Source organism: Bradyrhizobium sp., assembly GCF_035652035.1.
Taxonomy (GTDB): Bacteria; Pseudomonadota; Alphaproteobacteria; order Rhizobiales; family Xanthobacteraceae; genus Bradyrhizobium.
This window is the reverse complement of the sequence record NZ_DASREO010000008.1, coordinates 1-57,350: the sequence shown is the minus strand read 5'-3', so window position 1 is coordinate 57,350 and position 57,350 is coordinate 1. Positions and strand designations below refer to the sequence as shown.

At 62.0% G+C, this 57,350-nt stretch carries 49 protein-coding genes, 1 tRNA gene and 1 pseudogene; 21 read left to right on the top strand and 30 right to left on the bottom strand.

What is annotated here, in order from left to right; all coding sequences use genetic code 11:
* The first annotated feature begins 181 nt into the window (after window positions 1-181).
* The 3 genes from VFB05_RS02875 to VFB05_RS02865 all read left to right on the top strand — a co-directional run bounded on the left by VFB05_RS02875 (window position 182) and on the right by VFB05_RS02865 (window position 3,456).
* A tRNA-Glu gene (locus VFB05_RS02875) sits at window positions 182-256 on the top strand.
* Window positions 257-374: 118 nt separating this feature from the next.
* Window positions 375-1,490, top strand: a complete 1,116-nt coding sequence (locus tag VFB05_RS02870; protein ID WP_325008570.1) for a molybdopterin-binding protein — start codon at window positions 375-377, stop codon at window positions 1,488-1,490.
* 16 nt (window positions 1,491-1,506) lie between these two features.
* Window positions 1,507-3,456: a molybdopterin biosynthesis protein gene (locus VFB05_RS02865; protein ID WP_325008568.1), complete on the top strand. Its 1,950-nt coding sequence runs from the start codon at window positions 1,507-1,509 to the stop codon at window positions 3,454-3,456.
* Between the two features lie 15 nt (window positions 3,457-3,471).
* Here VFB05_RS02865 and VFB05_RS02860 read toward each other — a convergent pair whose 3' ends face one another.
* On the bottom strand, window positions 3,472-5,754 hold the full coding sequence (locus VFB05_RS02860) for a TonB-dependent receptor (RefSeq protein ID WP_325008566.1): 2,283 nt from the start codon (window positions 5,752-5,754) through the stop codon (window positions 3,472-3,474).
* Between the two features lie 170 nt (window positions 5,755-5,924).
* Here VFB05_RS02860 and VFB05_RS02855 point away from each other — a divergent pair, with 170 nt between their 5' ends.
* A complete protein-coding gene (locus tag VFB05_RS02855; RefSeq protein WP_325008564.1) occupies window positions 5,925-6,773 on the top strand; it encodes a substrate-binding domain-containing protein in 849 nt (282 codons plus the stop codon).
* Window positions 6,774-6,786: 13 nt separating this feature from the next.
* Here the strand turns inward: VFB05_RS02855 and fdhF are convergent, their stop codons facing one another.
* The 4 genes from fdhF to glp all read right to left on the bottom strand — a co-directional run bounded on the left by fdhF (window position 6,787) and on the right by glp (window position 13,095).
* Complete coding sequence (gene fdhF, locus VFB05_RS02850) at window positions 6,787-9,693, bottom strand: formate dehydrogenase subunit alpha (RefSeq protein ID WP_325008562.1); 2,907 nt, start codon at window positions 9,691-9,693, stop codon at window positions 6,787-6,789.
* A 30-nt stretch (window positions 9,694-9,723) separates the two neighbouring features.
* On the bottom strand, window positions 9,724-11,448 hold the full coding sequence (locus VFB05_RS02845; RefSeq protein WP_325008559.1) for an NADH-ubiquinone oxidoreductase-F iron-sulfur binding region domain-containing protein: 1,725 nt from the start codon (window positions 11,446-11,448) through the stop codon (window positions 9,724-9,726).
* 136 nt (window positions 11,449-11,584) lie between these two features.
* Window positions 11,585-11,830: a sulfurtransferase TusA family protein gene (locus VFB05_RS02840; RefSeq protein WP_325008556.1), complete on the bottom strand. Its 246-nt coding sequence runs from the start codon at window positions 11,828-11,830 to the stop codon at window positions 11,585-11,587.
* 11 nt (window positions 11,831-11,841) lie between these two features.
* Window positions 11,842-13,095: a gephyrin-like molybdotransferase Glp gene (gene glp / locus VFB05_RS02835; protein WP_325008554.1), complete on the bottom strand. Its 1,254-nt coding sequence runs from the start codon at window positions 13,093-13,095 to the stop codon at window positions 11,842-11,844.
* A gap of 87 nt (window positions 13,096-13,182) precedes the next feature.
* On the opposite strand from glp, the gene VFB05_RS02830 reads away from it, so the two are divergent.
* The 3 genes from VFB05_RS02830 to VFB05_RS02820 all read left to right on the top strand — a co-directional run bounded on the left by VFB05_RS02830 (window position 13,183) and on the right by VFB05_RS02820 (window position 15,615).
* Window positions 13,183-14,070: a formate dehydrogenase accessory sulfurtransferase FdhD gene (locus tag VFB05_RS02830; protein ID WP_325008551.1), complete on the top strand. Its 888-nt coding sequence runs from the start codon at window positions 13,183-13,185 to the stop codon at window positions 14,068-14,070.
* Window positions 14,051-14,224, top strand: a complete 174-nt coding sequence (locus tag VFB05_RS02825; RefSeq protein WP_325008549.1) for a hypothetical protein — start codon at window positions 14,051-14,053, stop codon at window positions 14,222-14,224. Before VFB05_RS02830 ends, VFB05_RS02825 begins: the two co-directional genes overlap by 20 nt.
* 83 nt (window positions 14,225-14,307) lie before the next feature.
* Window positions 14,308-15,615 carry a cyclopropane-fatty-acyl-phospholipid synthase family protein gene (locus VFB05_RS02820; protein WP_325008547.1) on the top strand — a complete coding sequence of 436 codons (1,308 nt, stop codon included), beginning with the start codon at window positions 14,308-14,310 and terminating at the stop codon, window positions 15,613-15,615.
* A gap of 27 nt (window positions 15,616-15,642) precedes the next feature.
* Here the strand turns inward: VFB05_RS02820 and VFB05_RS02815 are convergent, their stop codons facing one another.
* Window positions 15,643-16,509, bottom strand: a complete 867-nt coding sequence (locus VFB05_RS02815) for a hypothetical protein (protein ID WP_325008545.1) — start codon at window positions 16,507-16,509, stop codon at window positions 15,643-15,645.
* A 65-nt stretch (window positions 16,510-16,574) separates the two neighbouring features.
* A complete protein-coding gene (locus VFB05_RS02810) occupies window positions 16,575-18,137 on the bottom strand; it encodes a lysozyme inhibitor LprI family protein (protein WP_325008543.1) in 1,563 nt (520 codons plus the stop codon).
* A 363-nt stretch (window positions 18,138-18,500) separates the two neighbouring features.
* On the opposite strand from VFB05_RS02810, the gene VFB05_RS02805 reads away from it, so the two are divergent.
* Together VFB05_RS02805 and VFB05_RS02800 are read left to right on the top strand one after the other, a co-directional pair.
* Window positions 18,501-18,770, top strand: coding sequence for a hypothetical protein (locus tag VFB05_RS02805; RefSeq protein WP_325008541.1), 270 nt, complete (start codon window positions 18,501-18,503; stop codon window positions 18,768-18,770).
* 19 nt (window positions 18,771-18,789) lie between these two features.
* Window positions 18,790-20,025, top strand: coding sequence for a Zn-dependent hydrolase (locus VFB05_RS02800; protein ID WP_325008538.1), 1,236 nt, complete (start codon window positions 18,790-18,792; stop codon window positions 20,023-20,025).
* Window positions 20,026-20,036: 11 nt separating this feature from the next.
* Here VFB05_RS02800 and VFB05_RS02795 read toward each other — a convergent pair whose 3' ends face one another.
* From VFB05_RS02795 to VFB05_RS02785, 3 genes are all read right to left on the bottom strand, one after another.
* Entirely contained in the window at window positions 20,037-20,882 is an 846-nt protein-coding gene (locus VFB05_RS02795; protein ID WP_325008536.1) for an enoyl-CoA hydratase-related protein, read from the bottom strand.
* A 286-nt stretch (window positions 20,883-21,168) separates the two neighbouring features.
* Window positions 21,169-21,417 (bottom strand): hypothetical protein, encoded by a 249-nt coding sequence (locus VFB05_RS02790; RefSeq protein ID WP_325008534.1) that lies wholly within the window; start codon window positions 21,415-21,417, stop codon window positions 21,169-21,171.
* 35 nt (window positions 21,418-21,452) lie between these two features.
* A complete protein-coding gene (locus VFB05_RS02785; protein ID WP_325008696.1) occupies window positions 21,453-21,680 on the bottom strand; it encodes a DUF2061 domain-containing protein in 228 nt (75 codons plus the stop codon).
* A gap of 418 nt (window positions 21,681-22,098) precedes the next feature.
* On the opposite strand from VFB05_RS02785, the gene VFB05_RS02780 reads away from it, so the two are divergent.
* Window positions 22,099-23,109, top strand: a complete 1,011-nt coding sequence (locus VFB05_RS02780) for a PrsW family glutamic-type intramembrane protease (RefSeq protein ID WP_325008532.1) — start codon at window positions 22,099-22,101, stop codon at window positions 23,107-23,109.
* 378 nt (window positions 23,110-23,487) lie between these two features.
* On the opposite strand, the gene VFB05_RS02775 is transcribed toward VFB05_RS02780, so the two are convergent.
* Both VFB05_RS02775 and epmA read right to left on the bottom strand, forming a co-directional pair.
* Complete coding sequence (locus VFB05_RS02775; RefSeq protein ID WP_325008530.1) at window positions 23,488-24,588, bottom strand: lysine-2,3-aminomutase-like protein; 1,101 nt, start codon at window positions 24,586-24,588, stop codon at window positions 23,488-23,490.
* Entirely contained in the window at window positions 24,585-25,637 is a 1,053-nt protein-coding gene (gene epmA / locus VFB05_RS02770) for an EF-P lysine aminoacylase EpmA (RefSeq protein WP_325008528.1), read from the bottom strand. Before epmA ends, VFB05_RS02775 begins: the two co-directional genes overlap by 4 nt.
* A 127-nt stretch (window positions 25,638-25,764) precedes the next feature.
* Between epmA and efp the strand changes: the two genes are divergently transcribed.
* A complete protein-coding gene (efp, locus tag VFB05_RS02765; protein WP_325008526.1) occupies window positions 25,765-26,331 on the top strand; it encodes an elongation factor P in 567 nt (188 codons plus the stop codon).
* A gap of 158 nt (window positions 26,332-26,489) precedes the next feature.
* Entirely contained in the window at window positions 26,490-27,992 is a 1,503-nt protein-coding gene (locus VFB05_RS02760; RefSeq protein WP_325008524.1) for a M23 family peptidase, read from the top strand.
* Between the two features lie 24 nt (window positions 27,993-28,016).
* Here the strand turns inward: VFB05_RS02760 and VFB05_RS02755 are convergent, their stop codons facing one another.
* Window positions 28,017-28,529: a cupin domain-containing protein gene (locus tag VFB05_RS02755; RefSeq protein WP_325008522.1), complete on the bottom strand. Its 513-nt coding sequence runs from the start codon at window positions 28,527-28,529 to the stop codon at window positions 28,017-28,019.
* A gap of 31 nt (window positions 28,530-28,560) precedes the next feature.
* Window positions 28,561-29,040 carry a carboxymuconolactone decarboxylase family protein gene (locus VFB05_RS02750; protein ID WP_325008520.1) on the bottom strand — a complete coding sequence of 160 codons (480 nt, stop codon included), beginning with the start codon at window positions 29,038-29,040 and terminating at the stop codon, window positions 28,561-28,563.
* Between the two features lie 95 nt (window positions 29,041-29,135).
* Here VFB05_RS02750 and VFB05_RS02745 point away from each other — a divergent pair, with 95 nt between their 5' ends.
* Together VFB05_RS02745 and VFB05_RS02740 are read left to right on the top strand one after the other, a co-directional pair.
* Window positions 29,136-29,627, top strand: a complete 492-nt coding sequence (locus VFB05_RS02745) for a MarR family winged helix-turn-helix transcriptional regulator (protein ID WP_325008518.1) — start codon at window positions 29,136-29,138, stop codon at window positions 29,625-29,627.
* A gap of 54 nt (window positions 29,628-29,681) precedes the next feature.
* Window positions 29,682-30,926: a lytic murein transglycosylase gene (locus tag VFB05_RS02740; protein ID WP_325008516.1), complete on the top strand. Its 1,245-nt coding sequence runs from the start codon at window positions 29,682-29,684 to the stop codon at window positions 30,924-30,926.
* A gap of 6 nt (window positions 30,927-30,932) precedes the next feature.
* Here the strand turns inward: VFB05_RS02740 and VFB05_RS02735 are convergent, their stop codons facing one another.
* Genes VFB05_RS02735 through recJ form a run of 3 tightly spaced genes read right to left on the bottom strand, consistent with a single transcriptional unit; the run spans window position 30,933 to window position 34,059 of the window.
* Window positions 30,933-31,757: a glucose 1-dehydrogenase gene (locus VFB05_RS02735; protein WP_325008514.1), complete on the bottom strand. Its 825-nt coding sequence runs from the start codon at window positions 31,755-31,757 to the stop codon at window positions 30,933-30,935.
* 31 nt (window positions 31,758-31,788) lie between these two features.
* On the bottom strand, window positions 31,789-32,211 hold the full coding sequence (locus VFB05_RS02730) for a hypothetical protein (protein ID WP_325008512.1): 423 nt from the start codon (window positions 32,209-32,211) through the stop codon (window positions 31,789-31,791).
* Between the two features lie 6 nt (window positions 32,212-32,217).
* A complete protein-coding gene (gene recJ / locus VFB05_RS02725; protein ID WP_325008510.1) occupies window positions 32,218-34,059 on the bottom strand; it encodes a single-stranded-DNA-specific exonuclease RecJ in 1,842 nt (613 codons plus the stop codon).
* A gap of 665 nt (window positions 34,060-34,724) precedes the next feature.
* Between recJ and VFB05_RS02720 the strand changes: the two genes are divergently transcribed.
* Both VFB05_RS02720 and VFB05_RS02715 read left to right on the top strand, forming a co-directional pair.
* On the top strand, window positions 34,725-36,041 hold the full coding sequence (locus VFB05_RS02720; RefSeq protein ID WP_325008508.1) for a hypothetical protein: 1,317 nt from the start codon (window positions 34,725-34,727) through the stop codon (window positions 36,039-36,041).
* A gap of 131 nt (window positions 36,042-36,172) precedes the next feature.
* Window positions 36,173-36,622: a hypothetical protein gene (locus VFB05_RS02715; RefSeq protein ID WP_325008506.1), complete on the top strand. Its 450-nt coding sequence runs from the start codon at window positions 36,173-36,175 to the stop codon at window positions 36,620-36,622.
* A 148-nt stretch (window positions 36,623-36,770) separates the two neighbouring features.
* On the opposite strand, the gene VFB05_RS02710 is transcribed toward VFB05_RS02715, so the two are convergent.
* The 8 genes from VFB05_RS02710 to VFB05_RS02675 form a co-directional block, all read right to left on the bottom strand.
* Complete coding sequence (locus VFB05_RS02710) at window positions 36,771-37,445, bottom strand: cupin domain-containing protein (protein ID WP_325008504.1); 675 nt, start codon at window positions 37,443-37,445, stop codon at window positions 36,771-36,773.
* A gap of 322 nt (window positions 37,446-37,767) precedes the next feature.
* Complete coding sequence (locus VFB05_RS02705; RefSeq protein ID WP_325008502.1) at window positions 37,768-40,920, bottom strand: multidrug efflux RND transporter permease subunit; 3,153 nt, start codon at window positions 40,918-40,920, stop codon at window positions 37,768-37,770.
* Window positions 40,917-42,029, bottom strand: coding sequence for an efflux RND transporter periplasmic adaptor subunit (locus VFB05_RS02700; protein WP_414643139.1), 1,113 nt, complete (start codon window positions 42,027-42,029; stop codon window positions 40,917-40,919). The genes VFB05_RS02705 and VFB05_RS02700 overlap by 4 nt, the downstream gene beginning before the upstream one ends.
* Window positions 42,030-42,373: 344 nt before the next feature.
* On the bottom strand, window positions 42,374-43,093 hold the full coding sequence (locus VFB05_RS02695; protein WP_325008500.1) for a haloacid dehalogenase type II: 720 nt from the start codon (window positions 43,091-43,093) through the stop codon (window positions 42,374-42,376).
* 129 nt (window positions 43,094-43,222) lie between these two features.
* Window positions 43,223-44,221 (bottom strand): class II fructose-bisphosphatase, encoded by a 999-nt coding sequence (gene glpX / locus VFB05_RS02690; RefSeq protein WP_325008498.1) that lies wholly within the window; start codon window positions 44,219-44,221, stop codon window positions 43,223-43,225.
* Between the two features lie 62 nt (window positions 44,222-44,283).
* Window positions 44,284-45,603, bottom strand: coding sequence for a homoserine dehydrogenase (locus tag VFB05_RS02685; RefSeq protein ID WP_325008496.1), 1,320 nt, complete (start codon window positions 45,601-45,603; stop codon window positions 44,284-44,286).
* Between the two features lie 55 nt (window positions 45,604-45,658).
* Entirely contained in the window at window positions 45,659-46,879 is a 1,221-nt protein-coding gene (locus VFB05_RS02680; RefSeq protein WP_325008494.1) for an LL-diaminopimelate aminotransferase, read from the bottom strand.
* Between the two features lie 199 nt (window positions 46,880-47,078).
* Window positions 47,079-47,372, bottom strand: coding sequence for a hypothetical protein (locus VFB05_RS02675; protein WP_325008492.1), 294 nt, complete (start codon window positions 47,370-47,372; stop codon window positions 47,079-47,081).
* Window positions 47,373-47,651: 279 nt separating this feature from the next.
* On the opposite strand from VFB05_RS02675, the gene VFB05_RS02670 reads away from it, so the two are divergent.
* On the top strand, window positions 47,652-49,457 hold the full coding sequence (locus VFB05_RS02670; RefSeq protein WP_325008489.1) for a class I poly(R)-hydroxyalkanoic acid synthase: 1,806 nt from the start codon (window positions 47,652-47,654) through the stop codon (window positions 49,455-49,457).
* 155 nt (window positions 49,458-49,612) lie between these two features.
* Window positions 49,613-50,011 (top strand): MAPEG family protein, encoded by a 399-nt coding sequence (locus VFB05_RS02665; protein ID WP_325008694.1) that lies wholly within the window; start codon window positions 49,613-49,615, stop codon window positions 50,009-50,011.
* 24 nt (window positions 50,012-50,035) lie between these two features.
* Here the strand turns inward: VFB05_RS02665 and VFB05_RS02660 are convergent, their stop codons facing one another.
* The 5 genes from VFB05_RS02660 to VFB05_RS02640 all read right to left on the bottom strand — a co-directional run bounded on the left by VFB05_RS02660 (window position 50,036) and on the right by VFB05_RS02640 (window position 54,253).
* Entirely contained in the window at window positions 50,036-50,635 is a 600-nt protein-coding gene (locus VFB05_RS02660) for a class I SAM-dependent DNA methyltransferase (RefSeq protein WP_414643138.1), read from the bottom strand.
* A complete protein-coding gene (gene argC, locus VFB05_RS02655) occupies window positions 50,635-51,678 on the bottom strand; it encodes an N-acetyl-gamma-glutamyl-phosphate reductase (RefSeq protein ID WP_325008485.1) in 1,044 nt (347 codons plus the stop codon). The genes VFB05_RS02660 and argC (VFB05_RS02655) overlap by 1 nt, the downstream gene beginning before the upstream one ends.
* A gap of 155 nt (window positions 51,679-51,833) precedes the next feature.
* Window positions 51,834-52,814, bottom strand: coding sequence for an N-acetyl-gamma-glutamyl-phosphate reductase (gene argC / locus VFB05_RS02650; protein WP_325008483.1), 981 nt, complete (start codon window positions 52,812-52,814; stop codon window positions 51,834-51,836).
* Window positions 52,811-53,476, bottom strand: coding sequence for an FMN-binding negative transcriptional regulator (locus VFB05_RS02645; RefSeq protein WP_325008481.1), 666 nt, complete (start codon window positions 53,474-53,476; stop codon window positions 52,811-52,813). Before VFB05_RS02645 ends, argC (VFB05_RS02650) begins: the two co-directional genes overlap by 4 nt.
* 246 nt (window positions 53,477-53,722) lie before the next feature.
* Window positions 53,723-54,253 (bottom strand): DedA family protein, encoded by a 531-nt coding sequence (locus VFB05_RS02640; RefSeq protein ID WP_325008479.1) that lies wholly within the window; start codon window positions 54,251-54,253, stop codon window positions 53,723-53,725.
* A gap of 187 nt (window positions 54,254-54,440) precedes the next feature.
* Between VFB05_RS02640 and VFB05_RS02635 the strand changes: the two genes are divergently transcribed.
* The 3 genes and pseudogenes from VFB05_RS02635 to VFB05_RS02625 form a co-directional block, all read left to right on the top strand.
* On the top strand, window positions 54,441-54,776 hold the full coding sequence (locus VFB05_RS02635; RefSeq protein ID WP_325008692.1) for a hypothetical protein: 336 nt from the start codon (window positions 54,441-54,443) through the stop codon (window positions 54,774-54,776).
* A gap of 107 nt (window positions 54,777-54,883) precedes the next feature.
* Window positions 54,884-56,938: a DNA topoisomerase IV subunit B gene (gene parE / locus VFB05_RS02630; protein WP_325008477.1), complete on the top strand. Its 2,055-nt coding sequence runs from the start codon at window positions 54,884-54,886 to the stop codon at window positions 56,936-56,938.
* 217 nt (window positions 56,939-57,155) lie between these two features.
* Window positions 57,156-57,350, top strand: a pseudogene (locus VFB05_RS02625) (porin family protein); the annotation flags it as partial.

The window sequence follows — 57,350 nt, the reverse complement described above, 5'->3', positions numbered from 1 at the left end:
TCCGCGCTTGCCGGGGGGCGCAAACGCCACTATACGTTCGCGCGCCTGTTTCGGACGGAATCCCGTCCGGTCCGGTCCGGTGAACAGTTCCACGCCTAAGGCATTGATTCACCAGTTATATTTTGTTAGTTCAGGCGACGCAAGCGGTGCGACCGTCAGGTTTGGCCGCCGCCAAGCGCTTGCTCCCTTCGTCTATCGGTTAGGACGCCACCCTTTCACGGTGGAGAGAGCGGTTCGATTCCGCTAGGGAGCGCCAATTTGCCCGCCGTACTCGCCGCGGGCTAACGCGAATTTCCCTCCTGCGATTGGATCAGCCGTCGCGATATCCGGGACCCCAGTTGCCTGCACCGGCGAACCGTGATCCAGAATCGGCCATGGACAAAATCCAGCGCCTGCCGCCTTCCCTCACAGCGCTTGATGCGGCGCTCGTCGCTCTCCTCGACGGTCTCGAACCAGTCGCGGTCACTGAACTGCCGCCGCGCGAAGCGCTCGGCTGTGTCGCGGCCGAGATGGCAGTGGCTGGCGTGTATCCGGAACGTGATATCGCTTTGGTCGACGGATGGGCATTGCGCGCCAGCGATCTGGTCGGCGCCTCCGCCTACGCGCCGCTGCCGCTGACGACCGCGCCCTGCTGGGTCGAGGCCGGCGATCCCGTTCCCGACGGCTGCGACTGCGTCATTGATGCCGACGGTATCGACCGGTCGGGCCCCATCGCCCAGGTGTTGAGCGAAGCACACCCGGGACAAGGGGTTCGTCGGCGCGGCGACGATTTTGCGGACGGCTTCGTCCTTGCCTCCGGCAAGCATCTTCGACCGCTCGACATCCTGTTTGCGCGCGCCGCCGGACTCAAAACGATGAAGGTGCGACGGCCGAGGCTGCGCCTGGTCAACGTGCCCGCAACCAACGGCGATATTGAAACGGCAGAGCTCATTCAGCAAAGCGCGCGATGTGCCGGCGCCGATGTGACATTTGCCGAGGCGCGCTCGCGCGATCCCGCCGCGATCGCTGCCGAGCTCGAAACGGCCGCCTGCGATCTTTTGATCACGATCGGCGGCTCCGGCGTCGGCCGCACCGACGCGGCCGTGCTTGGGATCGGGGAGCGCGGCCACGTCACCGCACACGGTCTTGCTTTACGGCCCGGCGTGACCACGGCGATTGGCAGGGTCGAAGGGACACCGGTCATCGCGCTGTCGGGTTCGCCTGCCAGCGCCATGGCCGCGTGGTGGACGCTGGGTCTTCCTGTCCTGGATCGATTGTCCGGACAGCAGCCTTGCCCAGCTGTCTTCCTTCCGTTGGCCCGCAAGCTTGCTTCCAGCGTTGGGATCGCTGAAATCGCTCTTCTCGAACGGAACAACGAGCGTTGGGTGCCGCTCGCACTGGGGGATCTCTCCCTTCAGGCCATTATGAAGGCCAGCGCGTGGCTGACGATTGCGGGAAACAGCGAGGGATTCGCGGCGGGAACGCCGGTCGGTGCCTATATGTTACGATAACGCAGCAGGCACCGACATGACCGAGACATCCTTACCAAAGGGCCGAAGCAGTATCGATCAGGATCAATTCCTCACGATTTTGTCGCGTGAGGAGGCACTTGAGCGCTTCGAAGCCGCATTGTTTCCCCGCGAGCTTTCCGTCGAGCAGAGAAAGCTTGCGGAAGCTGTCGGTTGCGTGTTGGCGAGCGATGTCGTCTCGCCAATCGACGTGCCACCATTCGATCGCTCAAACGTCGATGGGTTCGCAGTGCGCTCGACCGATCTCGCTTCGGCCGCGGAATTTGCGCCTGTGCATCTCATGTTGAACGACGAAGTCATTGCGTGCGGCACGGCGCCTACTCGTCCGGTCTTGTCCGAAACGGCGACGCCGATTGCGACCGGTGGACCGATTCCGCGTGGCGCCGATGCCGTCGTGATGGTCGAGCACACGCAGCCTTCGGGGGTTCGCGCGATCGAGGTTCGCCGCGCGGCTTCGCCGGGGCAATTCGTGTCCTTTGCCGGCTCTGACATCGCGCGGGGCGAAGCGCTGTTGCGGGCCGGCACGGTGATCGGCTCGCGGGAAATCGGCATGCTCGCCGCATGCGGAATTGCCGAAGTCAGCGTTGCCCGCAGCGTCCGCGTCGCGGTGATCTCGACCGGTGACGAACTGGTGCAACCGGGCGAGCTTCTGCGGCCGGCTGCGATCTACGACAGCAATGGCGCCATCGTCGCCGCTGCAATCAACGAGAATGGCGGCAGGGCCGCGTTCTGGGGCGCCATCCCCGACGACGAGACACAGCTTGAAGCAACGATGCGCCGGGCGCTTGCCGAAAGCGACATGGTGGTGCTGTCGGGCGGGACGTCTAAGGGAGCCGGCGACGTCTCCCATCGCATTATCGCGCGGCTCGGTCAGCCCGGGATCATCTGCCATGGCGTGGCGCTGAAACCCGGCAAGCCGCTTTGCCTCGCCGTATGTAATGGCAAGCCGGTGGTGATCCTGCCGGGCTTTCCGACCTCCGCGATGTTCACCTTTCACGACATGATCGTGCCGGTGCTTCGGCGCATGGCCGGCCTCCCACCACGTTCGGATGCTGCGGTGGCGGCGAAGGTGCCGGTCCGGATTGCGTCCGAACTCGGACGCACCGAGTTCGTCATGGTTTCGCTGGTCGAAGGCACGGACGGGTTGATCGCCTATCCGTCCGGCAAGGGATCGGGCGCAATCACGTCCTTCTCGCAGGCCGACGGCTTCCTGAAGATCGACGCGCTGGCCGACCAGATGCCCGCCGGCAGCGAAGCCAAAGTGACATTGTTCACGCCGCACGTACGCGTGCCTGATCTCGTCATCGTCGGCAGCCATTGCACAGGCCTCGACCTGGTGACAGCGCCGCTGGCGCATAGCGGTCTCACCGTGCGTTCGATTGCGGTTGGCAGCCTCGGCGGACTGGCGGCGGCCAAGCGTGGCGAATGCGACCTCGCGCCGATCCACCTGTTCGACGACAAGACCGAAACCTACAACACGCCTTTCCTGAGCGAAGGCCTCGAACTGGTGCCAGGCTGGCGCCGGATGCAGGGGATCGTCTTCAAAAAGGACGACAAGCGCTTTGAAGGGTTGAGCGCCGAACACGCGGTGCGCGCGGCGGTTGCCGATCCTGCCATCATCATGGTCAATCGCAATCAGGGCGCAGGCACGCGCATCCTGATCGACCGCCTGCTCGGCGGGGCGCGGCCTGACGGATACTGGAACCAGCCTCGCTCGCATAACGCAGTCGCCGCCGCCGTGACGCAGGGACGCGCCGATTGGGGCATGACCATCGCGCCGGTCGCGCGCGCATCGAACCTCGGCTTTATTCCTTTTGCCGAAGAACATTACGATTTTGCGCTGGTCGCGGCGCGCAAAAACCGCCCGGCGGTGCGGGCATTCCTCGACGCACTTGCCTCGGACGACGCTCGCGCGGCTCTGGACAAGGCCGGTTTCAGGCCGGCATGAGCGCCCGGCTCACACTCACAGCGTCATCTGAAGGCTGAGCAGATAGGTCCGCGGCGTCCCGAGATAGGCCGTGTTGGCGCCAGGGCTTCCGACGATATTGCCGTCGGCGATCGACGAATAATAGAACGTGTTGCCGATATTCAGCACTTGAAGGCGTGCCGTTACGATGTGCTTGTCAACCGTCTTCGTAAATCGGATTCCCGCATCGAACGTCGCATAAGACGGTGCGAAGGAATTGTTCAGGTTCGTCGCCGCCCGTTCGCCTTCCGCATGAACGCCGCCCGTCAGCGCAAAGCCCATCCAGGCCGCCGGGTGATAGTCGAAGATCATGTCGGTCTTGAAGAGCGGTACGCCGACCACCAGTCGTCCGTCGGTCGCAGCGACGCCAGTATTGATCAGTCTGGCGTCGATATAGGTGGTGCCGCCGAACACCGTGAGATCCGAGTATATGTCGCCCTGCAGAAACAGTTCGGCGCCGTCGTTCCGCTGCGTGCCGACAACCTGAAAGACGTTCGTGGCGGCGATGGTTTCCGCCAGCGGTCGGGTCATGTGGAACAACGCAAAGGTGGCAAGCAGCCGTGGCGTGACCTGGTACTTCACACCGACTTCATATTCCTGATCTTTGTAAGGCGTGAGGAACTGATTTTGATTAACGGTCCCGGTCGGTGCCTGATCGCTCTGTTCGACACTGTTAGCCCAGGTCGCATAGGCCATGATCTTCTCGACCGGCTTGTACATCAAACTGACCGTGGGGCTAACGACGGCATCGGCCGAATTTTCACTCGTCGTGACGCCGGCAACATTCCAGCTCTGTGAATGCAGGAAGGACGTGCTCAGCACGCTCTGCAAGGCCCACTGGTCATTGAAATGGAATGTGTCCGCCGTGACGATCGTCTGGTTGGACAGAATTGCGGATTTGAACTGGCCACCGTTGAATGGAATAGGCGGCAATGCGAAGACGGCTGGATCGGCAAGGTTCGAACTGCCAAGATTCTGCGCGATCGAGTTCCTGTAGGAATATTGACCATTGAAGAAGCCGTTGGTTCCGATCGACACTTCATTCAGAAACCCGAACAGACCGAAGCGTCCATTCAGCGAAGCCGTGTTGCTCGCGATGGTGAAGTGCGGAACGGCATTGAAATTCTTGGTGACCGTGAAATTTCCGTTGTTGTCGACAAAGGTATTGGTGATGCCGAACAGGTTGCGAACGGCATCCTGATAGAGCCCGCCGATCTCGAAATTCCAGTCGTTGTTGAATTCATGCTTGAGCTTGACGAGACCGGTATTGGTGGTGAGGTCCGTGCCCGCGCCCGGCTGTCCCAGGCCCAACCTGGTCGGATCGACCGCCGCCGGCAGCACGATGTTCGGCTTGCCGAAATAGACGATGCTCCCCGGCAGGCCCGTGGTGTTGGTTTCGTAGTGGCTGAAATTTGTTTCGATAACGGTACGATTGCCAAGATAGAAATCCAGCGCGCCACTCGCCAGCGTCCGATTGCTCGAGCTCTCGGGCGCCCAGCTCTCGCCCTGGCCATGAACGACGTTGAAGCGGTAGCCCACCTTGCCGTCAGGCGTGCGCCCGCCGACATCCATATTCTCGGTGAAAATCGAATTCGAATCGAAGCCTTCCGTAAAGCTGGCATAGGGCGTGTCAGTCGGCCGCTTCAGAACGTAGTTGAACACGCCCGCCGGCGTGGCGGGCCCATAAAGCGATCCAGCCAGACCGTTGAGCACCTGGATGCCGGCAAGATTCTCGGTGGGAATGGCCGTCGTGCCGATGACACTGAGCCCGTCCATTCGCGTGTTCTGCACGACCGTGCCCTGGAAGCCGCGCGATTGCGGGCGCGAGACTTCGTAGCCCTGCTGGTTTCGGATCTCGACCGACGGAAGATATCGCAGCGTGTCGTTGACCGTCTTCAGCTGCAGGTTTTCCATGAAGTCCTGAGAGATCGGCGTCACGGAAAATGGCGTATCGAGCAGACTGCGATTTCCGAGCGGCCCCAGGTTCACGGCGCCGATGTTGTAATTGGGATTCGTTGCCGGGTTGTGCGGTCCCGTAGCTGTCTGCGCGGGCGTTCCGGCAGCCGGCGACGGCGGAGCCGATTGACGCGCTGTTTGCTTCTTCTTCTTCGAAGCATTGTTTTGCCGAGCGGTCGTATTCTGACCTTGCCGTTTGGCGGTCGGCGGCTTTGAAGGTTCGATCACGACCGACGGGAGAGGCGTCTGCTGAGCCCGGGCGACTTCAACACCTTCGCAAGCCGCGCCCGCCAGCAAGATGCTGGTTACTACCGCGTACCTCATTTTTAGCCCCCGCTAATTTCTCTCCTGGGGCCACGGAGGACCGAGGGAGACTTATCGTTGTTTTATTGAAATGTAGCGACCTTTCCCGGCTAAGCGGTGCCTTTTCTGCAACACGGTCTATACTGAATTCGACTAGCGAATTGATCGAAAATTCTAATGAGGTAATTGGGATGCCAAATCGAAACGACGATCAAACAGCTCGCATTTGGGCCCGCATCGCAAGCCTCACCGTCGCCGCGATGATCGTCGCCACCCCGGTTCGCGCGGACACATTCAAGCTGATGGCCGCGGGCAGCCTCCGCGCAGCAATGATCGATCTCCTGCAACATTTCCCACGACAATCAGACACGGTCGATACCCCGGAATTCGGCTCCTCAGGTCTGTTGCGACAGAAGATCGAAAGCGGTGCGGCTGTCGACGTATTTGCCTCAGCGGATGTGGAACAGCCGCGCAAACTAGCGGCGGGTCATCCGGAACGTTCAGTCATTCTTTTCGCACGCAACAGCCTCTGCGCGCTTTCCCGTCCGAACCTGGGATTAGATCAGGCCAATTTCCTCGACAAGCTTCTGGACCCGGCCGTGCGAATTGCGACGTCGACGCCGGGTTCCGATCCGCTCGGAACGTACAGCTTCGAGGTGTTCGCACGGGCCGAGACGCTCAAAGCTGGCGCGCGCGCGACACTGGAAGCGAAGGCAAAGAAGCTGGTCGGCGGTGGCGAGAAAACCCCGCCTCTGGTGCAGGGCAAGGGAGCTATCGAAGGAATCTTCCTGTCAGATGCGGCAGACCTCATGCTCATCTACTGCAGCGCTATTCCCGCGATTCAAAAAGAGGTGCCTACCCTCACCTCCATCAAATTACCTCCGGCAATGGCGGTCGAGCCTGTGGACGGCTTGATTATCCTGGACAGCAAGCCTGTCGCGTTACGCTTCGTCACGTTCCTGATGTCCGAGGAAGGACAGGCGATCGTGCGAAGCCACGGTCTCGAGCCGATCGCATCGGTTGAACCCCGCCGCCCGTAGGACCGCTGGCGCGTCATTCCGCCGCCGTTCGCATTTCAATTCGCTCGGCACGCACCGCGCAGAATTTGAACTCCGGGATTTTACCGAACGGATCGAGCGCCGGGTTGGTCAAGAGGTTCGCGGCCGCCTCCGCGTAACAGAACGGCATGAACACCATGTTTTCCGGCACGTCACGGTCGGCGCGCACCTTGACCTCGACCGCGCCGCGGCGAGTCTCAAGACGAATGAAGTCGCCGGGGCTGAGCTTCTTCTTGCGCATGTCCTTCGGCGACATGAAGGCGACGGCTTCCGGCTCGATCTGGTCGAGCACCTGCGCGCGGCGCGTCATCGAGCCGGTGTGCCAGTGCTCGAGCACGCGGCCGGTCGAAAGCACCATCGGATATTCGTCGTCGGGAAGTTCGTCCGGCGGGATGACCTTGGCCGGCACGATCTTGCCGCGGCCGCTTTCGGTCGGATAACCGGTCGTGAAGATGATCTCGTTGCCGGGCTGGTCCGGACCGTCGACCGGATAGGTCACTGCGCCTTCGCGCACCAGGCGCTCCCAGGTGATGTTGTTGAGCGACGGCATCAGCTGCGCCATCTCGGTGAACACCTCGCCGGGACCATCGTAGTTCCAGGGAAGCCCCATTCGCTTGCCGATCTCCTGGATGATCCAGAGATCCTGCCGCGCATCGCCCGGCGGCTTGATCACCTCACGTGCCAGTTGCACGCGGCGATCGGTGTTGGTGAAGGAACCGGATTTTTCCGCAAAGGCCGAAGCCGGCAGGATGACGTCGGCGTGGAACGCCGTCTCGGTGACGAACAGGTCCTGCACCACGAGATGATCGAGCTTGGCAAGCGCCTCGCGCGCGTGCTGCAAGTCGGGGTCCGACATCGCCGGGTTTTCGCCCTCGACATACATGCCATGAATTGTGCCGGCGTGAATCGCATTCATGATCTCGACGACAGTCAGCCCGCGCTCGGGATCGAGCTCCTGCCCCCACAGCTTTTCGAACGCACCGCGCATGTCGTCGCGACCGACGGGCTGGTAGTCCGGGAAGAACATCGGGATCAGACCGGCGTCGGACGCGCCTTGCACGTTGTTCTGTCCACGCAGCGGATGCAGGCCGGTGCCGGGACGGCCGACCTGCCCTGTGATCAGGGCGAGTGCGATCAGGCAGCGCGCATTGTCGGTGCCGTGCACATGCTGGCTGATGCCCATGCCCCAGAAGATGATCGAAGATTTCGCACGCGCATAGTTGCGGGCAACTTCGCGCAAGGTTTCGGCCGGGATGCCGCAGATCGGCGCCATCCGTTCCGGCGTGAACTCCGTGATCTTGGCCTTCAGGTCGTCATAGCCCTCGGTGTAGCCGGCGATATATTGCTCGTCGGTCAGCCCTTCCGTGATGATGGTGTGGATCATGGCGTTCAGCATCGCAACGTCGCTGCCGGGCTTGAAAGCAAGATGCTGGGTAGCGTGGCGCGACAGCGTCTGCCGCCGCGGATCCATCACGTAGAGTTTGGCGCCACGTTTGGCGGCGTTCTTGATGAACGTGGCGGCAACCGGATGGTTGACCGTCGGATTGGCGCCGATCACCCAGATCACTTCGGCATCCTCAGCCGCTGCAAACGGTGCTGACACAGCGCCCGAACTCAAGCCTTCGAACAGCGCCGCCACCGACGAGGCATGGCAAAGCCGGGTGCAATGGTCGACATTGTTGGAGCCGAAACCTGTGCGCACCAGCTTCTGGAACAGATAGGCCTCTTCGTTCGAGCCCTTGGCCGAGCCAAAGCCGGCCAGCGCTTTGGCGCCCTTCTCGTCCCGGATTTTGACGAGCCCCTTTGCGGCAATGTCGAGCGCCTCTTCCCAGGACGCTTCGCGGAAATGCGTGTAGGGATTTGCCGGATCGACTTGGTCGTTGGCGTCCTTCTTGACGCCCGGGAGGCGCACCAGCGGCTTGGTCAAACGGTTGGGATGATGGATATAGTCGAAGCCGAAGCGGCCTTTGACACAGAGCCGGTTGTGATTGGCCGGGCCGTCCCGCCCCTCGGCATAAATGATCTTCTCGTCCTTGACCTGATAGGTGACCTGACAGCCGACGCCGCAATAGGGACACAGCGAGTCGACCTTCCGGTCGGGATAGGTGACCCTGGTCTGCTTCTCGTCGAGCATGACCGATGGCATCAGCGCGCCGGTCGGGCAGGCCTGGACGCACTCGCCGCAGGCGACGCAGGTTGACTCTCCCATTGGATCGTCGAAATCGAACACGATCTTCGCATCGTGATTGCGGTACGCCATGCCGATGACGTCGTTCACCTGAACTTCGCGGCAGGCGCGCACGCATAGACCGCACTGGATGCAGGCATCGAGATTGACGCGCATGGCGGGATGGCTGGCATCGCCCTCCCAGCGCTCGGCCGCAGGAAAACGGCTTTCCGTCACGCCGACCTTTTCGGCCCAGTGCCAGAATTTCGATTCCGGATCGTGGGAGGTCTCGCGTGCCGGCTGGTCGGCAACCAAAAGCTCCATCACCATCTTCTGCGCGGCGACGGCGCGGTCGCTTGCGGACTTCACCTTCATGCCGACGCTCGGCGTCCGCTTGCAAGACGCCGCAAGAACGCGCTCGCCCTCGATCTCGACCATGCAGGCGCGGCAATTGCCGTCGGGCCGATAATCCGGCTCCGGCGAATAACACAGATGCGGAATTTCGCGGCCCTGACGTTTGGCAACCTGCCAGATCGTTTCGCCGGCACGGGCCTCGACCTGCCGACCATCCAACTCGAACGCGATGGTCTGCGGTCCGCTCCCCTTCCCTCCGACCGTGCCGACGGGTTCGCTATGGGTGACGGTCACGCGGCCATCCGGCTCGTTCTTGCCGCCGGCTGCGCCTTTGGCGTCGTGGCCATAACCTTGTGGCGAAGATTTTTTGTCGTTGCTCATGCGAAAACCTCGTCGAAAACCGCTCTCGGGCTACTCGGCAGCTTCCTTTGGCTGAAACTCGTCGGGAAAATATTTAATCACTGAGGTCAGTGGATTCGAGGCCGCCTGCCCGAGCCCGCAGATCGACGCATCGCGCATCGCCTGGCTCAGTTGGCCGAGCAGTTCCTTGTTCCAGACGGGTTGTTGCATGAGCAGCGCCGCCTTCTCGGTTCCGGCGCGACAAGGCGTGCACTGGCCGCAGCTCTCGTCCTCGAAGAATTTCATCAGGTTCAACGCCGCATCACGAACATCGTCGACTTGCGACAAAATGACGACCGCGGCCGAGCCGATGAAGCAGCCGTATTTCTCCAGCGTGCCGAAATCGAGCGGGATGTCACCCATCGACGCCGGCAGGATTCCGCCGGAAGCCCCGCCCGGAAGATAAGCGTGGAAGGTGTGGCCGTCCGCCATGCCGCCGCAGAACTCGTCGATCAGTTCGCGCACGGTGATGCCGGCCGGCGCGAGTTTCACGCCGGGATTTTTCACCCGCCCCGAGACCGAGAAGCTGCGAAGTCCCTGGCGCTCGTTCCGTCCATGGCTCTTCCACCAGCTGGCGCCCTTCTCGACGATGTCGCGCACCCACCACAGTGTTTCGATGTTGTTGATCAGTGTCGGCAGGCCGAACAGCCCGACCTGGAAGGGATAAGGCGGCTTGTGCCGTGGCAGGCCACGCTTGCCCTCGATGCTTTCGAGCAGCGAGGATTCTTCGCCGCAAATATACGCGCCCGCACCGCGGCGCATCAGCAGCTTTGGACCACCGGGCGGCAGCTTTGCGATCTCGCGCTCGAGAATTTCGCGGCAGGCCGGATATTCATCGCGAATGTAGATGTAGACCTCGGCCGCCTGCACCACATGCGCGCCGATCAGCGTTCCCTCGATGAACCGATGCGGATCGTTTTCCAGATAGTAGCGATCCTTGAAGGTGCCGGGCTCGCCCTCGTCGCCGTTGACCGCCATCAGCCGCGGGCCGGGTTCGCCGAGCACGGCGCGCCATTTGCGCCCCGTGGGAAAGCCGGCGCCGCCAAGACCGCGCAAGGACGCATCGTCGAGCGCCTTCAGCAGCTCTTCTTTCGGTAAATCGCCGGAGCGGACTCGCGCGAGCAACTTGTAGCCGCCGTCGGCAACGTAGGCGTCGTACCCGATATAGTCAGGCAGGTGAGCGTGCGTGTCGCCGCTGTTTGCGGTGGCCAGGACGCTGAAAACGGCGGCATGATCGACAAAGTTGTGGCCAACTTCCGCTGTTGGCGCGGTATCGCAGCGTCCTACGCAGGGCACTCTGACGACACGGATACCCGGCCCGGCATGGCTCTGCAGATCCTTCAGCAGCTTTTCGCCGCCCAGCATCGCGCAGGTCAGCGAATCGCAGACCCGGATGGTCAATGGCGGGATGTTCGGCTCGCCTTCCTTGACGATGTCGAAATGGGCGTAGAACGTTGCGGTCTCGAATACCTCGGCGAAGGCGAGCTTCATCTCATCGGCCAGAGCGGCGAGATGGGCCGCCGAAATCTGGTGGTACCTGTCCTGAATCAGATGCAGGTACTCGATCAGCATGTCGCGCCGCCGCGGCCGATCGCCGAGCAACGCCTGTACTTCGTCGAGAGCTCCCGGATCGACCTGACGGCCCTTCGGGGTCGCCTTGGCGCGCTTTCGTCCCTGACCCGGGTGTTCGAAGGCACGGACTTTGTGAACGTCAGTTTTATGAGGGTCTTGGCTCATACAGACCTGCTTCCGCCGATATTTTCGCCCAGCAAGAACCTTAGTCGCTGGTATGCCAGAGGCAAGTCAATTTAGAACGTATCTAGAACAAGACAAATTAGCCTTTCCGACAATCGCTTGACGGCTGGAACCGACTTCAATCCTGAGCAGCTGAGCTTTCAGCCTTTTCGATCAAGAAAACGATTCGCGTATCACCGCGCTCGGTAATTTCAACTTTATCGCCGGTCTCGCGGATCAGGTTCGGAATATCGATCGCCGACAACGGATCGGTGCAGTGCACTTCAAGGAAGTTGCCCGGCAAGACCGACTTGAGCGCCTTGCGCGTCTTGAGCGCTGGCAACGGACATTTGAGACCGGTGAGATCGAGCTTGGTCGTGGTCATGGAGCAAGGTCTTACAACAGACCGGCGTAACCAAGGAAGCCGATGCTGTCGCCCGGCCCGACCTCGACGACGGATTCGCCGAGTTCGGCGAGACCATCGGTCTCGACCAGCGACGACAACAGGCCGGCACCCTCGCGCGGAAATTTGATCGCCTCCAGCGCGCCGTCGCTCGCTTTTCGCAGCATGACGCGGACATATTCGCGGCGGCCGCTTTTCTTCTTGTACTTGAAAGCGGCCTTGACCTGCATCGGTATCAGCGGCTCGGGTTTCGCGCCTGAGAGCGCCAGTACCGCGGGCCGAACGACGTGGACGAAGGTGACGAAGCTCGCGACCGGATTGCCGGGAAGCCCGATCAGCGGCGTGCCGTCGATGACGCCCATCGCCACCGGCCGGCCGGGCTTGATCGCCATTCGCCAGAGCACCAGCGTCCCCGCGCCCTCGATGCCCGCCTTCACGTGATCCTCCTCGCCGGTAGAGACACCACCGGTCGTGAGAATGAGATCGTGTTGTCCGGCGGCTTGCTTCAGCGCACCCGTCAACGACACCCGTTCATCACGCAGGATGCCGAGATCGCTGATCTCGCAGCCAAGCCTTCGCAGCATCGCCATTAGCATGAATCGGTTGGAATCGAACAACTGGGCGGCCGCGCGCGTCGTTCCCGGCGAGGCAAGCTCGTCGCCGGTCGAAAAGACCGCAACGCGAAGGCGCCGCACCACGTCAAGCCGGGTCAGTCCAAAAGCCGCGGCCAGTGCGACGTCCTGAGGGCGCATCCTTTGGCCGGCCTTGAGAGCAACGTGGCCATAAGGAATGTCTTCGCCGGCGGGACGTACGTTGGCGCCCGCTTTCAAGCCAGCAGGCAATACGACCCGGCCCGCCTCATCGATCCGCACATCTTCCTGCATGAACACCGTGTCGGTGCCCTCTGGCATCGGAGCGCCGGTGAAGATTCGTACGGCATGGCTGGGTTGAGCGGGTTCTGCGGGTGCACCAGCCTGGACACGCCCGTTGACCGGAAATGCCTGTTCACGGTCGCGCGGCAGTTCTCCGCTGCCCACGGCATACCCATCGACGGCAGAATTCGTGAAAGGCGGCAGCGGCAAGGGGGCGGCAAGGTCGCGCGCAAGAATCCGCCCGTCGGCTTCGAGCAGCGGAACGGCCTCCGCCTCGCCCACGGCCTTGACGCGTGAAGCGATGATGCCGACCGCTTCGTCGACCGACATCATCGGGCCGCCGAAGGCAAAGCAGTCGTCAGAGAGTTGCGCCATCCCTAAGGAACCAAGCCTAGTGCATTATCCATCGTGCTTTATATCTAGGTCCGAAAGGATGCGAATGTTAGAATTGGACCACCAGCCATGAAAATCGAGAAAACCCCCGCCCCTCTGATCGTCCCGAATCCGGACGATCCGCGGCTCACCGAGCGGGTGGCAGGTATCGATCAGACCGGATCCAAAATCGAGGTAAGGGTGCCGGTCGAGCGGCCGTTGACGCTGTACCTGAACGCGCAGGAGATCGTCACGATGATGACGATCAACGACTACCCCGAATATCTTGCGCTCGGCTACCTGTTGAACCAGAACATGCTCAAATACGACGACGTCGTTACGGAGGTCGAATATGACGACGACCTGCAGGTCGTGGTCGTGCGTACCGAGCACCACACCAATTTCGAAGCCAAATTAAAGAAGCGCACGCAGACGTCCGGCTGCGCACAGGGCACGGCGTTCGGCGACTTGCTTGAAGCTTTCGAGAAAGTGTCGTTGCCCAAGGCCGAGCTTCGCACCTCGTGGCTGTACGAGATGACGCGCGCGATCAACACCATGCCGTCACTCTATCTCGAAGCCGGCGCGATCCATGGCTGCGTGCTCTGCAAGGAGGGCACGCCCGTCTGCTACACCGAGGACGTCGGCCGCCATAACGCCGTCGACAAGATTGCGGGCTGGATTTACAGCCACGGCGTCGATCCCACCGACAAGATCCTCTACACGACAGGGCGGCTTACCTCGGAAATGGTCATCAAGACGGTGCGGATGGGAATCCCCATTCTCGTCTCTCGCTCTGGATTCACCGCCTGGGGCGTCGAACTGGCGCGGCAAGTCGGGTTGACGCTGATCGGACGAACACGTGGCAAGCGCTTTATTGCGCTGTCCGGTGAAGACCGCATCGTCTACGACCAGAATCTCGAATATGTCGAAGAGGACTCGGCGCGGCACCGGCGCAAGGGTGAAAGCGGCGACGACTAAACCGGCCGATGTGGTGATCCTGTCGGCCACCGGTTTCTTCCTTGGGCCGCTCGTGTACTACGGTCACGAAAAAGCGTGGGAATATCTGGCAGGCGAATCCGTTGCGAATGCCGCGCCCGCAGGAGAGATCGCCCTGCTCCCGGCGCCCGCCTGAACATTCAGCCAAGATATTGATTTATCTGGAAAGCGATGGTCCTGTAGCCGGCGAATATCCGCATCCGCACGGGGATCATCAGTTTGCCGGAGGCCTCACGAGCGCGCCGCCTGGACAGCTTCAGACGTCTGCTGGCCCATATCAACGCGCGTATCCTGCCCGACGTCGGCTTCGTATTGTGGGACGGATCCACAGTCCCGGCCGATCTCGCCGCCGACGCGCTTGCCTTCGTCATCGCCGACGAGGGCGCCATTGCCGCCATGATCCGCCGGCCCAACGTCGACACGTTTCTCAATCTCTGGGTAGCGTCACGGTTTGACCTCCGCAACGGATCGTTTTTCGATCTCGCCGCGCGACGGCCGAAGACGCGCAGCAGAGACCTGATGAAATCATTCGACAAGCGCCTCGCGCTTGCGACACTGGGAAGATTTCTGTTCATCCCGCGCGGCAGACCATGGCCGCTGGAGGCCGTCCGCAAGGCGCGCAGCGGAGGCTCCGAGGCCGCCAACAAGGAGAACGTCCATTACCACTACGACGTCTCCAACCGGTTTTACGAACTCTTCCTCGATCCGGCGATGGTTTACTCCTGCGCCTATTTCAGGGACTGGAACAACGATCTTGCGACCGCGCAGGCCGACAAGCTCGACATGATCTGCCGCAAGCTGCGGCTGAAGTCTGGTGAAACCTTGCTTGATATCGGCTGCGGCTGGGGCGCCCTCGTTTGTCACGCAGCCGAACATTATGGCGTTCACGCCCATGGCGTGACGCTGGCAGAAGAGCAGCTCGCCTACGCCAGGGAAAAGGTCGCACAGCTTGGGCTCGGCGACCGGGTGACGCTGGAGCTGCGCGATTATTCGCGCCTTGAAGGCAGCTTCGACAAGATCGCTTCGATCGGCATGTTCGAACATGTCGGCATCGCCAACCATCCGGCCTACTTCGAGACGATCAATCGCCTACTCAAGCCGGGCGGCCTGTACCTTCACCATGCGATCGCGCTGCGCTCGAAGAGCTTTGAGCGCTTTCGCCGCCGCCGGCGCGACGCGGCGGCAGCCACCGCGATCGGCCGCTATATCTTTCCGGGCGGCGAACTGGATCACGTTGGCATGTCGATTGCCAATCTCGAGCGACATAACTTCGAGGTGCATGACGTCGAAGGCTGGCGCGAACACTATATGCACACCACACGCAACTGGCACGATCGGTTGTCGGCCAACCGTGAAGCGGCCGAGCGCGAAGTTGGACGCGAAAAGACCAGGCTTTGGATCGCTTACCTCGCCGTCGTCTCGATCGCGTTTGCGCAAGGCACGGTCGGAATTTTCCAGACCCTGGCCTCGAAACGGGTTCGTGGTCCTTCAAATCTGCCGCCGACCCGCGCGGACCTCTACTCCTGAATCCGTCAATCCTCGGGACCTTCCCGCCTACTTTCCGGCGATGCGGTCAGCGAACTGCTGCGCTTCATCGACAAGCGAGGGATAGAACGCCTCCTTTGGGGCGTGCTGCACGAAGCAGGCGTGGTAATCCCTGTCCGCCCTTTCTTCCGCCTTGTCGTCGCTCGCCTCGGGCGTCTTCTTGCCTCGCGCGGCAGCCGCGGAAGCTCGCATCTTCTCGGCCTTTTGCTGCCATTGCGTCCAGATTGCCTGGCAGACCGCGATCTCGCCGACTTTGCTCTTCGGCTTCACGCTTCCGATATAGACCTTGCCGTCTTTGACCACCGTGACGATCAGCCAATAATCGAGATTGGGTCCGACATCCTGCGCCCAACCGCCCAGGACGGCACGGGCCAGCTCCACACCAGGCGGTGCTGCGATTTCGAGATTGGCATCTCGCGTATAGGAGGCGTCGGAGCCGACGGAAGACGTATAGAACTGATCGCTCTGCAACGCGGACGTCAGCTCCGCCGCTATGCGGCGAGACTTGTCTTTGTCCTTCGCGGCCGCCGCGAGCCATTTGTCGAGAAGGTAACGTGTCGTGACGACGAGCTGAGGACTGTCTTCCTTTTCGTCGAAATATTTCATGCCGTCCAGCATGCCGTATCCCACCTCGGCGTCGGTGAGGCTCTCCAGATTGATTTTGCCCGTGCTGGGAACTCCTTTGACCGAGACTTCGCCGACGATGCCGCGCAGCTTCTCTTCAAGGTCGGCGATCGCCTTGGTGTGCGCCGCGTCGATTTTGTCGCTATTCACTTTTGCCTTTTCCATCGCCTTGAACTGGGCGACGTATTTGTCGCGCGCGGCGAGATAGGCGTCCTCGGGGCTCGCCGCATGCGAGGCGCCGGCAAGAGACAAAGAAGCAACAAAGTTGACGCCAATCGCATTGCGCGGTCCTTTCGAAAGCGGGTTCGATCTGCCCGTCAGTAGATGTTATCGTTGAACACGTCGATATCGGCTGAAGGCTTGGCCGGGAACAGCCGTGCTGTCGAGGAGTCCTCGAGCGACCGCTGGCATTTCTTCTCGTCCGCTCCCTCCGGAAGCTTGCGCACTTTGGCGAAGGCATCGTCACGCCGATTGACGATCAACGTGGCGTGATCGCGCTCCAGCGTATCGGGGTTCTTGCCAGCTTCGTCGGCGCGGAAGATCCCGTCCTTGACCTTGCCGCTGATGTCATAGTCGCAGCCGGCCTTCCAGTTCTGCAAGCGCCACTTCCAGCCCTTGGCTCGAAGGTCGCCGTCGTCCGTGACCGTCACCGTCAGCACGGCGGTGTATCCAAACCAGGCGCCGGCAAACCCCTTGCGGTGTTCGTCAAAACCTTCGAGCAGCGCAATCCGCCCGCGTTGCAGCCGAAATACTCCGGTACGCCCGCCAGCCGTGTGATGCATGTCGGCTGTCAGCTTGAATGTGCCGGGATGCAAGGACAGTTCATATTGATCGGCTTGCGCGCCAACCCAATGCCGCTGGTCGTCGATGAGCGCCCGGCGCGTCGCGTCGTCGAGCCGCGGCAACAGTGCTTTCCAGGCGCGGTTGAGACGTTGATCATTTTCGGCAAGATCAGGGTCCGAACAAATCTCCTCGTCCGTTGCCGTATCGGGCCGCGTGCAATCGATGAAAGCCGGCTTTGTGAAGCTCGACTCGGTCTTGTCAATCGTCGCCGCAGCGTCTGGCTTGCCGCTCGCAAAGAAGCTTCCGGTGAGCTGATAGGGCGAACGGCAATGCGGTATCAAGGTCAGGAGATAAGAGCTGTCGTCCGGCACGACGCCAACGACCCGCAGCGTATCGCCCTGTCGCCGCAACTTGATTGTCGGAGGTAGCGATGGGTTGCCATTGGCGTCCTTGAGAGTGCTGATGTCCGGATGGTGTGCGGCGGCGTCTGCTTCCGGCAGTAAAGTGCCGGCAAGCCAGCCGCCTGCATCCGGCTTCAGAACCGCGCTCGCGCGGCAAGACCATTGGCGATTGTCGTCCGGCCCGTAAATCGAGGACGTGTCGATCTCAATGCGATAAGCGGCCTCGCCGGCCGGAATCACCGTGACGCTGCCGAACGCATCGACCCACTTGCCCCGAACGCCGGTGCGGCCAAAGCCGTCGGCGACTTCCCGCAACGTGGCGATGCGATTTCGCAGCGCGTCGTCGAACCGTTTCTGCAACTCGTTCTGATCGGACTGGAAAATCTCTCCGGCCGCTATGACGGCCATCTCGTTGAAGAACGCCTGGTCGCGCTTCAGCAGTGGCCGGACGTCGGCAGGCGCCTTCGACACTGCGGAACGGATCGCTTCATCAAGTTGCGCGGTAAGGACATCATAGCCGTTTGCCTTGCAGAAGCCGGTCTCGAGCGGCACGCTTTCTTTTGTGCCGCCACACAGCGGCATCAGCGTTGGTGCACGGCTTAGCGGCGCGTTATCGTCGTCGTCGGCTAAGGCCGCGGCGGGACCGAGAAACGTGACGACGAGGACAAGCGCAGCAAGGCGAAAAAGCACAGGCATCAGGGTTCAACGGCCGAAAATGGAAGGAGGATACTTTCGCTCATTGGTCTCGGGCGACCCGGATTCGGTTCAGGGATGCCACCCGCCGACTTCAGGAGGAAGCCGCGACGGTCCATTGGAGAGGCGCGCACTGCGTGAGGAAGGATTCAATCGCGGCGGGCGCACGAGACTCCGTCAGTAACAATATGAAATAATGCCGCGTCGGCGGAACTGGCTTGCCTGGCGGCGTGCCTATTGACTCCGGTTCCCGGCGTTCGCTACGCACGCCGACATTTGAAATTTCAAGGGCCGCGCGAACGGATGGCACTTCATTCCCGCAATCTGACAATCCTGGCTGCCCTGGCTCTGACCGGATGCGGCGGGATGTCGAATCTCTCCGTGCCGAACGTCAAGCAGCGAAATGATTTCAAGGGCAAGCCGGTGAGCGTGATCGTCACCCAGCTCGGCAATCCCGACTACCAGCAAACCATCTCGGGGCAGAAATTCTACATGTGGCGAATTGGCGTGCCGCCATATAATTGTCTGATCGCGGCCGGGATATCAGGCGATGTCGTCGATTCCTACAACGCAACCGGCGACACGCCCACCTGCTCGCCCTATCTTCCTCCTGCCGAAGCAGTCCCGGCTCAATAGCGACAGGCGAATTCACATAATGCATACCCATGGTCCAAAAGCTAACGGCGCACGGGTGCTGGCCGACCTCAACGCGCTTCGCGCCTTTGGCGCGTACAAGACCGGCGTGCACCGGCCGACCTTTTCCGAACCGCATCTGCAATCGTTAAACTGGCTGGCCGGAAAACTGCCGGAAGCCAATCTCGACGCCGAGATCGACGGCATCGGCAACGTGTTCGGGACCAGCGGCAAAGCTGGACCGAAGCTGCTCGCGGGCTCGCATCTGGAGAGCCAGAATTTCGCCGGCTGGCTCGATGGTCCGCTTGGTGTGGTCTATGCGCTTGAAGCGGCGCGCGTGATCAATCGTGATCCGGACATCAATGGCGCGGTGGAAGTCGCCTCGTGGTGCGACGAGGAAGGTCACTTCGGCCATTTCCTCGGCAGCCGCTCCTATGTCGGCGACGTCACCGAAGAAGATATCGACAGCGCGCGCGACCGCACCGAAGGCCGCGCCATGCGCGAGGCACTGCTAGCAGCCGGCTTTGCCGGCCGCCCGCGAAAGCTGGTGGAGCGCGGCCGGCACATCGGATATCTCGAGGCCCACATCGAACAGGGGCGGACCCTCGAGAGCTCCGGTCTCGGCATCGGGATTGTCACCTCGATCGTCGGCATCTGGCAATATCGGATCACCGTGACCGGCGAGCAAAATCACGCCGGCACCACGCGGATGCAGGACCGGAAGGATGCAGGCGTTGCTGCCGCGAAGCTGTGCGTCGCGATCGACGATCGCTTTCCGGCAAGCGCGGGCGCGCGAACCGTTTGGACCACCGGGCGCATCACGCTCGATCCCGGCGCTCCCAGCATTATTCCAGGCGGCGCCGAAGTGCTGTTCCAGATCCGAGACGACAATTCTGAAATTGTCGCGCGCCTCCAGGTGCTCCTTCAACAGCTCGGCGCTGAAATTTCCGCTGCCAGCGGATGTCGGATCGAGGTGAGATGCATCCGCACCGGCAAGCCTGCCCTGATGGAAAAAGGATTTCAGCGCGCCATCGAACAGGCGTCTGCAGTTTTCGCTGACGGAAAATCGATAGCCATGCCGAGCGGCGCCGGCCACGATGCCCAGCTTCTCGCCACCATCATGCCCGCTGGCATGCTGTTTGTGCCGTCGATTGGCGGCATCAGCCATCACTGGAGTGAGAACACTGGCGACGCCGATATCGTCAGGGGCGCCGAAGTGTTCGTCGAGGCTTGCCGGCGGCTGCTTTCGCCGAGCTGAATGATCGAGCCTTACTTTCCTTGCCAGCGCGGCGGGCGTTTTTCGGCGAAGGCTTTCGGGCCTTCGATGTAATCGGCCGATGTCAACATCTCGCGCACCGCCGGATACTCGCGCTGCGCGATCATGGCTTCAGGCAACGACACGTTCAGCCCGTCCATGACAGCCTGTTTCGACGCTCGGATCGACATCGGGCTGTTCTGGCAGATCAGATCGGCCCAGCGCTGCGCCGCGCGGAGCGCCTCGCCTGCCGGAACCACCTCATTGACAAAGCCAAGCTCAAAACCCTCGCGCGCGGAAACGTGCCGACCGGTCAGGATCATGCCCATCGCCCGTTTCAAACCGATCTGACGCGGCAGCCGTTGCAGGCCACCGGCCAAAGCCGCGAGCCCAACCCGCGGTTCCGGCAGTGCGAAGGTCGCATTTTCAGAGGCGATGATGAGATCGCACGCCAGAGCGACCTCGAAACCACCGCCCATCGCCACGCCATTGACGGCGGCGATGATCGGCTTGTCGCAGTGGAAGCGCAGCGTCAGTCCGCCGAAACCGCTCGAGTTCCAGCCACGCTCACCGCCCGCAGCCTGCCATTTCAGGTCATTGCCGGCGCAAAACGCCTTGTCACCCGCTCCGGTGACGATTGCGACCCATTGATCGGGATCGGCGGCAAAGGCATTGAACACGTCATGCAGTTCAAAATGGGCCGGCTTGTGCAGCGCATTCATGACGGCAGGACGATTGAGGGTCACAACCGTGATGTGACCCTCGTGTTTTACATTGACGAATTCATAGGTCACTGCGCCATCCCCTGTGTGATCGGACCACTCGCCGTGTATCGGCGCAAACATGGAACTGTATTTCATAGCCGCTTACTCCGGCTGATGAGCGTTCCCGCCTCCAAAGCCGAAACGCTCGGCTTGAGGTTACGCGAACCGATAACGGCAAGTCCATCGGTGATGGATGACCCGCGGAATCCGTCCGCGTACCTCCTATTCCGCGTACCTCGTATCTAGTCATCCGGTTTGCGGTCTGCATCGCGTCGAAAGCGCGCACTTGAAAACGCCGGAAAACGGATGGCCTGAATCGGTCGTCTTCGGTGCCTGCTCGTCTGCTCTTGGATGGCGCGTCGAAAGTCGACGCGAGGACTTGCTACTGCGGCTGAATAACGTTGCAGTTGGTGCGCCCCGACATCAGGCAGTCCTGCATTTTGCTGGCTGCGGTCAATTCGTGCGCCAGCCACAGTCCAACGACAAGAAGCACGACCGCAATCGCCAGCCCCGCCATTGCAGGCGCACGGTTCCCCTCAGATTCGGCGTCGTCAGATCCGCGCTTTTCCGGCCCGGTATTTTCAAGCCTGGTATTTTGCGGTTCAATCTTTCGAGGTTCGAGGTCGCTCATGATCGGACCTTCTTCTTTCTCGATCTTTATTTGCCTCAAGTCAGTCTGCGGCGTCCCCAGGGAATGGCAGCCCAAACCCGCTCGTGCAGATAATACCATGCAAGTTTTGTGATGATCTCCAAGCCTGCAATGGAGCCGGCAACCTCGACCCTTCCAGTGAAAAACCAACTGATCGCGAATGTGTCGAGCGTTCCAAGGGTTCGCCAGCTGATGGCCTTGAGGACGGACCTTGAATGTGTCTCTGCCCCGCGAAATGAAATCACCAGCACGCTCCCTTTATCATCGGTCTCAACCCTATCATGTGGCGACAGCGATCCGTCTTGCGGTGGTCATGCAACGAGAGCAAGGGCCCCGGCAAATAGAGAACTCATTGATTCGGCTATCTAATTATAGCCACCGAGGTGCTTTCGGCCGTCGTTGCGTTTACCGGGCAAGCAGTTGAATGGCTCGCGTCCGGAACGATATCAACGGATGAGGCCATGAAACGCCTACGGCGAAACGTGCGTAAGTCTGGCATAGAGAAAGGCGGAAAATGGCTTATTTGCCATCCTTGTGCCCAAACGTTCCTGATTTGACGTGGCCGGGGAAATTGAACCTTCGGGTGATCCTTTGATTCTGCCAGCGACGTCGCAGAAAACGACCGGCCCATGTGGCTGGCGGGTGTTGGAATAGAGCCAGTCAATGCTTCTCCTCGAATCCTTGCCCACAGTCATCGGAACGGCTGCCGTCGCACCGGCCCTGTTAATTCTGTGGCTCGTGGTCGCCGCCGGCGAGCGGCCGGGACCGCCGACCAAGATCTGGACGGCCTTTTTCCTCGGCGCGGCCAGCATTTCCCTGCTTGGGCTGATCCGCGCTCCCTTCATGTCGCTTTTTGCGTCGCCTGAAAATCCATGGCTGGCGCAAGCGCTGCATTCGCTTTTCGGCGTCGCGTTGCCCGAGGAGACGGTCAAGATTCTGGTCATCACGATCGTGTCGGTGTGGCGGAAGCCTTTCACCGATCCGATGGACACGGTGATCTACGGTGCGGCTGCAGGTCTTGGTTTCGCGGCTTACGAAAATCTCGCCTACCTCGTCCAGCACGCTGACATGTGGCAGTCGCTGGCAGCACTGCGCAGCATTTTGACGGTGCCGTTTCACGGCGCGCTCGGAATCATTGCCGGCGCCTACCTCGCAATCGCACGTTCGGGCACGGCGCTGGGCGCACACCGTCTCCACCGCGACTGGGCGCGCATCACTAGCCGCATCCTCGTGCTGGCGGGGCCGGTCGGTCTGCATGCGGCCTTCGATTTTCCATTGCTGGCATTGCAGAAAAACCCGGACATCGACGACACCAGCCGTCTTTTGCTGGGCGCAGCCAGCGTTCTGATCGGCTTTTCCTCGATTGCCTTTGCCGCGCGCCTCGTACGGCGGGTGGGCCGTCATCACGCCCCTAGAACCGACCTCGCGCGCGAGCGGCTCAGTCAGTTGCGGAGAATGTGGGCGTTGTTAGTGGTGGGCGGCGGCGCTGGATTCGCAGGGCTCGTCTTCGTTCTGACGTCGGTCCATCACTGGCTTGTGAACCCCGATCGCAACGTGACGCTTGTTCTCGTTCCGATCGGCTTTCTCTCTATTCTCGTTGGCTTGGCGTTGCTGGTCGTCACGACGGCCGTCTATTTTCTTGGCCGCGATCGCCTGCGGACCAACACATCATAGCCGTCGTGCGCAGCGTGGCGGTTCAAGAAGCCGCATCATTTGCGCCCGCGGGTTCGTCTGCCGCGCGTGACGCCTGAAGCGCAACAGGTTCAGCAACCCCGGCAGATGCTCTTGATCTTGCGGTCGAGCTCGGCGTCCGCCTTTTTGTCCGCTTCCGCGGTGGGGGAATTGCCTTGCGGTATCTGATCGGCTCGTGGCTGCCGATGCCCGACAGGCGCGGGTAATGGTTCTTGCCTTTTCGTGGGCGAATTGCCTGTCTGCGCGACCGCGGCCGGTCCGATCGTCAGCATCACGAACGTCGCCGTCACCAATAGTTTTCGCATCTTGTTTCTTCCGTGTTGGCGCTTGCCCACCCCAGCTCCGGTCATTCAACAACCATCACGGAACCGGGGGGTAAAGATGGACGTCACCGCAATAATCTACAATACGATAGCGGGTTTCAGCGGACTGTTCACGGTCCGCGGAAAAAGATTTTTCGGCCGAAACATAGTTTGGGCCGGCCGGGGCCTTGCCGTGACCGCCGGGAATATCGACCACGAATTCCGGCTGACATAGCCCCGATACCCGGCCGCGCAAGGCCCGCATGATTTCCTGGCCGTGCGCCAGTGTTGTTCGCAGATGCGAAGTGCCCGGCGCCAGATCGCCGTGATGCAAGTAATATGGCTTGATCCGGCATTCCACAAAGCCGCGCATCAACGCCTCGAGCGTCGCAGGGTCGTCGTTGACGCCGTGCAGCAGGACCGACTGGCTCACCATCGGAATGCCGGCGTCGATCATCGCCGCGCAGGCGGCGCGGGCCTTCGGCGTCAGCTCGCGGACGTGATTGGCGTGGAGCGCCAACCAGGTCGTGGAGCCCTTGACCTTCAGCGCCGCAATCATCTTGTCGCTGATGCGTTGCGGTTCGGCAACGGGCACACGCGTGTGAATGCGGATCACCTTGACATGATCGATCTGCGCGAGATCGGCCAGCACCTCGGAGAGCCGCCGCGGCGATAGCATCAAGGGGTCGCCGCCGGTCAGGATGACTTCCCACACCTCCGAATGCGCGCGGACATAAGCCAACGCGTTTTGATAAGCCCCCTCCGAGAGCGTCGTCGTCTTGCCCGGTCCGACCATTTCGCGGCGAAAGCAAAACCGGCAATAGACCGCGCAGACGTGCACCAGCTTGAACAGGACCCGATCGGGATAGCGATGCACGATCCCGGCGACCGGCGAGCGCGCCTCGTCGCCAATCGGATCGGGTTTCTCGTTGGGCTGCGCCGCCAGTTCCTCAGCGCTTGGGATGTACTGGCGAGCAATCGGATCAAGCGGATCGTCGGGATCGATCAGCGCGGCGACTTCGGGCGTCACCGCGATCGCGTAGCGCGCCGCGACCTTTTCCAGCGCCGGAAGATCCTCAACCGGCACGAGGCCGCGCTCAACCAATTCGGCCGGTTCGCGCAGGGTCGTCGTGGGTTGAATACTGATCGTACTTCTCATGTCTCTCCAGTAGGCGGCGTCCACACCACCTGGTCGACCGACGTTGCTCCGCTTGCGAGCATCACCAGCCTGTCAAACCCAAGCGCAACGCCGCTTGCCTCCGGCATGCATGCCACCGAAGCGAGGAAATCCTCATCCAGCGGATAGCGCTCGCCGTATCGGCGCTGCTTTTCGTCCATGGCAAGGATAAAGCGGCGGCGCTGTTCGGCGGCACCGGTCAGTTCACCAAATCCATTCGCGAGCTCAACACCGCACGCATAGATCTCGAAACGCTCGGCGATGCGTGGATCGGATGAAACGGCGCGCGCCAGTGCGGCCTCCGGCAAGGGATATTCGTAGAGCAAGGTAAGGCGCCCATGCCCTAGATTTGGTTCGACATACTCCACAAGTATCTTACTGAAGATATCTGACCACGTGTCGTCAGTAGTAATACGGACTTTGGCTTCGGCCGCCCCCGCAAGCGTCGCCCGATCGCCTTCACCCTCGTCGATGGTCGCGAGCAGATCGATGCCTGCGAAACGTTCAAATGCCTGGGCGACGGTCAGCATTTCGGGTTCGGCAAAGGGATCGGCGATTTTCCCCTGAAATGAAAATTGCCCGATTCCGGTTGCCTGCGCGGCATGCGCGACCAGAACGACCGCATCGGCCATCACGGCATCGTAGCTCTCGTTCGCGCGATACCATTCAAGCATGGTGAATTCGGGCAAATGCAGCCGGCCACGCTCGCGGTCACGAAAAACCCGCGCAAATTCGAATATCCGCTTCTCACCGGCGGCGAGCAGCTTCTTGCAGGCGAATTCCGGCGACGTCCGCAAGTAGCGCGACCGGCGCCCGCCGTCGGCGCCGATCAATTCCGTGCGTGGCGCATGCAGGTGGGTCTCGTTGCCAGGCGATACCTGCAGGACAGCGGTTTCGACCTCGATAAAGCCTTGTTCGTCGAACCAGGCCCGGGCCGCCCGTGTGATGGCATTTCGGGCCATCAAAAACGGCCTGACGTCCCTGTAACGGCCCGGAGACCACCACGGCGAAGCCTTATTGTCGGCAGTCATTAACTCGTCGCCTTACCACTAGCTTCTAGGGACAAAATCAGTATGTTGCAGCCCGAAATCGCCTCAATTGGCCCCGGAATGCACGCCTCCGGCAAGGTCTTGGGTCACAATATCAGGAAAAACAGCTTTGAAAGTCATCGCCAGTTCCATTCGCAAGGGCAACGTCATTGAGCAAGACGGCAAGCTTTACGTGGTCCTTACGGCCGAAAACATCCATCCCGGCAAGGGAACCCCGGTCAGCCAGATCGAAATGCGCCGCATTGGCGATGGGGTGAAGATTTCCGAGCGCTACAAGACCACCGACCAGGTGGAAAGGGCGACGGTCGAGGACCACAATTTCAACTACCTTTATGAGGACGGCGACGGCTTCCACTTCATGAACGCTGAGAATTACGACCAGGTTCAGGTCTCAAAGGAGATCGTCGGCTCCTCGGCGCCTTATTTGCAGGAGAACATGACCGTGAAGCTGTCGCTTCACGAAGGTAATCCGGTCGCGATCCAGTTGCCGCAACGCGCGACGCTGGAAGTGGTGGAGACCGAGCCGGTCACCAAGGGACAAACGGCGTCCTCTTCCTACAAGCCAGCCGTCCTGTCCAATGGCGTACGCACGGCCGTCCCGCCGCACATCACCACCGGCACGCGGATTGTGGTGATGACCGAAGATGGGTCTTACGTCGAGCGCGCAAAGGATTAATATCCGGACGTGCGTCGTTGCGCCGGGGGGCGTTGAGGGTGAGATCGGGGGCTGCCAGTTTCTTTGCACGATTTGGGCTAGCCGTCTGGTTATTCGGCGCCGGCACTGCTTCGCTCACTGCCGACGAATTCCGAAGCCCCTCGATCTCGGTTGCGCGCGTGGACTGGCGCGCCGCGCTCGATCAACTTCGCGTCGAGATCGGGACCAAGCCGTCGATCGTTCCATCATTCACATTCGTCGTCCGGCACCGCTTGGCGGCGTCCGATCCGCGCGCGATACCGGCGCTCGTCCAGCTCAACGCCACAACATCGCAAATTTTCTCCGGCATCGGCCGCAGCCCGCTGCCAGTATTGCTGCCCTTGGACCCCGCCGCCTATCTCGATGCGCATTGGTCCGGTGCGCTTGAAACCCCGTCACTATCGCACTTCCAGGCTGACTTCCGTGCCGACATGTTCGATGCGGGCCCGGCCGGCTATGACGCGGTGTTTTCGCTGGAGCCCGGCGCGGTGGATGGCCTGCCGTCGCGCACTTTCGCAAAGCCGGTTGAAGTTCAGATCACAGGCTCGCTCCTGACCTACGATCTCGGCGATCCCCTGGGTGGCAAGGGCGAGGCGGTCAAATCTTTGGCTGCGCAATACCCGGACCTGCGCCGTTTCATCCGCGAAGGCTATGTGCGTTACGCCTTTACGCGCTTCGGCATCGCTTATGTCGTTTCGATCCAGTGCCTCGACAGCGTCGCAAAGGCAAAGCGTTTGGCCTGCCGCGAGGCCTATCCGGTCGCCGAGCGATTCCTGAAAGCGTTGCACGTTGCCGGCGGCTTGCCGTCGCGGCTGCGCACGGACATCGTCTCTGAGACCGTCGAGCGCCCCACCCTGGCGTCAGCCGATTTCACCTATCGGGCGCCCGGCGACCTGCTCGCGCATAGCGGATCGCACAAGCAGAGCGGCCGGGTCGACTACACCGTCTATTCGCAAATCCGTTTTCCGCTCGCCAAAGCGCCGGCGTTCGCTCACTCCCAGTCGTTCCGCTTGCGCCGGGGCGACAAGTTCGACGAGTTCGCAAGCGGCCCGACCAGCTACCCGTGGCAGGACAATTTCTGCGAAGCCCGCAGCTTCGGCGTCGGCCAATGTCCGACCGGATTTGGCCATCAAGGTCAGGACATGCGGCCCGCGCCCTGCCCGATCCATGACGAGGGACCGGAGCACTGCGACCCCAAGCAGCAGGCGGTCGTCGCCGTACGCGACGCCGTGTTGATCCGCGAGCCGAAGCAGCAGGCGGCGACGCTGCAGGTCAACACCCGCAACGAACATATTCGCTTCCGCTACATGCACATGGATCCGTCCGTCATGGACGCCGACGGCATCCTGAACGGCCGCCATGTCGAGGAAGGCGAGAAGATCGGCGTAGTCTCCAACTATCTCGACCGTCCCAACGGCACCACGCGCCACCTGCATTTCGACATTCAGGTGTTCACGCGCGACGGCTGGCTGTGGGTCAATCCCTACGTCACGCTGGTGTCCGCCTATGAGCGGCTGATTCACGGACGCGGACACGAAGTCGGGCCGCGTAGCGTCCCGCCCGCTGCCGACCTCGCGCATGCGTTGCCTGAGGACATGAACCGCTTGAATCACCAAGAGCCGGAAGAAGGCGGTGAGAACTAGCGCCGCCTTCAGCTGACAACGGCGCTATTCGATCATCGTCGTGAGCTGGGCACCCTCGTCCGCCACGAACACCGCAATCAATTCGGCCGGCTCGGTCGTCGAGGCATTGGCGGACACCACGTGCGTCGAGCCCGGCGGCTCGAAGAACGATTGCCCGACGCCGAAGGTCTCGAGCGGACCGCCGCCAAGCTGGGAGCGGATCTCACCCTTCGTGATGTAGGCCGTCACCGAACCGGCATGGCGATGCGGCGGGGTAAAACCTCCGGGACCATAGGACACGCGCACGACCATCACGCGCTTGCCGGCGACGTTCGGCAGCGCATGCGATGCGATCACCTCGACCTTGCCGGCAGGCGAACCGGCCGCTGAGGCACTATTGATGCAGAGGGGCGCGAGAACGCCGGATAGGGTGCCCATCGTCAGCGGCAGCGTTCTTCCTGCGGCCAGCGCACAAGCGAGGCCGGCGATCACGGCAAACGAGACCGACCCTCGATGCGGCTGCATCGGCGCAGCCCATGTCGTCGCCGATGATGTCATGGTTTCCTCCTCCAAGCCTCTGTTTGAACCATCATGATGCGGCGGCGCCCGCCTGCATCTGCCGCGCCGGCGGGGTCCAGCGATAGGCGGCGCCGAACCTGTTCCACGCATTGATCGAGGCAACCGCCGACGTCAGATAGGTCAATTCCTTGTCGGAAAACTCGCTGCGCGCCTGCTCATAGACATCGTCGCCGACGCCGCCGGTGAGCAAGGTCAGCGCTTCGGTCCAGGCCAACGCCGCGCGCTCGCGGGTCGAGAATTGCGGCGCTTCCCGCCACGCCACCAGAAGGTTGAGCTTGTCGACGGGAACGCCGAGCCGCTCCGCCTGGAGGATATGGTACTGCACGCAGAAGGCGCAGCTGTTGATCTGCGAAGCACGCAGCTTGACCAGCTCGATCAACTGCTTGTCCATGCCGGCCTTTGCCGCCAAAGCGCCGAGCGCGGCAAGCGTCTGATATGCGTCCGGTGCCAGCGCCTGAAAGTCGGCGTATTCCCTTCTGGCATGTGACATTTTCAATTTCCCATGTTATCAGTGTTCTTATTAATTATAAGAGTACTGATATCTTGCGCAAGCCGACAGTTCGCACAAAACCGGGATCGCCGAAAATGCCGGCAAAACGGGGAAAAGTTTTTCCCGCGCAAAAGACGCCGCCGCCCGGCTCGGGTAAGCGCGGCGAGGACGGCCACATCGCCTACCTCCTGCGCCAGGCACAGGCTGCAACACGGCTGACGCTGGAGCGCGCGCTCGCCGATCTTGGCGTCACCCCGCCGCAGTTCGCCGTCCTCACCATGCTGAACGCCTATCCCGGCCTTTCCGGCGCCGACGTCGCCCGCGTGGCGCTGCTGACACCGCAGACCGTCGGCGTCATCATCGGAAACCTGGAACGGGACGGCGCGATCAAAAAGACACGGCACCCAGTGCACGGCCGGATCCTGCAATGGACACTCACCCGCCGCGGATCGGACCTGCTCGAGAAGTGCCGTCGCCGGGTCGACGCGGTCGAACAGCGCCTGGTCGCCGGGCTTGGGACCCAGGCGGAAGCCACGATCCGGCGCTGGCTGTCCAGAATTGCGCTGGATTTGCACGAATGTGATTAGCGATGGCAGCAAGGTTTCAACGCGCCGGGCGCGCCATCGCGCTAGACTGCCCGGATGACGCAGTCCGATTCCCGAAAGAGGCCCACGCGCCGCGCGCTGCTTCGCGCCGGCTTGCTTGGCGGGATAGGCGTCGGAGCCCTCGCTATTCGTCCGTTTCAGGCCATTGCCGCACCGCCCGGGTTCGAGCAGTGGCGCGACCGCTTTCGCGCCCATGCGCTGGCGAAAGGCATTTCCGAGGCGACCTGGGATCGCGCGATGGGCCGGATCGAGCCCGACATGTCCGTGTTCAAGGAAATCGGCAATCAGCCGGAGTTCAAGGAAGAACTCTGGCAATACATCAATCGACGGGTCTCGGACTGGCGCATCGTCCGCGGCAAGGAAGCGCTGCGGAAGAACGAGGCGCTGTTTTCGCGGATCGAGCATGATTTCGGCGTCGAGCGCGGCACGCTGCTCGCGCTGTGGGGTGTCGAATCCGCCTATGGCGATCCGCTGGTGCAACAAAATCACATGCGGCCGGTCTTCCCGGCGCTTGCGGCGCTCGCCTGGAACGAGCCGCGCCGGCGCGCCTATTGGGAAAGCGAATTGATCAACGCGCTGCGCATCGTCGATCGCGGCTGGAGCACGCCGGCCGAAATGCGCGGCTCCTGGGCCGGCGCGATGGGACACACCCAATGGATGCCGGAGGTCTGGCTCAATGTCGGCATCGACTACGACCATGACGGCCGCGTCTCGCCGTTCGGAAAACCGGACGATGCGCTCGGCTCCACTGCGCGCTATCTCGTCAACCGTGGCAAGTATCACGCTCACGAACACTGGGGCTATGAAGTCCGCGCGAACGGCGCATCGACCCGGGGAAGCCGCAGCTACGCCGCATGGGCCAGCGCCGGCGTGACGCGCGCCGACGGCGCGCCTTTCCCGCAACCGAACGCGTCCGCTCAACTCTGGACGCCTGAACCGGGCGGCCCGAGCTTCCTGCTGGGACCGAATTTCTATTCGGTACGCAGCTACAATCCCGCAATGAGTTACGCGCTCGCGATCTGCCACCTCGGCGACCGCATCCTCGGCGGCCCGCCGTTTATCCAGCGATTCCCCGACTCCGAGCGCGCGCTGACGCTGGCCGAAGTGCAGGAATTGCAGACGCGACTGACCCGCGCGGGTTTTGATACCGGCGGCACCGACGGGCGCGTCGGCAATGACACCATGCAGGCCGTCCGCGACTACCAGACCAAAATGGGATTGCTGCCCGCCGACGGCTACGGCGGCCTGAAAGTCCTGGCGCGGCTGCGGCAAGGAAATTAGCTCGCCTCAGGACGGCCGCCTCGGCGTTGTGCCGGCGAACATGCCTCCATCGATGACGAGTTCGCTGCCGGTCAGGTAGCTCGACGCGTCGGAAGCGAGAAACAGCACGCCTTGCGCGATCTCGCGCGCCTTTCCGGCGCGCCCCAATGGGGTCGCCGCTTTCGCCAACCCCTCGCAATCGATCGGCGCGTTCTGGCTGCTCGCCGTGCCGCCGGAGGGAATCTTGCCCCAGATCGGCGTATCGATGATGCCGGGATGCACCGAATTGACGCGAATGCCATCGCCCAAGGACGCGCACTCCATCGCAACCGACTTGGCAAAGAGCCGCACGCCGCCTTTGGTCGCCGAGTAGCCGGCAAGCGTCGGCGCGCCGCGCAAGCCAGCCAGCGAGGACATCATGACGATCGAGCCGCCACCGGTCTTTGCGCTCGTCTTGCGCATCAGAGGCAAGCTGTACTTCACCGAGAGAAATACACCATCGAGATTGATCGCGGTCTGCCGTCGCCAATCGGCCAGCGACATCTCGACGATCGAGGGAGCGCCGATGCCGATGCCGGCGTTCGACACCAGCACGTCCAGCCTGCCGAAACGCCGTTCGATTTCTCCGATAATTTCTGCCCAGCGCGGCTCGCTGGTGACGTCCTGATGCAGGAAGATCGCTTCGCCGCCGGCCTTTGTGATGCCGGCGACGACCTGCGGACCTTTCAGCTCGTCCACGTCGGTCAGCACGACGGAAGCGCCCTCCTCGCTAAGCAATTCGGCAATCGCCTGGCCGATGCCCGACGCGCCTCCGGTCACCAACGCAACCTTGCCTGCAACTTGACCCGTCATCTTCGCTCCCGCTCTACTGTGGTTGTGTACGTCAGCGCTTTATGAGGCTTTCAATAAACGCCTCGACGTCTTGCGGATCATAGCCGAGCAACGCGCCTTTTATCCTTTCCAAGTCTGGCCTCCAGCCAGGGCCCATTCTCATGTAAATGTCCTGGATCATCCGCATCGCCGGAATACGCCAAGCTTCGCTCGCCGTTGCATACAGGATGTTTCGGGCGCTTGTTGGCTCATTTGTCTCACGCGATATAAATTCCTCGATGCGCTCGTCCTTCACGAAAAGCCCCTTCGCGACCTCGATATCAAATTGGCGTTCAGGAAAAATCTCGCGCTCGAATCCGACCTCCAAGTAGAAAAAGCTGAGATGTTTCGTTCCCGCGAGCATTAGCTCCAGCTCGCGACCTTCATGTGGTCCCAAAAACTTCGGTTTCCTAGAACCCCTGGCTTTCTCCGACATAGAACCTCACCTGATCACGGCTGGGCCCTGATCAGGCACCGCGACATCGAGCACGCGTAGCTGCACGCGCTCGGCGCCTTGCCAGCGATCGACGGCGAGCGAGCCCGCCACATGCAGGATCTGGCCGCGATTTGCCGTTAGCGCGTGACCCAGCTTCTGACCGATCGCGCGGAACGCGACCCCGTTGACAACAGCGCCGTCGCCCGACTTGAAGCGCACGCGCAAATGCGCCTGACCGACTTCGTCGGCATAAACCAGTTGATGCGAGGGCAAGGCGAGCACTGGCTCCGGATTGCCGCTGCCAAAGGGACCGGCGCGATTGAGCGTTGCCGCCAGTTCCGTCGTGACGCCACGCGCGCTGACGGCGCCATCGACAAAAACTTCATTGACGTGGCGCGACTGCGCGACGTCGGCGGCCAGCGCATTTTCCATATAGGCGCGAAATTCCGCCAGCCTCTCTTTGCGCAACGTGACGCCCGCGGCCATCGCGTGGCCGCCACCCTTGATCAACAGGCCATCATGGACCGCCTGACGCACCGCCTTGCCGAGATCGACACCGCCGATCGAGCGGCCTGATCCTGTGCCGATGCCGCCGGGCTCGAGCGCAATGGCAAAGGTGGGCCGCGAAAACTTGTCCTTCAGGCGCGAGGCGACAAGGCCAACCACGCCGGGATGCCAGCCTTCCGACGCCGTGACGATGACGGAGCCCTTGTCCTCCAGTCCGAGCGCGGCCAATGCTTCGGCTTCGGCTTGCGCCTCGGCAGCTTGCTCGATCACGCGCCGTTCGGTGTTCAGCCGGTCAAGCTCTGCGGCGATCCGCCCTGCTTCCGAAATATCGCCTTCCAGGAGCAGCCGCACGCCGAGATCGGCGCGTCCGATGCGTCCGCCCGCGTTGATGCGCGGTCCCAGCATGAAGCCGAGATGCCAGGCTTCCGGCGGCCCGTTCAGCCGCGCGATATCCATCAATGCGGTGTGACCGATATGGTCGCGCCGGCGCATCGCGATCAATCCCTTGGCGACGAAGGCGCGGTTGAGCCCGATCAATGGGGCGACGTCCGCAACCGTGCCGAGCGCCACATGATGCAACATGCCGAGCAAATCCGGCTCCGGCATTTCTCCCGTCCAGAAACCTCGCGCGCGCAACTCGCGATTGACCGCAACCAGCGTCACCAGCACGAGTCCGACGGCCGCAAGGTGACCGAGGCCGGAGAGATCGTCGGGACGGTTTGGATTGACCAGCGCGTCGACGTCAGGCAACGCGTCGCCGCACTGGTGGTGATCGATCACCACCACGGACATCCCGAGCTTGCGCGCCTCGATCAGCGGCTCAAGACTCGTGGTGCCGCAATCCACGGTCACCAGAAGCGTCGCGCCTTTCCCGGCCAGCATGCGCACCGCTTCGGTATTCGGCCCGTACCCTTCAAAAATGCGATCGGGGATGTGGATCAGCGGATCGAGGCCAGCGTGGCGCAGGTGCCAGGCCAGCAGCGCTGCCGACGTCGCGCCATCGACGTCATAGTCACCGAAGATCGCGACCTTCTCGCCGCGCTGCGCCGCGTCCGCAATGCGCTTGGCCGCCGCCTCCATCTGCGTCACCGTGAAGGGATCGGGCATCAGCTTGCGGATGGTCGGATCGAGAAAATCCTCGACCGCATCGATATCGACATCGCGCCCGGCGAGCACGCGCGCCAGCATTTCCGGCAATTGGTGCCGCTGCGCGATCGCGAGCGCCTTTGCGGCTCCGCGCGCATCAAGCCGGTCACGCCACAGCTTTCCGGTCAAGGAATGCGCGACGCCGAGAAAGGCGGCCGGGGCCTCGACAGGCAATGCGGTTGCGGGAAGCGTCATGATGCCTCGGCAAGATAAGCGAGAGCGCCGTTAGTTCAATGATTCGGGACACGGATTATCGGTCTCGCGGCAGGAAATGCCCGAGTTATGCGTCTAATTCTCGTCGCCCCCAAAAAAAGAGGGCGCAGGGAAAGCCGGATGCTTGACGCACCCGCAGCCTCGCGTCCGAAAAAAGTAAGGACACGAGTGTTGTCACCACAGGTCCGCCGGAGCGATCCGACCTTCCCTGCACGATTGGTTTTAACGGTTTCCTTCGTGCTCTCCCCGGTGATCGGGCTTTCTTGTCACCGTCGCCCGCGAGATCGATTTCGCAAGCTTGATGCCAGCGTCGAGGCATCAGGACCACACGACTTCGCCGTCCGCGGTTGCGTTGCTCGTCCGGCAGCGCCACCGCGTCCATCGCATCCCAGCACCCAACGTTCGTGACGATCGCGAAACGCCCCTCTTGATCGGGCACGGGACGCGCGAAGAGCAACCACTGATTTGCCCGACGGCGCAAGCGAAAAAATGCGCCTCTCAGGCATGACCGCAAGTTCGCGCGATTGCGGCGCGAGCGATCCGCGAGCGGCGCATCGACGATCGACCGATCTCGGCGGGTTTGCGGGCAAATTGAACCAACCTGACCTTTGCGTGTTGGTGCAGTTGCGGCAGTCGAAAAGGGATTCATGGAGAGCGTCGAGGCGTATTTCGAGCGGAAGGCCGCTGAACTCGGACTGTTGAATGACAGCCTGAAGGTCCCTCTGTCTCTCACAAGCCCTCGCTCGGTGGCGGAAGTCGTCCGGCAGAAATTCCGGCTCACCGCGGCACTCAAGGCGGAGCATGCGCTCGGCGATTGGACAGCAACCGAAACGGCCTGGGCACCGGTTCGACATCGTAGCGGACCGTTCGAGTTCATGTACGACTATCAGCGTGCCGACCTCGAGGTGCGAGGTCCCTCCTTTTATGATTTGGGTGCGCATCCGATCGATGAGACTGTCTACACAAGCTCCGGGATGGCCGCCATTGCAGCACTGCTGTTTGCCTTCGCCAAGCTAATCGACCAGGCGGCAATGTTTCTCGTGCCGGGCTCCTATGGAGAGACTCGAGAATTAATCGAGGGATATGTCCGCCATCTGCGGCCCATCATCCACGACGGCGCCCTGGATGACGTAATGGCACGTTCATCCCCATGCCAATTATTGCTTGTCGATTCGTCCGCCCCGGCCTCAACCTTCGAAACGGCTCTCCGGCTGACGCATCCGATGGTGGATCTTCTGATTTTTGACACCACCTGCTTTTCAGCCGCTTCGAGCCGAATTCGACGCGTTATCAACTGGGCACAGCGATGGCGTGTGCCTCTGGTCATGGTACGCAGCCATACGAAGCTGGATTCGTTAGGAGCAGAATACGGACGATTGGGCTCCGCGGTCTTCGTTGACTGGGAGAAACGAGCTTCCGCGGCGCCCGGATGGAAATTGCAGAGCCTGCCGGCGGAAATGCGAAACGCACTTCGGCTACTCGGCGGCGCGGCATTGCCCGCCCATTTCCCGCCATTTGCCGGAACGCCCGCCTACCGCCAACTCACCGACAAACGGATGGGCGCTATCCTTCGAAACACCCGACGCGCCAGCCGGTATTTTGCGAATGCTCTTCCCGGATTAACGACGGAGCTGCGATTCGTTCACGGTCTCTACATCACTCTCAAATCTGCAGAGACACTTTCCGAGGACACAGCGCGCAAGCTGGCGGCCACCATGAGCGAAGAACTCGGCCGAACGGGATTGCCGATACGACACGCCGGAAGTTTCGGTTTCGATTTCGCGACCACAGAATGGTTTTGCGATCCCGCATCTGGCCAGTATTTTATTCGCGTCTCCGTTCCAGACCTTCCCGCCGCGTTTTGGGATGAACTGACGGAAGCAATAGCCAAATGGTCACTGAAGCAAAAGCGCCATCCAAGGATGCATCTTCGGTCGTCCTTGTTGGAAGCGCGGACACGCTAGTCGGATGGCGTGCCGCGGAACGGTTCGATCACTCAATCGAGCTTAAGAATAATTTTAGCCAGCCGCGCCATGGAAACGCCCATCCCGCACAGCCACGTGTTCACGGTTGATATCGAAATGTGGAGACTCTCATGAGGAAGAAGCTTCTCGCGGGCGCAGCAGCGTTGGCGTTAGTAACCGGAATGACAACCAGCGCAATGGCCTTCGGCCATGGCGGCGGTGGCGGCTTCCACGGCGGTGGCGGCGGCTTTCACGGCGGTAGCTTTGGTGGCTTCCATGGCGGGGCAGTCGGCGCATTTCGTGGCGGCGGCATTGGCGGCTTCCACGGCGGTACTGCAGTCATGCATGGTGGCAACTTCGCAGGAATGCGAGGCTTCAATGGCTGGCGTCACGGCGGCTGGGGCGGGCGGCGATTCGTTGGCGGCTATGGCGGCTGGGGTTACGGCGGCCCGTATTATGACGATGGCGTCGACATCGGTTTCGGCCTGCTAGGTCTCGGCGTTGGGCTGGCGGTCGGCGACGCCTATTGCTCGCCGTATGACTACAACTACGGCTATTGCTCGCCTGGCTACGCCTGGTGAGTTCGTCAACGCCGATCTGATGACCCTGAAAAGGGCTGCCCCGCTCAAGGCGGCCCTTTTTCGCGACCCATGGCCATCGCTTCGTTCACGCGGCGCCGGCCCTATCTCCTGACGGGGGCAAAAGACAACACCGTCTCGTTGGATTTTTTCAGAACGCGCAGACATTCTCATGCATGAGTGGGCCGCGCTTGATCCACACCCGCGCGCCGTCGTGCGAGGCCTGCGCCTCCAGAGCCATGCCCGCCGGCAGGCGGACCCAGGCCTGCGGCTCCAGCGTTTCCTTCCCGATCCTGAGGCCGCCGCTCACAAGCAGAAGCTCCAAACCCTTGGAGTTCTCGACCGTGACGCTGGCATCCGGCTGCCAATCCTCGAACCGTACTTCCTCACGTCCGTCGTCGAACAGAAGTGTTGCGGCGGCAGCGCCGGCGCGCGGAGGCACGCGCTGTCCTTCGCCCGGTTGGCGCACGGTTTGCGCCTGGTCATCGCTACGAAATTGCCAGAGGCGAACGAAGATCGTGCATCCGCCTTTGGAGGCAGGGACGTGTGACGTTCCCGGCGTATTGCGGATATAGCTGCCTGCCGGATAGTCGCCATGTTCGTCCTGGAAAACGCCGTCGAGAACCACGAATTCCTCGCCGCCCGTGTGGGTGTGGCGCGGAAAAGCGCTGCCCGGCGCGTAGCGCACGATCGAGGTGGCGCGGGCTTTTTCGTCGCCGATACGGAACAGCATGCGGCGATCAACACCTGCCGCGGGGCTGGCAATCCAGTCTTGCCTCGCCGCATGAACGATGACGGGACGCGTGAAGTCGTCGTTGATACGCATATTCAAAGCTCCGGTTTCCGGACTGGGCCGCAGCCCGCACGCCTATGTGAGCCAGACGGCCAACGAAAGCGCTTAACCTGAAGCACCCACGCGACATCGTACCAGATCGTCCTGGGGCTGGGCGAGCGTGGGGCCGCCCCTGGGGTTGAAAATAGGAGCGGCCCCTGCCAACCACTCGAAATTGCCCCTGCCCGTTCCGACAGCGGCATGCAGCCGACTTACCTATGTCGGTCCTGCGGGCGACAAGGTTCTGGCAGATCACCGACGTGTGTAGCCGGCAAATCCGGGCGGAGCCGGTCGTCGCCCGCAATATCGGCGCCTCTTAGCGATTTCCCTCGTGATGGGCTTGGGGCTCGGCGCCTCTGGCAAAACGTCTTTTCGCCCCCTCCCGCCACCTCTGGAAGGTCACGTAAAGCATCGGAATCAGGAATATGCCGATCGAGCTTGCCGCGATCATGCCGCCAAACACCGCGGTGCCGACGCCACGGCGGCTGATCTCGGCAGCGCCGGTCGCGACGACCAGCGGCAGCAGGCCGAGAATGAAGGCGATGGATGTCATCATCACCGCGCGGAAACGCATCCGCGCGCCGAGTTCGGCAGCGTCGGTGATCGACAGACCGGCTTCCCGCTGCTCCTTGGCGAATTCGACAATCAGGATGCCGTTCTTGGCGGCAAGGGCAATCAGCACCACGAGGCCGATCTGGCCGTAGAGATCGAGATTGAGGCCGCTGAACTTGATGGCGAGGTAGGAGCCGAGCACGCCGACCGCGACAGAGAGCAGAACCGGCACCGGGATGGTCCAGCTCTCGTACAAGGCCACCAGGAATAGATAGGCAAACAGCACCGCGAGCCCGAGGATAATGCCGGTCTGTCCCGCGGCCGCCTGTTCCTGATAGGCCGTCCCTGTCCATTCGTAGGAGTAGCCGGGAGGCAGCGTCTTCGCCGCCAGCTCTTCCATTGCGGCGATCGCCGTTCCCGAGGAAACCCCCGCTGCGGGGCCACCATTGATCGTCACCGAACGGAAGTTGTTGTAGCGGCTGATCACCTGCGGCCCGGTCACGATCTTCAAGCTGGCGATGGAGCGCATCGGCACCATCTGGCCTTTGCTGTTGCGTACATAGATCTGCCAGATGTCGGGAATGTCGCCACGGTTGCCGGCCTCGCCCTCAACATTGACCTGCCAGGTCCGGCCGAACAAATTAAAATTGTTGACGTAGACGCCGCCCAGCGTCGCCTGCAGCGCGGTGAAGACGTCGCTCATGTTGAGACCAAGCGCCTGCGCCTTGGCGCGATCGATGTCGAGATAAATTGACGGATTGGTCGCGGTGAAGGTCGAGAAGACGCGGGTCAGCCGGGGATCCCGATTGGCCGCACTGATCAGGCCGCCCATCACGCTGCCAAGCGCGGCCGGATCCTGCCCTTCGAGGGCGTCGAGTTGGAATTCGAAACCGCCGGAGGTCGAGAGTCCGATGATCGGCGGCAGGTTGAACGGAAGGATATTGGCCTGCCGGATCTGCATCCCCGCGCCGAATGTCTTGCGAATCGTCGCCTGCACCGAATCCGTTGCCGCCTTTCGATCCGCAAACGGCTTCATGCTCGCCACCAGGAAGGCCGAATTCGGTTCACTGCCGCCATCGAGCAGCGAGAAGCCGATAATCGCGAGCACGTGGTTGACCGCCGGCATATTCTTGAGCAGCTCTTCGACCTGCTTGCTCACCTCGCCGGTGCGAGCCACCGAGGCGCCGTCCGGCAACTGCACCGCGATGAAGAACGCGCCCTGGTCTTCCTCGGGCAGGAAGCCCGTCGGGGTCAACCGCGACACGCCGGCGATCGCGGCACCAAACAGCAGCGCTGCGACGGCCGAGAACGCCGCAACACGCAACAGACGATGGACCAGGCTGGCATAGCCGTCGCGAACCCAGTCGATGCCGCCGAGGATGCGTCCCAGGATGCCGCGCCGCGGCCCGCTATGCCGCAAGAACACCGCGCAAAGCGCCGGCGAAAGCGTCAGCGCGTTCAGCGCCGAGATCACCATCGCCGCGCTGATCGTCACCGCAAACTGGCGGAACAGCGTTCCGGAGATTCCCGGGATAAAGGCGATCGGCACGAACACCGACAGCAGCACCAGCGAAATCGCGATAATCGGCGCGGTGATCTGCGCCATCGCCTTCTTGGTGGCGTCTGCAGGCGAAAGCTCGGGCTCTTCCTCCATCACCCGTTCGACGTTCTCGACGACCACGATGGCGTCGTCGACCACGATGCCGATCGCAAGCACCATCGCCAGCAGCGAGACCGTATTGGCGGAATAGCCAACCGCCAGCAGAACCGCAAAGGCGCCGATCAGGCTGACCGGAACCGCGATCGCCGGGATCAACGTGGCCCGCAGGTTGCCGAGGAACAGGAACACGACGATGACGACAAGCACGAAGGCCTCGCCCAGCGTCTTCATCACTTCCTTGATCGTGTCGGCGACGAAGGTCGTGGAGTCGTAGTGCACGAGATAGGTCAGTCCGGGCGGAAACCGCTCGGACAATTTTGCGAGCGTGGCCTGCACCGCCTTTGCTGTCGCCACAGCGTTGGCGCCGGGCGCCAGATAGATTCCGAGCGGCACGGCGGCCTGGCCGTCGATCCGCGACTCGCTGTCCATGTTCTGCGCGCCGATCTCGACCCGGGCGACGTCCTTGATGCGCAGGACCGACCCATCCGGATTGGCGCGGAGCACGATGTTGCCGAACTCGGTCGATGTCGTCAGCCTGCCTTGCGTCTGCACATTGAACTGGAATTGCTGCTCGTCGCTGATCGGACGCGCGCCGATGCGCCCGACCGGCGCCTGCACGCTTTGTGCGCGGATCGCAGTGATCACGTCGGACGGCGCCAGGTTGAGGCTGGTCAGCCGCTGGGTGTCGAACCAGATCCGCATCGAATAGTTCAGCTTGGCAAACAGCGTCGCCTGGCCGACGCCGGGCGTGCGCGAAATCGCGTCAAGCACGTTGATGACGGCGTAATTGGTGATGAACAACGGATCCTGCTGGCCGTTCTTGCTGTAGAGCACGATGAACTGGAGCACGGCCGAGGATTTCTTCTGCACGACGAGGCCTTGCGCCTGCACCTCGGTCGGCAGCTGCGCCAGCGCGGTCTGCACGCGATTGTTGACATTGACGGTGTTGATGTCGGGATTGGTGCCGAGCGCGAATGAGACGGTCAGCGTATAACTGCCGTCATTGCCGCTGTTCGATTTCATGTACAGCATCTTGTCGACGCCGACGACTGAGGCTTCCAGCGGCTGGGCGACGCTGGTTTCCACCACCTCGGCGGAAGCGCCCGGAAACACCGCCGTCACTGTTACCTGCGGCGGCACGATGTCGGGAAATTGCGCGACCGGAATTTGCAAGAGCGCGAGCGCGCCCGCGATCGTGATCACGAAGGCGATGACGATCGCAAGCCGCGGACGGTCGACGAAAACAGCTGATATCATGGGGAGCCGCCCGCTGGCTTGGCGCCGATCCCGCCGACACTTCGCCTGGTTTCATCGGTCGCGTTGTTCATGCTGGACTGAATCAAGGCGCTGGCCGGCCCCGGAGTCACCACCTCGCCGGGACGTACCCGCTGCAAGCCTTCGACGATGACCTTGTCACCAAGTGAGAGCCCGCTGGTCACCGAGGCGACCGTCGAGGTCGATTGTCCGAGCTTGATGCGCCGCTGCTCCGCCTTGTTGTCGGCGCCCAGAACAAAGACATAGTCGCCCTGCTGGTCCGACAGGACCGCGGAGCGCGGGATCGCCAGCACCTCGACCGGCTCCACGCCTTCCAGCAAGACGCTGACGAACTCATTGTCGGTGAGCTCGCGGACTCCTCCCGCAATCTGGGGATTGGGAATTGAGCCGCGCAGCAGGATGGTATCGGTGCTCTGGTCGACGGTGTTGTTGACGAAATTCAGCTGGCCGACCTTGTCGTAGGCCCGTCCGTCCGGCAGGCGGATCCGGATGACGACGGCATTGAATCCGCCGCGGCTCGCGTAACGCGCGCGCAATGCCAGGCCCTCGCGCACGGAAACCGGGAATGTGACATACATCGGGTCCTGGCTGACGACCGTGGTCAGCGTCCCCGAACTCGGCGTGACCACGTTGCCTTCGGTGACGGAGGTGCGGCCGATCCGGCCGTCGATCGGCGAGCGGATTTCCGTGTAGTCGAGATTGATCTTGGACAGGTCGACCTGTGCCTCCGCGGCCTGCACCTGCGCTTCCAGACTTTGCTGATTGGCGAGCGCGGCATCGTAGGTGGACTGCTGGCCCGCAGGCCCGCTGAGCAGTGTCCTGGCCCGATCGGTCGTCAACTTGGCGTTGACCAGCGTGGCCTGCAATTGCGCGACCTGCGCCTTCTTCGACTCGAGATCGGCCTCGAACGGGCCGCGCTCCAGCCGGTAGAGCATGTCCCCGGTCTTGACTTCTGTCCCCTCGTTGAAAACCCGCTTGTCCAGGAAGGCCGTGACGCGCGCGACGACGTTCACGCGGTTGACGGCTTCTATCCTTCCCAGGAATTGGTTGGACTCGGTGATCGGACGCTTGGTCGCCTCGAGCACACCCACCGCCGGAGGTGCCGCCGGGCCTTGCTGTGCCTGAGCAGAAACTGGAAGGGCGATCGCAACGGCAACCAGGGCGAAGCCCGCGACCCACTCGGATGCCACTCTTGCAGATGCCACTCTTGCGAGCTTCATAACAAGCACCTCTCAATCGGCCCCGCCGTCGATCGCAATTTACAGCATATGATCGTGACCGAGTTTGGCAGGTTGAATAATTGATATCTCCTGCAGAAGGTCCAAAGGCATCACCGGAAATCGTCCAAAACCCGCTTTGATTGAATCAAAACCGGCTCTAAATTTTTGTTTTGACGGGTTTTCTTCACGCGGAGGGGTATCCGCTCGAAAGCGCTCTAGCACCCCATCCGGGCGGCGAGTTCACCAAAATCCCTGGCGACAATGTCCCAGTCGCCCTTCGCTTCGAAATCGTATTTTTGCAACGGGCCGTATTCAGTCGGCCGCGCGACGAAGGCGGTCTTCAGACCATGGCTCTGGGCAGCCTTCAGATCGTTGTTATGCGCGGCCACCATCATCACCTGCTCGGGAGGCAGGCACAGAAGCCGCGCGGCGCCGAGATAGGTCTCCGGATCGGGCTTGTAATGCTCGAACAGTTCCGCCGACATCACGAGGTCCCATGGCAGGCCCGCAAACTTCGCCATCTCGGTCAGAAGTGCGACATTGCCGTTCGACAGCGGGCTGATGATGTATTTCGTTTTCAGGCGCGTAAGGCCGCCGACGCTGTCGGACCACGCGTGCAGCCGGTGCCAACCCATGGTGAGGTGGTGCAGATCGGCGTCTGTCAGTCCGGAAATCGAGAGCTGCTCGACCAGTTTCTCGAGGGAGCGCCGATGCAGCACGTCGAGGATGACGTAGCCGCGCTCAGGATGCTTGCGCACCTCGTCCATCGACGCGACATAAACGCCACGCCAGCCGTCGACCAGCGCGGTCCAGTCGGCCTTGATGCCGCGCTTTTCACCCCACGCGGTGAAGTCGTTGATCAGGCTGGTGCGCCAATCCACCACCGTGCCGAAGACGTCGAAGACCAGGGCTTTGACTTGTGAGAGGTCGGACATGCAGAAATCTTCCTCGTTGTCATTCCGGGGCGCCTCGAAGAGGCGAACCCGGAATCCATCGCGCCACAGAAGCGATTGGAGAAATGGATTCCGGACAGCCGCTAACGCGGCTTCCGGAATGACAGAGCATCAATCCAGATGAAACTTGTCGAGCTGGCGGTGGTCGGCCTTGATGTAGCGCACCGTCCCGGTCACCGAGCGCATCACCACGGTCTCGGTCTGGATGACGTCCTTGCGGAATTTGACGCCCGAGAGCAGCGAGCCGTCGGTGACGCCAGTGGCGGCGAACAGGCAATCGCCCCGCGCCATGTCCTCGATGCCATAGATCTGCTTCGGATCCTTGATGCCCATCTTGTGGGCGCGCTCGCGCTTTTCCTCGCTGTCGAGAATGAGCCGGCACTGCATCTGGCCGCCGATACAGCGGAGCGCCACCGCCGCCAACACGCCCTCGGGCGCGCCGCCGGTGCCGATATACATATCGACGCCGGTGTTGTCGGGATCGGCGCAATGGATGACGCCGGCAACGTCGCCGTCGGTAATCAGGCGGACAGCGGCGCCGGTCGACCGGACGCCGTTGATGATGTCGGCATGACGGGGACGATCGAGCACCAAGACCGTGATAGCCGACGGGTCGACGCCTTTCGCCTTGGCAAGGCGACGCACATTGTCGGCCGGCGCCGCATCGAGCTCGACGACGCCCTTTTGATAGCCCGGGCCAATCGCAAGCTTCTGCATGTAAACGTCGGGGGCGTGCAGCAGGGTGCCGCCATCCGCCATCGCCATGGTCGCGATCGCGCCCGGCATGTTCTTGGCGCACAGCGTCGTGCCTTCGAGCGGATCGACCGCGATATCGACCTTCGGGCCGGCTTTCAGTCCGACCGTCTCGCCGATGAACAGCATCGGCGCTTCGTCGCGCTCGCCCTCGCCGATCACGATCGTGCCCTCGATCGGCAGCTTGTTGAGCTCGCGCCGCATGGCGTCCACCGCCGCCTGATCGGCCGCCTTTTCGTTGCCGTGGCCGCGCAGACGTGCCGCCGAGACTGCCGCGCGCTCCGTCACCCGTACGAGTTCGAGCGTCAGGATCCGCTCGAGCAGCAGTTGGGGCGGAACTGAAATATGGGACGACATCGGCGAACTCCTCTTAAAACTTCACTTGCAGGCTTTGTGTCAGCGCTGGTTCGACCTGCATTTCAATTCTTCTCGATCCGGATCACCTGCGGACGCCCGCTGATCACCTTGTCACGCTGCACGGCGTCGAGCGCGCGGTGTACCGCGTCCTCGCTCGTCGCGTAAGTGATCAGGATGACCGGCACCGGCGCAGCTTTTCCCGCAGTTTGCACGGCGTCAACGCCGTTGGCATGACGCTGGACAATCGATTCAATGGAAATTTTTTGTTCCGCAAGCCGCGTCGCGATGGTGGCGGCCGTGCCGGCGAGATCCCGCGCCATCAGGCGGATGTAATAGCCGCCCTCGTGCCGCTCCATCGGCGCCTTCTCGATTGCACGCAATCGCTCCACGGGACGCCCGAACGGCAGCGCCCGGACGCCGCGCGCCACATCGGCGATGTCGGCGACGACCGCGGAGGCGGTCGCCGCGCCGCCCGCGCCCGGGCCAACCAGCGTAATGGGGGGAATGCCCTCGCCGTCGATGGTCACCGCATTGGTGACGCCCATGACCTGCGCGATCGAGGACGTCTTGGGCACCATGGTCGGATGCACGCGCTGCTCGATGCCTTTTGCGGTGCGTACCGCGACCCCGAGCAATTTAACGCGGTAGCCGAGCTCGGCTGCGGCGCGCAAATCCTCCGGCGCAATCGAGGAGATGCCTTCGACATAGACCGCGCTCTGCGACACTTTTGTGCCGAACGCGAGACTTGCGAGGATGGCGAGCTTCTGCGCGGTGTCGTGGCCATCGACGTCAAACGACGGATTGGCCTCGGCATAACCGAGACGCTGGGCATCCTTCAGACATTCGGCGAACGAAAGCCCCTCCTGCTCCATCCTTGTGAGGATGTAGTTGCAGGTGCCGTTGAGAATGCCGTAGACGCGATTGACTGCGGTGCCCGCAAGCCCCTCGCGCAGCGTCTTGACGACGGGGATCGCAGCGCCCACCGCCGCCTCGAAATTCAGCGCAGCCCCGGATTGCTCGGCGGCCTTGGCGAGCTTGAGCCCATGCTTGGCGATGAGCGCCTTGTTGGCGGTCACGACCGATTTTCCGCCCTTCAGCGCGGTCTCGATTGCGGACAACGCCGGCTCGCCCGCGCCGCCCATCAGTTCGACGAAACAATCGACATTGGGATGGCTCGCAAGCTCAAGCGGGCTTTTGGCCCATTCGACGCCTTGCAGGTCGAGATTCCGTTTCTTGGCTTTTGAGCGCGCGGTGACAGCGACCACGCGAACACCGCGGCCGCAGCGCGCCGAGAGCACCCGGCTCTGCTGCTCGATCAGACGGACCACTTCGGCACCGACGGTGCCGAGCCCCGCAATACCCACTTTCAGGGGTGCGACCATGACTTAGAAAAACCTGCCGGAAGGTCGCCCGCGCGAAAAGCGCGGGCAGCTGATGTTAGCGCCGGTTGGCGAGAGGAACCACGTTGTGCAATGTTTCGATGCCGCTTTCAAGGAAGCGGCGCACCCCGCGAGCGGCCTGGCGGATCCGCTGCTCGTTTTCCACCATCGCGATGCGGACAAAGCCCTCGCCGTGCTCGCCAAAACCGACGCCGGGCGAGACCACGACCCCGGACTTTTCCACCATCAGGGTCGCGAATTGCATGCTGCCGACGCCGCGAAAGGCTTCCGGCAGCGGCGCCCAGGCGAACATCGAGGCCTCCGGCGGCGGAATGTCCCATCCGGCGCGGCCGAAAGATTCGACCAGCGCGTCCCTGCGCTTGCGATAGGTATCGCGCATCTCGCGAATGCAATCTTCGGGACCATTGAGAGCCGCGGTGGCCGCGACCTGGATCGGCGTGAAGGCGCCGTAATCGAGATAGGATTTGACCCTCGCCAGCGCCGCGATGATTCGCTCGTTGCCGACGGCAAACCCCATGCGCCAGCCTGCCATCGAAAAGGTCTTCGACATCGAGGTGAATTCGACTGTCACGTCGATGGCGCCGGGGACCTGCAACACCGAGGGCGGCGGCTTCTTGTCGTCGAAATAGACCTCGGCATAAGCGAGGTCGGACAGAATGAAGATCTCGTGCTTTTTGGCAAACGCCACGAGATCCCGGTAGAAATCCAGATCCGCGACATAGGCCGTCGGGTTCGAGGGATAGCAGACAACGAGCGCCAGTGGCTTCGGGATCGAATGGATGATCGCGCGCTCGCAGGCCTCGAAAAACTGCGGCGTCGGCTCCGACGGGACCGATCGGATCACGCCGCCGGCCATCAAAAAGCCGAAGGCATGAATCGGGTAGCTCGGATTGGGGCACAGCACCACATCACCGGGCGCGGTGATCGCCTGGGCGACGTTGGCGAAACCCTCTTTCGATCCCAGCGTGGCGACGATCTGGGTCTCGGGATTGAGTTTGACGCCGAAGCGCCGATCGTAATAGGCGGCCTGGGCCCGGCGCAGGCCGGGAATGCCGCGCGAAGCGGAGTAGCGATCTGTGCGCGGCTTGCCGAGCGTCTCCTTCAGCTTGTCGAGCACATGGGCCGGCGTCGGCAGGTCCGGATTTCCCATGCCGAGATCGATGATGTCTGCCCCGGCATTGCGCGCGGCCGCCTTGGCCCGGTTGACCTGTTCGAACACGTAAGGCGGCAGACGGCGGATGCGGTAAAACTCTTCCATGGGACCCTTCAACTCCGGTAACCCTTGAGAGGACAAAATTCAGATTCGCGCATGCCCCCTCGCAGGCACTCTTGCTTCTGCCTACAATCCACATAAAATCAATTACTTAGTGAGATGTAAGGCTGAAGTGGTTTAAGCTTCGTCCCAACTTTCCGGGATCAGCTCATCAATTCTAGCACGGCCCAAGCGACACGCGCGATTATTTCGGGGCCTGGGCTTGAGCCTGGTTCTGCGGCTGGTTTTGATCAGCCGGTTGACCCTGGCCTTTGGCTGCTGCAGCGGAAGCCTGATGGTCGCGCGCGGTGACCAGTTCTTTCTGGACCTTGGCGCGCTCGTCCGAATCCATGACGGCTTCCTCGCGCGCGGGCGGCAGTGCATTCACCGGCAAATACGCGTTGGTTTCTTTGGCCCTTGTATCGGATGAAGCGCTGCCGATCGGCATTTCGGCGATCGACGTGGAACAGCCGCCAAGCGCTATCGCCGCGAGCAGCAACGTCGCCCCGGCCAACGCTCCGATTTGCCGCTTCCCCGACACATCCATCCTTGAACTCATCAGCGCCGACACAATTTGACCAAACAGGTTTCCGGCGCTCAATCCATTGTCACCCGAAATCTGTAAAGGCCAAACAAGAAACCGGGCCTCCTAGGCCGCAATAAGACAGAACCATCAGAAATATCGCAGTGCAACAGCAACTTTTCGCGAGTTAACTGCCTATTTTTCAGCGCCGATCTCGTCGGTGACGAAGTTGAAACGAAGCTATAGTGTTGCCGCATGACAAGCGTGACCTCAGAAGTCCAGAGTGAGACCAAGTTCAACGCCGAAGCTTTCGCGATGAATATCGCCAAGGCGATGGAAAGCGGCGGTCAGGCGCTAGCGGCCTATCTGAAGCCGGCTGCGTCCGGCGATGTTCAGGACAAGCCTCCGAACGAGGTCACCGAACTGGTCAAGACGTTCAGCGCGGTCGCCGAATACTGGCTGTCGGACCCCGATCGATCCAGCGAGATCCAGACCCGGATCGGCAAGGCCTATCTCGATTTGTGGGGCAATTCGGTGCGGCGGCTTGCCGGCGAGGAGGTGACGCCCGTCGCCGCGCCCTCGCCGCGCGACAAGCGGTTCGCCGATCCCGAATGGAAGTCGAACCAGTTCTTCGATTTCATCCTGCAGCTCTATCTGCTCACCGCGCAGTGGGCCAACGACCTCGTTCGCGACGCCGACGGCCTTGATCCGCATACGCGCAAGAAGGCGGCGTTTTACGTCCAGCAACTCACGAATGCGATGGCCCCGTCGAATTTCGTGCTCACCAACCCGGAGGTGCTGCGCGAGACATTGACCTCAAGCGGCGACAATCTCGTCCGCGGCATGAAGATGCTGGCCGAGGACATCGAGGCCGGCCACGGTACGCTGCGGATCCGTCAGTCCGATCCGTCGAACCTCGAAGTCGGCGTCAACATGGCGACGACGCCGGGCAAGGTGATCTTCCAGAACGACCTGATGCAACTGATCCAGTACACGCCGACGACCGAGAGCGTGCTGCGGACCCCGCTTCTGATCGTGCCGCCCTGGATCAACAAGTTCTACATTCTCGATCTCAAGCCGGAAAAATCCTTCGTCAAATGGTGCGTCGATCAGGGCATCACGGTGTTCGTGATTTCCTGGGTCAACCCGGACAAGAGTCTCGGAGAAAAGACCTGGGACGACTACATGAAGGAAGGCCCGCTCGCCGCGATGGACGCGATCGAGCGCGTCACCGGCGAGATGAAGGTCCACACCATGGGCTATTGCGTCGGCGGCACGCTGCTGGCGACCACGCTGGCGTGGCTTGCCGAAAAGCGCCGCGTCCGCGTGACCTCGGCGACGTTCCTGGCGGCGCAAGTCGACTTCACCCATGCCGGCGACCTGCTTGTGTTCGTCGATGAAGACCAGATTTCGGCTATCGAGCGCGACATGCGCGCCTCCGGCGTGCTCGAAGGCGCCAAGATGGCCATGGCGTTCAACATGCTGCGATCAAACGACCTGATCTGGTCCTACGTCGTCAGCAATTATCTGAAGGGAAAGCAGCCGTCGTCGTTCGATCTGTTGCACTGGAATTCGGATGCGACGCGGATGCCGGCAGCCAACCACTCCTACTACCTGCGCAACTGCTACCTGGAGAATCGGCTGTCGACGGGAAGCATGGTGCTCGACAACACCTTGCTCGATCTTTCGAAGGTCAAGGTGCCCGTCTACAACCTCGCCACCCGCGAGGACCACATCGCGCCGGCCGATTCCGTGCTTTACGGCTCGCAGTTTTTCGGCGGGCCGGTGAAATATGTGCTGTCAGGGTCGGGTCATATCGCAGGCGTCGTCAATCCGCCCGCGGCCGGAAAGTACCAGTACTGGACCAACGACAAGGTCACGGACACGACGCTCGCCGATTGGATCAAGGGCGCGAAGGAGCACAAGGGTTCATGGTGGCCGGACTGGCGGCAATGGCTGGAGACCATCGACCCCGAGCAAGTGGCGGCGCGCGAAGTCGGCGCCGCGGCGCTGCCGGCGATCGAGGACGCGCCCGGCAGCTACGTTCGCGTCCGCGCGTAGCGCTGCCATCATCATTCAGGTATAAGCATGAGCGGATCGTGCGCTGGTGCCCACCTTCCGAAGTTCGTGTTACACCTCGTGTGGTGCAGGAACTTCAAACAGGCGGCACTAGGATCGATTTGCATTAGCAGGGGGAAAAGATGACGCCTGGATTGATGACGCCCGAACTGTTCTGGCTGACGCTCACGGTGATTCTGACAGGCTTGTTGTGGGTCCCCTACATCCTCAATCGAATCACGGTTCGTGGCCTGATGGGCTCAATGGCCAATCCGTCTCGTGGCGACAAGCCGCATTCGGAATGGGCGAACCGTTTGATGTTCGCGCACGACAATGCGGTGGAAAACCTCGTCGTGTTTGCGCCGCTGGTCCTGATCCTTGCCGAGCTCGATTATTCGACGAAATGGACGGTCTACGCGACCGCGATCTACTTCTGGGCACGGGTGGCGCATCTCATCGTCTACACGATGGGCGTGCCGGTGTTCCGCACGCTGGCGTTTACCGTCGGCTTCTTCGCACAGGTCGTGCTGGCGCTCGCGATCTTCAAAATCGTCTGAGGAGCGCCGCCGACGTCGGCGGCCTCAGCCCTTGCGCATGACGAAATGCAGCATGGTGGCCGGCGCCCCGTCAAAGCTCTTGATCTCGCTCGTATCAAAGCTGACCGTCTGCCACGGCCCCGCCTCGGCGTAGGTCGCGCGAAGCCAATCCGCCGTGACGTAACTGTAATAGCGGCCGATGGAATCCCGACCGTCTCCGTCGCCCGCCTTGTAGCTTGCATAAAACAAGCCGCCGGATTTCAGCGCGCGATGAATGCGCCCGAGAATTCCGGCGAGTTCGTCTTTTGGCACATGCAACAGACAGGCGTTGGCCCAAACGCCATCGTACGCATCGCTGTCGTCCAGCTCGTCGAACCGCATGGTCGCAACAGGATGATTGAGCCGCTTTGATGCGATCGCCGCCATTTCAGGCGAGCCGTCGGTGGCGCGCAGCGCAAAGCCCCGCGCCAGCATTTCGGCGGCGTGATTGCCGGCGCCGCAGCCGAGTTCGAGAATTGAGCCGCCTTCCGGCAACAATCCGAGAAAGCCGATCAGCCGCGTCGACGGCGCTTTCGCCCACGCCGCATAGGATTCGGCGTTATCTCGATAAAATTGCAGCGTCGTCTCGTCCACAATCGCCTCCATCATGGAAATAGCGCGATCTGCTCAAGTCCTGTGGCTTCAGGCCAGCCGAACATCAGGTTCATGTTCTGGATCGCCTGCCCTGCCGAACCTTTCACCAGATTGTCCAGGGTTGCAATGACGACGGCGCGGCCCTTGATGCGATCAGGGAATACGCCGATCTGCACATGGTTCGAGCCGCGCACGTTCTGGGTCCGCGGGATCGCGCCGTCCCTCGTGACATGCACGAACGGCTCACCCCGATAGGTCTGCTCCAGCGCCGCACCTAGGTCCTCCACTGTGCTCCCATTGAGCCTGACGTAACACGTGCAGAGCTCGCCCCGCGCCATTGGCACCAGATGCGGCGTGAAGTTCACCGTCACGGCCGCACCCGCAACAGCGCTGATTTCCTGCTCGATCTCGGATGAATGCCGGTGCGTGCCGATCGAATAAGGCGACAATCCCTCGCCCGCTTCCGAGAACAGCGAGGCCATCTTCAGTCCGCGGCCCGAACCGGTGACGCCCGATTTGGCATCGATCACGAGGTCGTGGGCGTCGACGAGACGAGCCTTCACCAGCGGCAGCAACGCCAGCAGCACCGCGGTCGGGTAGCAGCCGGGACAGGCGACGAGGCGCGATGCGGCGATCTTCTCGCGGTAGAATTCGGTGAGGCCATAGACCGCCTCATCCTGCAGATGCAGCGCGCGATGCTCATGGCCATACCAATGTGCGTAGGCGGCCTTGTCGCGCAGCCGGAAATCCGCGGACATGTCGAGGACCTTGATCGCGGGATTGGCCGTCAGCACCGCGGCAATGATCCCCTGCGTGGTGCCGTGCGGCAAACCGCAGATCACCGCATCCTGTTTCTTCCAATCGACGGCTTCCCACTCGGTCAGATCAGGCAGGTCCGGCGCAAAGAAATGCGGAAACACTTCGTCGATCGCCTTGCCGGCATGGGTGTTGGCGGTGAGCGCAGCGATCTCGACGTCAGGATGCCGCACAAGCAGGCGGATGGCGTCGGAGCCGGTGTAGCCGGACGCGCCGAGCACGGCGACTTTCTTCTTCATGCTGATATCCCCTTCGTTGACGTGTGAGTTTCATTCACGATCGGCATCGACATGCGGCGGCGATCTGCCGCGAGGCAGCGTCACGCTTGCGGCGCGCCGCCGCAGTGTTGATTTTGGATTACCCTGCCCGGGCCTGGTCGGCGGCGCCGGCCGCCTCAGCCGTCGGCAAGCCCCAGCATCAGGCGCATGTTCTGCACGGCCGCACCTGACGCACCCTTGCCGAGGTTGTCGAGCCGCGCGACCAGAACCGCCTGGCGGTGCTTGTCGCTCGCAACGACGTAGAGCTCGAGCATGTTGGTGTCGTTGAGGGCCTCCGGCTCGAGCTTGCCGCTTTTGACTGCCGCATTGTCCAGCGGCATCACCGAAACATATCGGGAGCCGTCGTAGCGTTTGGCGAGCGCCGCGTGCAGGTCGGCGCCGCTGACTTTTCCCTTGAGCTGGTCGAGTTGCAGCGGCACCGAGACCAGCATGCCCTGCCGGAAGTCGCCGACCGACGGCACGAAGATCGGCCGGTGCGTCAGACCAGAGTAAAGCTGCATCTCCGGCAAATGCTTGTGCTCGAAGCCAAGACCGTAAAGGAAAAACGACGGCGCATGGCCGCTCTCGAAATCTTCGATCATCGATTTGCCGCCGCCGGAATAGCCGCTGACCGCATTCACAGTGAGCGGATAATCCGACGGAACGAGACCGGCATCGACCAGCGGCCTGATCAGCGCGATCGCGCCGGTCGGATAGCAGCCGGGATTGGCGACCTTCCGCGACGTCCTGATCTTGTCGGCCTGGCCGGGCGCAAGTTCAGGAAAGCCATAAGCCCAGTCAGGCGCAGTCCGGAACGCGGTCGAGGCGTCCAGGATTTTCGGCCCGGCCGCACCCATGCCGTCGACCACCGCAACGGTTTCGCGTGCGGCCTCATCCGGCAAACAAAGAACGACGAGATCGACCTCTTCCATCAGCGCGCGCTTGGCACCCGGATCCTTGCGCTTGTCTTCCGCAATCGCCTTCACCACGACGTCGCTCTGCAACCGCAGCCGCTCGTTGATGCCAAGGCCGGTCGTGCCCGACGCGCCGTCGACGAACACAGTAGGCTTCGCTTTGGCTGCGGAAGCCTTGGGCTGGCTGGTTTCGGAAAGGCTCATGGCACGTTCCTTTCGAGCTTCTCTTGATTTGCAAAGGCCTGTGGCCGCGCTTTTCGCATCAGATCAGCAATCTGTTGCGAACCCGTGTCGGGTCGCTGCGCCATTGCGGCCGCGACCGCCGCATAGTCGGCTTCGGACTTATGCTGGTTCAACTTGAAGCTACCCTCGACGTCCTGCACCGTCATGACAAGCCCGACAATCGCTTTCTTCATCGTCTCCAGCCGCGCCGGCGTCATCTTTGCCGACGTCCACGGCTTCTTCGGCAACAGCCAGTTTTCGAATTTCGCGCTCAACGTATCGATCTGAACGGCCAACTCCTCGTCCGACAGTACCCTTACCGGGCCTGTCAGGTGGACCGACTGATAGAGCCAGGTCGGCACCTGATCGGGCGAGACGTACCAGTCGGCCGATACATAGGCATCGGGACCGCTGGCCGCGAGTAGCCACGGCGTTGTGCCGTCCGCGAGCTTCGCCAGCGGATTGCCGCGCGCGACATGAAACAGGACCTGGAGCGCGCCGTCATCGGCATGGCGCAGGTAGAATGGCAGTGAAGAAGCGATCGGGCGTGCGCCGTTCCATGCGCAAACCATGCCGAATCCGTGCTCTTCCGCAAACTCAAGGCTTGCGGTGCGATCCTGTTTGAACAGTGGAGGCGTATACATCTCAAACTCCTGCGTGGCTCTGCTTCGTGGCTCCGTATGAAGCCGCCGGGATCAGATGCGCTGACAGGAGAGCATGCCGCGGATCGGATCCGGCGGCAAAGGCGATGATCTAAACGCGAACGATCGCCCATACCGCGGTGGCGCGGCGGCGGCGATAGGCCAGGAATGTGGTCATGGCGTTGATCATGGGGCTGCGGCTATAAGGCCGCAGCTTCCCGCCGTCAAGGATTTCCGCGAATTAACCGCTCAAACCAGGCGCAAAACCCATTCGACGATTCTGGCGATCACGTCGCCGAACAGCAAGAGCGCCGCCGACCAGATCAAGGCCGAGACAAAATTGGCGATCTGGAACGACCAATACGGCATCTCGAAAATGCCGGCGGCAAGCGGCACCGACGCGCGCAGGGGTCCGAAAAACCGGCCGATGAAAATGCTCGGCACGCCCCACCTTCTGACGAAAGCCTCGCCGCGCGGCAGGATTTCCGGATAGCGCGACAGCGGCCACATCTGCGCAACGTGCTCCTTGTACTTGTAGCCGAACCAGTAGGAGACCCAGTCGCCGAGCGCCGCACCGACACCGCCGGCGATGCAGAGCGGCCAGAAACTGATGCCGCTGACGCCGATCAACGCGCCGATCGCCACCAGCGCGCCCCAGGCCGGGATGAGCAGCGAAATGAACGCGAGCGACTCCCCGAACGCGAGCAGAAGCACGATCGGAGCAGCCCAGGCCTGATGGTCGCGCACGAAATCGGCCAACGTGCGCGTATATTCTTCCATTCAAATAGGCCTTTCGCGGCAAATGAGCTGTCTAAAACGGCCCGTTTAAGCTGGCCGGACCGACAACATCAAGTCACAATGACCGCAAACGCAAGGTCAAAGCACGCTCAGTTGATCTTCAATTGCTGGCTAATTTGAAGCGGGGACGAACCACATGGTTGATTCATTGATGATGCGCGCGGGCGTCATGTTCTTGATCGTCGGCATGGTCTGGGGAATCGAGATGGGGGTCCGACAGGAATTCTCCCTCGCGCCGGCGCACGCCCATTTCAACCTCATCGGCGGCGTTCTCCTGTTCGTGTTCGGCCTCTACTATCGAATGGTGCCTGCGGCCCGCGACCATGCGCTGGCGAAATGGCAGGGCTTGCTGCAGTTCATCGGCGCGATCCTATTTCCCGTGGGCGTCGCGGTCGTCATCAAAAAAGGCGAAAGCTTCATTGTCCTGCCGATCATCGGCTCACTGATCGTGCTGACCGCCGTTGCCCTGTTTGCGCTGATTGTTTTCCGCACCTCGCGGGTCTGAAGATCAGGCGGGGCGCTCCCCTTACGACGGTCACTTTTAAAGGCCATCCGTGGCATAGTCGGTCCAAGGCCGATTCGCCGCGCCATCCCCACATCACCTGAAGAAATATGCCTAAGCCACTGAAATCTAACGCCAAAGCAAAGCCATCCAACGACCTCTTCGAAGCCGCACCGAAAGGCCGCGCAGCCGCGAAGGCCGCCTCGCGACCCAGCAGCGCTGAAGCTGGCTACACTGCTCGCGACATCGAAGTCCTCGAGGGGCTCGAGCCGGTCCGGCGGCGCCCCGGCATGTATATCGGCGGCACCGACGAGAAAGCGTTGCACCATCTGTTCGCCGAAGTCATCGACAACTCGATGGACGAGGCGCTGGCGGGACATGCGACCTTCATCGAGGTCGAACTTGGCGCCGACGGATTCTTGACCGTCACCGATAATGGCCGCGGCATCCCCGTCGATCCGCATCCGAAATTTCCGAAAAAGTCTGCACTCGAAGTCGTGATGTGCACGCTGCATGCCGGCGGTAAGTTCGACTCCAAGGTCTATGAGACCTCGGGCGGCTTGCACGGCGTCGGCGTATCCGTCGTCAACGCACTTTCGGCGCGGCTGGAGGTCGAGGTCGCGACCGGACAGCAGCTTTATCGCATGGCGTTCGAGCGCGGCCATCCCAAGGGCAAGCTCGAGGAGCTCGGCAAAGTCCACAATCGCCGTGGCACCAAAGTCCGCTTCAAGCCCGATCCGGAAATTTTCGGCGCCAAGGCTACGTTCAAGCCGCAGCGCCTGTTCAAGATGGCGCGTTCGAAAGCCTACCTGTTCGGCGGCGTCGAAATCCGCTGGAGCTGCGACCCGTCCCTGCTGAAAGGCATCGAGGACGTTCCGGCCGCGGACAGCTTTCACTTTCCGGGCGGCTTGAAGGATTATCTGGCCGCGGCAATCCACGCCGACACGCTGGTGCATCCGGATATTTTCTCCGGCAAATCGGGCCGCACCGGCGCGCATGGCGCCTGCGAATGGGCGGTGGCCTGGACGGCGGACGCCGACGGCTTCCTCTCATCGTACTGCAACACCATTCCGACCCAGGACGGCGGCACGCATGAATCCGGCATGCGCAGCGCTCTGCTGCGGGGCCTAAAGGATCACGCCGAGCGCGTCGGCCAGGGCAAGCGTGCAGCCTCCATCACCTCTGAAGACGTGATGGTGGGCGCTGCCGTGATGCTGTCCGTGTTCGTTCGCGAGCCCGAGTTTCAGGGCCAGACCAAGGACCGGCTTGCCACCGCCGAAGCGCAACGCATCGTCGAGCAGGCGATCAAGGATCCGTTCGACCATTGGCTGTCGGGCAATCCGTTGCAGGCGAACAAGCTGCTTGATTTCGTCGTCGAGCGCGCCGAGGAGCGATTGCGCCGCCGCGCCGAGAAGGAGATCTCACGCAAGACCGCGGTGAAGAAGCTGCGGCTTCCCGGCAAGCTCGCCGATTGCACCGACACGGCGGCGGAGGGCTCCGAACTCTTCATCGTCGAAGGCGACTCGGCCGGCGGCAGCGCCAAGCAGGCGCGCGACCGCAAGACGCAAGCCATCCTTCCCCTTCGCGGCAAGATCCTGAACGTGGCGTCGGCGACCAAGGACAAGCTCGTCGCCAATGCGCAGCTCGCCGACCTGATCCAGGCGATCGGCTGCGGCACCGGTGCGCAGTACCGCGAGGAAGATCTGCGCTACTCCCGCATCATCATCATGACCGACGCCGACGTCGACGGCGCGCACATCGCTTCGCTGCTGATTACCTTCTTCTACCGGCAGATGCCGCGGCTGATCGACGAGGGGCACCTCTTTCTCGCCGTCCCGCCGCTCTACCGTCTCAGCCACGGCAGCAAGACCTTTTACGCCCGCGACGATGCGCACCGTGACGCGCTGCTCAAGAGCGAGTTCAACGCCAATGCCAAGGTCGATGTCAGCCGCTTCAAAGGCCTTGGCGAGATGATGCCGGCGCAGCTCAAGGAAACCACGATGGACCCGTCGAAACGGACGCTGCTGAAGGTGGTGCTGCTGGCCGATGACCGCGAAGGCACCGCCGATTCGGTCGAGCGGCTGATGGGGACAAAGGCCGAGGCCCGCTTCGCCTTCATCTCCGACAAGGCTGAATTCGCCAATGAGGAGCTGCTCGACGTCTAGGGATTTCGAGCAGGCCCGGCCATTCGGTTGGGTGCGGTAGGATTTTGCTCTTTGTAACTGTTTTTTAAGGATTTTTTACCCCCAGGCATCTCGTCGATTTTGTCGTTTTCTGCCAGGTGTGCTCCCCTCGCCACAGCTTTTTGGCCAGAAACATTTATAAATGAGGCCAGAATCGAGATTGCGTCGCTGCGGCGCAAAACGCTGAAAGAGGTAGACGATGAAGAAGTTGGTGCTGGCATTGACCGCGGCCGCGGCGTTCACCGGATCGGCTCTGGCGGCCGACCTTCCCGCGCGCGCCCCCTACACCAAGGCGCCCGTGATGCCCGAGCCGGTTTATAACTGGACCGGCTTCTACATCTTCGGCGGCGCCGGCGGCGGCGTCTGGGATGCTGACAACAACAGCGTGAATGCT

Bases quoted from the DNA above. Each gene is read 5' to 3' on its own strand.
- VFB05_RS02845 (WP_325008559.1), bottom strand. From the start codon at position 11,448: ATGAGCCAAGACCCTCATAAAACTGACGTTCACAAAGTCCGTGCCTTC.
- VFB05_RS02670 (WP_325008489.1), top strand. From the start codon at position 47,652: ATGACAAGCGTGACCTCAGAAGTCCAGAGTGAGACCAAGTTCAACGCC.
- VFB05_RS02830 (WP_325008551.1), top strand. From the start codon at position 13,183: ATGAAAATCGAGAAAACCCCCGCCCCTCTGATCGTCCCGAATCCGGAC.
- fdhF (WP_325008562.1), bottom strand. From the start codon at position 9,693: ATGAGCAACGACAAAAAATCTTCGCCACAAGGTTATGGCCACGACGCC.
- VFB05_RS02865 (WP_325008568.1), top strand. From the start codon at position 1,507: ATGACCGAGACATCCTTACCAAAGGGCCGAAGCAGTATCGATCAGGAT.
- recJ (WP_325008510.1), bottom strand. From the start codon at position 34,059: ATGACGCTTCCCGCAACCGCATTGCCTGTCGAGGCCCCGGCCGCCTTT.
- VFB05_RS02735 (WP_325008514.1), bottom strand. From the start codon at position 31,757: ATGACGGGTCAAGTTGCAGGCAAGGTTGCGTTGGTGACCGGAGGCGCG.
- VFB05_RS02740 (WP_325008516.1), top strand. From the start codon at position 29,682: ATGACGCAGTCCGATTCCCGAAAGAGGCCCACGCGCCGCGCGCTGCTT.
- VFB05_RS02645 (WP_325008481.1), bottom strand. From the start codon at position 53,476: ATGTATACGCCTCCACTGTTCAAACAGGATCGCACCGCAAGCCTTGAG.
- glp (WP_325008554.1), bottom strand. From the start codon at position 13,095: ATGGCGCAACTCTCTGACGACTGCTTTGCCTTCGGCGGCCCGATGATG.
- glpX (WP_325008498.1), bottom strand. From the start codon at position 44,221: ATGTCGTCCCATATTTCAGTTCCGCCCCAACTGCTGCTCGAGCGGATC.
- VFB05_RS02870 (WP_325008570.1), top strand. From the start codon at position 375: ATGGACAAAATCCAGCGCCTGCCGCCTTCCCTCACAGCGCTTGATGCG.
- VFB05_RS02795 (WP_325008536.1), bottom strand. From the start codon at position 20,882: ATGAAATACAGTTCCATGTTTGCGCCGATACACGGCGAGTGGTCCGAT.
- VFB05_RS02855 (WP_325008564.1), top strand. From the start codon at position 5,925: ATGCCAAATCGAAACGACGATCAAACAGCTCGCATTTGGGCCCGCATC.
- VFB05_RS02775 (WP_325008530.1), bottom strand. From the start codon at position 24,588: ATGAGAAGTACGATCAGTATTCAACCCACGACGACCCTGCGCGAACCG.
- VFB05_RS02640 (WP_325008479.1), bottom strand. From the start codon at position 54,253: ATGGAAGAATATACGCGCACGTTGGCCGATTTCGTGCGCGACCATCAG.
- VFB05_RS02715 (WP_325008506.1), top strand. From the start codon at position 36,173: ATGAGGAAGAAGCTTCTCGCGGGCGCAGCAGCGTTGGCGTTAGTAACC.
- VFB05_RS02635 (WP_325008692.1), top strand. From the start codon at position 54,441: ATGTTCTTGATCGTCGGCATGGTCTGGGGAATCGAGATGGGGGTCCGA.
- VFB05_RS02755 (WP_325008522.1), bottom strand. From the start codon at position 28,529: ATGACATCATCGGCGACGACATGGGCTGCGCCGATGCAGCCGCATCGA.
- VFB05_RS02745 (WP_325008518.1), top strand. From the start codon at position 29,136: ATGCCGGCAAAACGGGGAAAAGTTTTTCCCGCGCAAAAGACGCCGCCG.
- VFB05_RS02840 (WP_325008556.1), bottom strand. From the start codon at position 11,830: ATGACCACGACCAAGCTCGATCTCACCGGTCTCAAATGTCCGTTGCCA.
- VFB05_RS02705 (WP_325008502.1), bottom strand. From the start codon at position 40,920: ATGATATCAGCTGTTTTCGTCGACCGTCCGCGGCTTGCGATCGTCATC.
- VFB05_RS02730 (WP_325008512.1), bottom strand. From the start codon at position 32,211: ATGTCGGAGAAAGCCAGGGGTTCTAGGAAACCGAAGTTTTTGGGACCA.
- VFB05_RS02750 (WP_325008520.1), bottom strand. From the start codon at position 29,040: ATGTCACATGCCAGAAGGGAATACGCCGACTTTCAGGCGCTGGCACCG.
- argC (WP_325008483.1), bottom strand. From the start codon at position 52,814: ATGAGCCTTTCCGAAACCAGCCAGCCCAAGGCTTCCGCAGCCAAAGCG.
- VFB05_RS02680 (WP_325008494.1), bottom strand. From the start codon at position 46,879: ATGGAAGAGTTTTACCGCATCCGCCGTCTGCCGCCTTACGTGTTCGAA.
- VFB05_RS02780 (WP_325008532.1), top strand. From the start codon at position 22,099: ATGCTTCTCCTCGAATCCTTGCCCACAGTCATCGGAACGGCTGCCGTC.
- VFB05_RS02800 (WP_325008538.1), top strand. From the start codon at position 18,790: ATGCATACCCATGGTCCAAAAGCTAACGGCGCACGGGTGCTGGCCGAC.
- VFB05_RS02810 (WP_325008543.1), bottom strand. From the start codon at position 18,137: ATGCCTGTGCTTTTTCGCCTTGCTGCGCTTGTCCTCGTCGTCACGTTT.
- VFB05_RS02660 (WP_414643138.1), bottom strand. From the start codon at position 50,635: ATGGAGGCGATTGTGGACGAGACGACGCTGCAATTTTATCGAGATAAC.
- epmA (WP_325008528.1), bottom strand. From the start codon at position 25,637: ATGACTGCCGACAATAAGGCTTCGCCGTGGTGGTCTCCGGGCCGTTAC.
- parE (WP_325008477.1), top strand. From the start codon at position 54,884: ATGCCTAAGCCACTGAAATCTAACGCCAAAGCAAAGCCATCCAACGAC.
- VFB05_RS02665 (WP_325008694.1), top strand. From the start codon at position 49,613: ATGACGCCCGAACTGTTCTGGCTGACGCTCACGGTGATTCTGACAGGC.
- VFB05_RS02710 (WP_325008504.1), bottom strand. From the start codon at position 37,445: ATGCGTATCAACGACGACTTCACGCGTCCCGTCATCGTTCATGCGGCG.
- VFB05_RS02805 (WP_325008541.1), top strand. From the start codon at position 18,501: ATGTCGAATCTCTCCGTGCCGAACGTCAAGCAGCGAAATGATTTCAAG.
- VFB05_RS02790 (WP_325008534.1), bottom strand. From the start codon at position 21,417: ATGAGCGACCTCGAACCTCGAAAGATTGAACCGCAAAATACCAGGCTT.
- VFB05_RS02695 (WP_325008500.1), bottom strand. From the start codon at position 43,093: ATGTCCGACCTCTCACAAGTCAAAGCCCTGGTCTTCGACGTCTTCGGC.
- VFB05_RS02860 (WP_325008566.1), bottom strand. From the start codon at position 5,754: ATGAGGTACGCGGTAGTAACCAGCATCTTGCTGGCGGGCGCGGCTTGC.
- VFB05_RS02685 (WP_325008496.1), bottom strand. From the start codon at position 45,603: ATGGTCGCACCCCTGAAAGTGGGTATTGCGGGGCTCGGCACCGTCGGT.
- VFB05_RS02720 (WP_325008508.1), top strand. From the start codon at position 34,725: ATGGAGAGCGTCGAGGCGTATTTCGAGCGGAAGGCCGCTGAACTCGGA.
- argC (WP_325008485.1), bottom strand. From the start codon at position 51,678: ATGAAGAAGAAAGTCGCCGTGCTCGGCGCGTCCGGCTACACCGGCTCC.